The organism is Yinghuangia sp. YIM S10712, assembly GCF_051388935.1.
Taxonomy (GTDB): Bacteria; Actinomycetota; Actinomycetes; order Streptomycetales; family Streptomycetaceae; genus Yinghuangia.
This window is the reverse complement of the sequence record NZ_JBPKBI010000002.1, coordinates 582347-639591: the sequence shown is the minus strand read 5'-3', so window position 1 is coordinate 639591 and position 57245 is coordinate 582347. Positions and strand designations below refer to the sequence as shown.

Annotated in this window: 50 protein-coding genes, 1 pseudogene and 3 riboswitches; of the genes and pseudogenes, 22 read left to right on the top strand and 29 right to left on the bottom strand. The window is 71.2% G+C overall.

What is annotated here, in order from left to right; translation table 11 throughout:
* The first annotated feature begins 213 nt into the window (after positions 1-213).
* Together ACRX5W_RS08190 and ACRX5W_RS08185 are read left to right on the top strand one after the other, a co-directional pair.
* Positions 214-939 carry a class I SAM-dependent methyltransferase gene (locus tag ACRX5W_RS08190; protein ID WP_436787276.1) on the top strand — a complete coding sequence of 242 codons (726 nt, stop codon included), beginning with the start codon at positions 214-216 and terminating at the stop codon, positions 937-939.
* Between the two features lie 224 nt (positions 940-1163).
* Positions 1164-1874, top strand: coding sequence for a glycerophosphodiester phosphodiesterase (locus ACRX5W_RS08185; RefSeq protein WP_436787275.1), 711 nt, complete (start codon positions 1164-1166; stop codon positions 1872-1874).
* Between the two features lie 34 nt (positions 1875-1908).
* Here the strand turns inward: ACRX5W_RS08185 and ACRX5W_RS08180 are convergent, their stop codons facing one another.
* Positions 1909-2331, bottom strand: a complete 423-nt coding sequence (locus ACRX5W_RS08180) for a sigma factor (RefSeq protein ID WP_436787274.1) — start codon at positions 2329-2331, stop codon at positions 1909-1911.
* Between the two features lie 211 nt (positions 2332-2542).
* Here ACRX5W_RS08180 and ACRX5W_RS08175 point away from each other — a divergent pair, with 211 nt between their 5' ends.
* Positions 2543-3937 (top strand): phytoene desaturase family protein, encoded by a 1395-nt coding sequence (locus tag ACRX5W_RS08175; RefSeq protein WP_436787273.1) that lies wholly within the window; start codon positions 2543-2545, stop codon positions 3935-3937.
* Between the two features lie 836 nt (positions 3938-4773).
* On the opposite strand, the gene metF is transcribed toward ACRX5W_RS08175, so the two are convergent.
* Positions 4774-5694 carry a methylenetetrahydrofolate reductase [NAD(P)H] gene (metF, locus tag ACRX5W_RS08170; RefSeq protein WP_436787272.1) on the bottom strand — a complete coding sequence of 307 codons (921 nt, stop codon included), beginning with the start codon at positions 5692-5694 and terminating at the stop codon, positions 4774-4776.
* Between the two features lie 194 nt (positions 5695-5888).
* Between metF and ACRX5W_RS08165 the strand changes: the two genes are divergently transcribed.
* Positions 5889-6998 carry a polyprenyl synthetase family protein gene (locus ACRX5W_RS08165; RefSeq protein ID WP_436787271.1) on the top strand — a complete coding sequence of 370 codons (1110 nt, stop codon included), beginning with the start codon at positions 5889-5891 and terminating at the stop codon, positions 6996-6998.
* A 96-nt stretch (positions 6999-7094) separates the two neighbouring features.
* On the opposite strand, the gene ACRX5W_RS08160 is transcribed toward ACRX5W_RS08165, so the two are convergent.
* From ACRX5W_RS08160 to ACRX5W_RS08145, 4 genes are all read right to left on the bottom strand, one after another.
* Entirely contained in the window at positions 7095-7325 is a 231-nt protein-coding gene (locus ACRX5W_RS08160; RefSeq protein WP_436787270.1) for a hypothetical protein, read from the bottom strand.
* A 250-nt stretch (positions 7326-7575) separates the two neighbouring features.
* Entirely contained in the window at positions 7576-8214 is a 639-nt protein-coding gene (gene thiE / locus ACRX5W_RS08155; protein WP_436787269.1) for a thiamine phosphate synthase, read from the bottom strand.
* On the bottom strand, positions 8211-8576 hold the full coding sequence (locus tag ACRX5W_RS08150; RefSeq protein ID WP_436787268.1) for an Rv2175c family DNA-binding protein: 366 nt from the start codon (positions 8574-8576) through the stop codon (positions 8211-8213). The genes thiE and ACRX5W_RS08150 overlap by 4 nt, the downstream gene beginning before the upstream one ends.
* A 75-nt stretch (positions 8577-8651) precedes the next feature.
* On the bottom strand, positions 8652-9851 hold the full coding sequence (locus ACRX5W_RS08145; RefSeq protein ID WP_436787267.1) for an NAD(P)/FAD-dependent oxidoreductase: 1200 nt from the start codon (positions 9849-9851) through the stop codon (positions 8652-8654).
* A gap of 52 nt (positions 9852-9903) precedes the next feature.
* Positions 9904-10016, top strand: a riboswitch (TPP riboswitch).
* Between ACRX5W_RS08145 and thiO the strand changes: the two genes are divergently transcribed.
* The 4 genes from thiO (at position 10013) to pknB (ending at position 14359) form a co-directional block, all read left to right on the top strand.
* The gene (thiO, locus tag ACRX5W_RS08140) at positions 10013-11200 is read left to right on the top strand and encodes a glycine oxidase ThiO (RefSeq protein WP_436787266.1); all 1188 of its coding nucleotides are present in this window, start codon (positions 10013-10015) and stop codon (positions 11198-11200) included. (Overlaps the previous riboswitch by 4 nt.)
* Positions 11197-11415, top strand: coding sequence for a sulfur carrier protein ThiS (gene thiS / locus ACRX5W_RS08135; protein WP_436787265.1), 219 nt, complete (start codon positions 11197-11199; stop codon positions 11413-11415). Before thiO ends, thiS begins: the two co-directional genes overlap by 4 nt.
* Before the next feature lie 31 nt (positions 11416-11446).
* Complete coding sequence (locus ACRX5W_RS08130; RefSeq protein ID WP_436787521.1) at positions 11447-12250, top strand: thiazole synthase; 804 nt, start codon at positions 11447-11449, stop codon at positions 12248-12250.
* A 117-nt stretch (positions 12251-12367) separates the two neighbouring features.
* A complete protein-coding gene (gene pknB / locus ACRX5W_RS08125) occupies positions 12368-14359 on the top strand; it encodes a Stk1 family PASTA domain-containing Ser/Thr kinase (RefSeq protein WP_436787520.1) in 1992 nt (663 codons plus the stop codon).
* An 89-nt stretch (positions 14360-14448) separates the two neighbouring features.
* On the opposite strand, the gene ACRX5W_RS08120 is transcribed toward pknB, so the two are convergent.
* Positions 14449-15120, bottom strand: a complete 672-nt coding sequence (locus tag ACRX5W_RS08120) for a sulfite oxidase-like oxidoreductase (protein WP_436787264.1) — start codon at positions 15118-15120, stop codon at positions 14449-14451.
* A gap of 257 nt (positions 15121-15377) precedes the next feature.
* Here ACRX5W_RS08120 and bfr point away from each other — a divergent pair, with 257 nt between their 5' ends.
* A complete protein-coding gene (gene bfr, locus ACRX5W_RS08115; RefSeq protein ID WP_436787263.1) occupies positions 15378-15857 on the top strand; it encodes a bacterioferritin in 480 nt (159 codons plus the stop codon).
* A gap of 197 nt (positions 15858-16054) precedes the next feature.
* Positions 16055-16381: a (2Fe-2S)-binding protein gene (locus ACRX5W_RS08110; protein ID WP_436787262.1), complete on the top strand. Its 327-nt coding sequence runs from the start codon at positions 16055-16057 to the stop codon at positions 16379-16381.
* A 75-nt stretch (positions 16382-16456) separates the two neighbouring features.
* On the opposite strand, the gene ACRX5W_RS08105 is transcribed toward ACRX5W_RS08110, so the two are convergent.
* Together ACRX5W_RS08105 and ACRX5W_RS08100 are read right to left on the bottom strand one after the other, a co-directional pair.
* The gene (locus ACRX5W_RS08105) at positions 16457-17473 is read right to left on the bottom strand and encodes a threonine aldolase family protein (protein WP_436787261.1); all 1017 of its coding nucleotides are present in this window, start codon (positions 17471-17473) and stop codon (positions 16457-16459) included.
* A gap of 78 nt (positions 17474-17551) precedes the next feature.
* Positions 17552-18886 carry a class II 3-deoxy-7-phosphoheptulonate synthase gene (locus ACRX5W_RS08100; protein ID WP_436787260.1) on the bottom strand — a complete coding sequence of 445 codons (1335 nt, stop codon included), beginning with the start codon at positions 18884-18886 and terminating at the stop codon, positions 17552-17554.
* Between the two features lie 432 nt (positions 18887-19318).
* On the opposite strand from ACRX5W_RS08100, the gene ACRX5W_RS08095 reads away from it, so the two are divergent.
* Positions 19319-21253 (top strand): anthranilate synthase family protein, encoded by a 1935-nt coding sequence (locus tag ACRX5W_RS08095; RefSeq protein ID WP_436787259.1) that lies wholly within the window; start codon positions 19319-19321, stop codon positions 21251-21253.
* A gap of 77 nt (positions 21254-21330) precedes the next feature.
* On the opposite strand, the gene ACRX5W_RS08090 is transcribed toward ACRX5W_RS08095, so the two are convergent.
* Positions 21331-22356, bottom strand: a complete 1026-nt coding sequence (locus tag ACRX5W_RS08090) for a 6-phosphofructokinase (protein ID WP_436787258.1) — start codon at positions 22354-22356, stop codon at positions 21331-21333.
* Between the two features lie 160 nt (positions 22357-22516).
* Here ACRX5W_RS08090 and glpK point away from each other — a divergent pair, with 160 nt between their 5' ends.
* The gene (gene glpK / locus ACRX5W_RS08085) at positions 22517-23989 is read left to right on the top strand and encodes a glycerol kinase GlpK (protein ID WP_436787257.1); all 1473 of its coding nucleotides are present in this window, start codon (positions 22517-22519) and stop codon (positions 23987-23989) included.
* Between the two features lie 51 nt (positions 23990-24040).
* On the opposite strand, the gene ACRX5W_RS08080 is transcribed toward glpK, so the two are convergent.
* From ACRX5W_RS08080 to ACRX5W_RS08070, 3 genes are all read right to left on the bottom strand, one after another.
* On the bottom strand, positions 24041-24721 hold the full coding sequence (locus ACRX5W_RS08080) for a response regulator (RefSeq protein ID WP_436787256.1): 681 nt from the start codon (positions 24719-24721) through the stop codon (positions 24041-24043).
* A 147-nt stretch (positions 24722-24868) separates the two neighbouring features.
* Positions 24869-26035: a MacS family sensor histidine kinase gene (macS, locus tag ACRX5W_RS08075; protein ID WP_436787255.1), complete on the bottom strand. Its 1167-nt coding sequence runs from the start codon at positions 26033-26035 to the stop codon at positions 24869-24871.
* 207 nt (positions 26036-26242) lie between these two features.
* Positions 26243-27097, bottom strand: a complete 855-nt coding sequence (locus tag ACRX5W_RS08070) for a lysophospholipid acyltransferase family protein (protein ID WP_436787519.1) — start codon at positions 27095-27097, stop codon at positions 26243-26245.
* A gap of 338 nt (positions 27098-27435) precedes the next feature.
* Here ACRX5W_RS08070 and ACRX5W_RS08065 point away from each other — a divergent pair, with 338 nt between their 5' ends.
* Together ACRX5W_RS08065 and ACRX5W_RS08060 are read left to right on the top strand one after the other, a co-directional pair.
* Entirely contained in the window at positions 27436-28221 is a 786-nt protein-coding gene (locus ACRX5W_RS08065) for an alpha/beta hydrolase (protein ID WP_436787254.1), read from the top strand.
* 2 nt (positions 28222-28223) lie between these two features.
* Complete coding sequence (locus ACRX5W_RS08060) at positions 28224-29102, top strand: hypothetical protein (protein ID WP_436787253.1); 879 nt, start codon at positions 28224-28226, stop codon at positions 29100-29102.
* A gap of 477 nt (positions 29103-29579) precedes the next feature.
* On the opposite strand, the gene ACRX5W_RS08055 is transcribed toward ACRX5W_RS08060, so the two are convergent.
* The 5 genes from ACRX5W_RS08055 to ACRX5W_RS08035 form a co-directional block, all read right to left on the bottom strand.
* Entirely contained in the window at positions 29580-30518 is a 939-nt protein-coding gene (locus ACRX5W_RS08055; RefSeq protein ID WP_436787252.1) for an ROK family glucokinase, read from the bottom strand.
* A 63-nt stretch (positions 30519-30581) separates the two neighbouring features.
* Positions 30582-31145 carry a DUF5304 family protein gene (locus ACRX5W_RS08050; protein ID WP_436787251.1) on the bottom strand — a complete coding sequence of 188 codons (564 nt, stop codon included), beginning with the start codon at positions 31143-31145 and terminating at the stop codon, positions 30582-30584.
* A 92-nt stretch (positions 31146-31237) separates the two neighbouring features.
* Positions 31238-32431: an ArsA family ATPase gene (locus ACRX5W_RS08045; RefSeq protein WP_436787250.1), complete on the bottom strand. Its 1194-nt coding sequence runs from the start codon at positions 32429-32431 to the stop codon at positions 31238-31240.
* Between the two features lie 49 nt (positions 32432-32480).
* Positions 32481-32939 carry an SRPBCC family protein gene (locus ACRX5W_RS08040; RefSeq protein ID WP_436787249.1) on the bottom strand — a complete coding sequence of 153 codons (459 nt, stop codon included), beginning with the start codon at positions 32937-32939 and terminating at the stop codon, positions 32481-32483.
* 109 nt (positions 32940-33048) lie between these two features.
* Positions 33049-33816, bottom strand: coding sequence for a metallophosphoesterase family protein (locus ACRX5W_RS08035; protein WP_436787248.1), 768 nt, complete (start codon positions 33814-33816; stop codon positions 33049-33051).
* A gap of 160 nt (positions 33817-33976) precedes the next feature.
* Here ACRX5W_RS08035 and ACRX5W_RS08030 point away from each other — a divergent pair, with 160 nt between their 5' ends.
* Positions 33977-35782 (top strand): AMP-dependent synthetase/ligase, encoded by a 1806-nt coding sequence (locus ACRX5W_RS08030; protein ID WP_436787247.1) that lies wholly within the window; start codon positions 33977-33979, stop codon positions 35780-35782.
* Positions 35783-35949: 167 nt separating this feature from the next.
* Here ACRX5W_RS08030 and ACRX5W_RS08025 read toward each other — a convergent pair whose 3' ends face one another.
* Positions 35950-37179: a glycosyltransferase family 4 protein gene (locus tag ACRX5W_RS08025; RefSeq protein WP_436787246.1), complete on the bottom strand. Its 1230-nt coding sequence runs from the start codon at positions 37177-37179 to the stop codon at positions 35950-35952.
* Between the two features lie 67 nt (positions 37180-37246).
* On the opposite strand from ACRX5W_RS08025, the gene ACRX5W_RS08020 reads away from it, so the two are divergent.
* On the top strand, positions 37247-38530 hold the full coding sequence (locus tag ACRX5W_RS08020; RefSeq protein ID WP_436787245.1) for a glycosyltransferase 87 family protein: 1284 nt from the start codon (positions 37247-37249) through the stop codon (positions 38528-38530).
* On the opposite strand, the pseudogene ACRX5W_RS08015 reads toward ACRX5W_RS08020, so the two are convergent.
* The 5 genes and pseudogenes from ACRX5W_RS08015 to ACRX5W_RS07995 all read right to left on the bottom strand — a co-directional run.
* Positions 38511-39488 (bottom strand): annotated as a pseudogene (locus ACRX5W_RS08015) (M48 family metallopeptidase); the annotation flags it as partial. The gene ACRX5W_RS08020 and the pseudogene ACRX5W_RS08015 sit on opposite strands and share 20 nt — an antisense overlap.
* Positions 39489-39742: 254 nt before the next feature.
* Complete coding sequence (locus ACRX5W_RS08010; RefSeq protein WP_436787244.1) at positions 39743-41146, bottom strand: hypothetical protein; 1404 nt, start codon at positions 41144-41146, stop codon at positions 39743-39745.
* Positions 41147-41227: 81 nt separating this feature from the next.
* Complete coding sequence (locus tag ACRX5W_RS08005; protein ID WP_436787243.1) at positions 41228-42355, bottom strand: NlpC/P60 family protein; 1128 nt, start codon at positions 42353-42355, stop codon at positions 41228-41230.
* Between the two features lie 13 nt (positions 42356-42368).
* Positions 42369-42527: riboswitch (cyclic di-AMP (ydaO/yuaA leader) on the bottom strand.
* Positions 42528-43245: 718 nt separating this feature from the next.
* The gene (locus ACRX5W_RS08000) at positions 43246-44535 is read right to left on the bottom strand and encodes an NYN domain-containing protein (protein WP_436787518.1); all 1290 of its coding nucleotides are present in this window, start codon (positions 44533-44535) and stop codon (positions 43246-43248) included.
* Between the two features lie 933 nt (positions 44536-45468).
* Positions 45469-45726 (bottom strand): hypothetical protein, encoded by a 258-nt coding sequence (locus ACRX5W_RS07995; protein WP_436787242.1) that lies wholly within the window; start codon positions 45724-45726, stop codon positions 45469-45471.
* 165 nt (positions 45727-45891) lie between these two features.
* Here ACRX5W_RS07995 and ACRX5W_RS07990 point away from each other — a divergent pair, with 165 nt between their 5' ends.
* Both ACRX5W_RS07990 and ACRX5W_RS07985 read left to right on the top strand, forming a co-directional pair.
* Positions 45892-46674 (top strand): exonuclease domain-containing protein, encoded by a 783-nt coding sequence (locus ACRX5W_RS07990; RefSeq protein WP_436787241.1) that lies wholly within the window; start codon positions 45892-45894, stop codon positions 46672-46674.
* A gap of 60 nt (positions 46675-46734) precedes the next feature.
* Entirely contained in the window at positions 46735-47022 is a 288-nt protein-coding gene (locus ACRX5W_RS07985; RefSeq protein ID WP_436787240.1) for an Lrp/AsnC family transcriptional regulator, read from the top strand.
* Between the two features lie 67 nt (positions 47023-47089).
* On the opposite strand, the gene ACRX5W_RS07980 is transcribed toward ACRX5W_RS07985, so the two are convergent.
* The 4 genes from ACRX5W_RS07980 to ACRX5W_RS07965 form a co-directional block, all read right to left on the bottom strand.
* Entirely contained in the window at positions 47090-48508 is a 1419-nt protein-coding gene (locus ACRX5W_RS07980; protein WP_436787239.1) for an aminotransferase class V-fold PLP-dependent enzyme, read from the bottom strand.
* 45 nt (positions 48509-48553) lie between these two features.
* A riboswitch (SAM riboswitch) is annotated at positions 48554-48668 on the bottom strand.
* A gap of 148 nt (positions 48669-48816) precedes the next feature.
* Positions 48817-49896, bottom strand: coding sequence for an anthranilate phosphoribosyltransferase (gene trpD / locus ACRX5W_RS07975; RefSeq protein ID WP_436787238.1), 1080 nt, complete (start codon positions 49894-49896; stop codon positions 48817-48819).
* A gap of 125 nt (positions 49897-50021) precedes the next feature.
* On the bottom strand, positions 50022-50441 hold the full coding sequence (locus ACRX5W_RS07970) for a hypothetical protein (protein ID WP_436787237.1): 420 nt from the start codon (positions 50439-50441) through the stop codon (positions 50022-50024).
* A 155-nt stretch (positions 50442-50596) separates the two neighbouring features.
* Complete coding sequence (locus ACRX5W_RS07965; protein ID WP_436787236.1) at positions 50597-51004, bottom strand: hypothetical protein; 408 nt, start codon at positions 51002-51004, stop codon at positions 50597-50599.
* A gap of 331 nt (positions 51005-51335) precedes the next feature.
* Here ACRX5W_RS07965 and ctaE point away from each other — a divergent pair, with 331 nt between their 5' ends.
* Genes ctaE through qcrB form a run of 4 tightly spaced genes read left to right on the top strand, consistent with a single transcriptional unit; the run spans position 51336 to position 55516 of the window.
* A complete protein-coding gene (ctaE, locus tag ACRX5W_RS07960; protein ID WP_436787235.1) occupies positions 51336-51956 on the top strand; it encodes an aa3-type cytochrome oxidase subunit III in 621 nt (206 codons plus the stop codon).
* 52 nt (positions 51957-52008) lie between these two features.
* Positions 52009-52815, top strand: a complete 807-nt coding sequence (gene qcrC / locus ACRX5W_RS07955) for a cytochrome bc1 complex diheme cytochrome c subunit (protein WP_436787234.1) — start codon at positions 52009-52011, stop codon at positions 52813-52815.
* Between the two features lie 14 nt (positions 52816-52829).
* Positions 52830-53879 carry a cytochrome bc1 complex Rieske iron-sulfur subunit gene (qcrA, locus tag ACRX5W_RS07950; protein WP_436787233.1) on the top strand — a complete coding sequence of 350 codons (1050 nt, stop codon included), beginning with the start codon at positions 52830-52832 and terminating at the stop codon, positions 53877-53879.
* Positions 53876-55516, top strand: coding sequence for a cytochrome bc1 complex cytochrome b subunit (gene qcrB, locus ACRX5W_RS07945; protein ID WP_436787517.1), 1641 nt, complete (start codon positions 53876-53878; stop codon positions 55514-55516). The genes qcrA and qcrB overlap by 4 nt, the downstream gene beginning before the upstream one ends.
* Before the next feature lie 363 nt (positions 55517-55879).
* Here the strand turns inward: qcrB and ACRX5W_RS07940 are convergent, their stop codons facing one another.
* Entirely contained in the window at positions 55880-57118 is a 1239-nt protein-coding gene (locus tag ACRX5W_RS07940; protein WP_436787232.1) for an Ig-like domain-containing protein, read from the bottom strand.
* Positions 57119-57245: the final 127 nt, after the last annotated feature.

Genomic DNA, 57245 nt, shown 5'->3' with positions numbered 1-57245 from the left:
TCCGGATCCGCTGCCATGCGCGCGTTCGCTGCTCCGCTGAACCGCGGGTTTTTCAGCGTGTGTTGGAGGAGGTCTGGAGGCGGGCGGTGCTCGGGGCGCTGGGCAGGGCGCTGGTTGGGGTGGTCTTTGGCGCCGGTGGACGGGTTTGGTGGGTGCGGTGTCGGGGGCCTGTGGTAGGCGTTCGGAGTCGGGTTTGTCGGTGGAAGGGGTTGCGTGGGTTCCGGGCGTGCGGGTGGCGGCGAGGCGGGGCGGCAGGTGGCGCTGGTCGGGGAGTTTTGGGACGGGGAGTATGTCGAGGGTCGGCTCGACGGGCTTCCGCCGGATGATTTTGTGGACGACATCCTTGGCGCCGCCCGTGACTGCGGCCTTCTGCCGGGGCCTGGGCTGTACATCGGGCCGGGCACGGGGCGGAACTACTTTCCGTTGGTGGCCGGGGGGCTCGATCTGGTCGGCGTGGACGTCTCCGCGGTCGGGCTCGATGCGATTCGCGCGCGGGCGCCGGAGCGGGCCGACCGGCTCGTGCACGGCACGTTGGACGCGTTGCCGGCCGGGCAGAGCTTTCCGGTGGTCGTCGGGCTCAACGTCTTCCACCACGGCACACGGGAGTTCGCACACGCGCATATTCGGGCGGCGCTGGAACGGGTCGTGCCCGGGGGGCTGTTCTGCGTACGCGTTGCCGCGGCAGGGGCGCGGGCGAGCCGACCGCACGAGGTTGTCGGCCGTCATGACGACGGTTCGGTCACCCTCCGGTATCTGAGCGACGATCCGGACTCACCAGGGTTGTACGCGCACTTCTTCGGCGAAAGCGAGATCCGGTCGCTGCTGGCCGACTTCGAGCCGGTCGTACCGCTGACCGCCGACGACGTCGACCCGGCGACCGGGGAGTCGAGCGGCTGGCTGCGCTGGGACGGAATTCTGCGGCGTCCGTCCGCGGGGTGACCGGATCGCCCTGCCGCAACCGGAACCCCGGACAGGTCACGCGGCTGGTCGCCGCCATGTCCAGGCTGCGCGGCACCCGCAACGGGCCTTCGTGCGACACGACCACCGAGGCCGTCGCGTCGGTCCGTTGCGCGACCAACCGCGGGGACGGCCGGTTCGCGGGCCGACGTACAGTCGATGCGGGGGGGGCGGCGCCGTGTGGCAAGGGAAGGACGGGTGACCCGATGGTCGTGAAGATCGCGCATCGAGGAGATCCCCTGCGGGTCCGGGAGAACACGCTGGCTTCGGTCGAGTCGGCGGTGGCCGCGGGGGCGGACTGGGTCGAGGTCGACGTCAAGCTGACGCGGGACGGCGTCCCGGTTCTGCTGCACGACCACACGCTCACCAGGCTGTGGGGGGTAGACCGCAGGATCGCCTCGGTGGCGCACGCGGAGCTTGAGCATCTGGTCGGGGATGGCGAGTGCCGCATTCCGACCCTGCACGAGGCGCTTGACCTGGTGGTCGAGCGGCGGGCCACGCTCATGATCGACGTTTCCGGGCCCGCCGAGGGGCAGGCGGCGGCGCGGGTGGTCCGTGCACTCGAATGCCACGACCGTGTTGTCTTCACCGGCGATCCGCGCGCGCTGGCGGACATCCGGGCGGGGGCGGCGCACGTGCGCATCGCGATGAGCTGGAAGTCGCCGCTGCTGCCGGACATCGATCTCGTGCGCCGCGTACGCCCGGACTATCTCAACCGCCGGCACATCTGGCTGACCCGGCGCAACGTGCGTTCCGTCCAGCGCAGAGGCATGAAGGTCAGCACGTGGACGGTCGACCACCCGCGCCGCATGGCCGCCGTCGCCGCGGCCGGTGTGGACGCGATCACCACCAACGACATCCGCGCCCTCGTCCGCACGCTGGCCGCGCCCCGCCGGGGTGGCGAGGCCGCAGCCTGAGCGGTCGAGGAGGCGGGACGTCGGCAGCGCATCGTCACGGCACGCGTGCGCGCGCGAGGCAAGCTGCGGGACCTGCGGGGTTACGGCCGACGACGCCGACCACCTTGTCGAACGACAGTCCGAAGACGTCGTGCAGCGGGAAAGCCGGGCGCTGGACCGACGACAGGTGTTCCCGAACGATCAGCAGTACCAAGCTCACCGACTCGTCGAGCGTGACGCGCTCGGCCGGGTCCGAAGCCGCCACCCGGCCGATCAGCGGCTCGGGCAGCCACGTCCCGACGTACCGCTCGCGGCGGGCGCGGGCGCTGCGCAGCGCGTCGAGGGCGAGTCGGCCCACGGTCGTGGTGAGCCAGGCGCGCAGGTCGCGGATCTCGCCGGGGTCGGCGAGCCGTCGGAGGCGCAACCACGCCTTCTGGACGCGGTCCTCCGCCTCCGCGGCCGAGCCGGTGCTCCACATACGCCGCCTTGAGCAGGTAGGACCGCTCGGCCTCGAACGCATGGGCGAGAGCGGCCTCCCCGCACATCGGTCGGTGCGCGGTGGGCGCCGGTCTGGGGGCTCCCCAGGCCTCGTGCCACGAGCTTGCGTGCCGGGGAGACGGCACGGCCGCCCGAGGTGTGGCATCCCGCGCGGCCGAAGGCGCCTCGGGCGTGGCGTACGCTCCTGCGACGTGGCTCGAATCGTCGTCGTCGGTGCAGGTGTGAGCGGACTCGCGGTCGCGGCCCGGCTCGCGGTCAAGCGGCACGACGTGACCGTGTGTGAACGCTCCGACCGTGTCGGCGGCATGCTCACGTCGTTCACGCGTGACGGCTTCACGTTCACGTCGGGTGCGTCGGTGCTGACTCTCCCGGCCGTCTATCGCGACCTGTTCCTGAAGACCGGCGCGGCGCTTGAGGAGTGCGTCGAGTTGGTCGGTGTCGACCCGGCCGCGCGGTGTTCGTTCGATCGAGGCCGGACAGTCGTCGATGTCCCCAACGCGACGCGCGCCGGCGCGGCAGGCGCGTTCGACGCGGCTTTCGGCGCGGGCGCGGGCGCGCAGTGGAACGGTTTCCTCGACCGCGGCGCGGCCATGTGGGGTGTGCTCCGCACCGGGTTCTTCGAGGTCGCCGCCGAGCCGGACCGGCCCCGCCGGGCGGCCGGCGGCCTGCGGGACATGCGAACGACCGTGCCGTGGCGCAGGTTTCGTTCCCTCGTGCGATCGCAGGTGCGCGATCCTCGGTTGCGGGCGTACGCCGAACGGTTCGCCCTCGACGCGGGCCTCGATCCGCGCACGGCACCCGCGACCTCGGCGGTGCTGCCCTACCTTGAACAAACGTTCGGCGTGTGGGCGGTGCGCGGCGGGCTGCACCGGATCGCCGAGGCGCTGCACGCCCGGTGCCTGGACCGGAAGGTGCAGTTCCGACTGGGCACCGAGGTCGCCGAGGTGTTCGAGTCGGGGTCCCGTGCCGGGGGTGTCGTCCTCGCGGACGGCGGCCGAATCGACGCGGACGCCGTGGTGTGGGGTGCCCCGCCGCGCACGCCGCCCACCGCGCCGGGAGTGTTCGAACTGCATCTGGCTCTGCGCGGCACCACTCCCGAACAACCTCGCCGGACATACCTGTTCCCCGACGACCCGGCGGCCGAGGCCGAGGTGTTGTTCGCAGCCCGCGACGCGCGCCCTCCCGCCGACCCGACCTTGTGTGTGCTGGCCCCCGGCGGCAACGCCCCCGAGGGCGACGAGGCGTGGACCGTGCAAGTACGCGTGCCCGCACACGGCCGCATCGACTGGTCCGCCCCGAGCCGGTGCGCGGCATTCGCGCGAACGGTCATGGAACTGATGGCGGTTCGCGGACTCCCGGTCGCAGACCGGCTGCGCTGGTACGAGGCGCGGACGCCTGCCGACACGGAACACGCGACCGGGGTACCGGGCGGTGCGGTCGCCGCGTCGCCGATCGGCGGCGGTCAGCCCAACCGCTCTCCGGTGTCCGGGTTGTACGCGGTCGGCGCGGCGGCCCACCCGGGCGGCGGGCTCGTCGGCATCGGGATGGGCGCGGCGTTGACCTCGGAGCTCATCGGCCGCGGCTGAGCTCCGAACTCCGACTGCTGCCCAGGCATTTCGAAGGCGACTGTCTCGTAGGCGCCGGAGTTGGGCGCCGCGTTGTGGTCGTACGGCATCGCGTAGCCCGCGTCGTATCCGCCGTCGACCCCCTGCCCGTACCCCGCGGCGGGCGTGGTGGCGTACCCGCCGCCGTAGGCCGGGTCGTGGGCGGGGAAGCCCTCGGGCGGCGTGGGGTCGTAGCCAACGCCGCCCGGGGCGTACGCCGGTGCGTACGACGGCGCTTCGGGGATCTCCTGGCCGAATCCGCTCTGCTGGTCGGCGTCGTAGCCGGCAAAGGCGTCGTCGACTACGGGAGCGCCGCCGAACGCGTCTTGCTGCCCGATGTGGTCGGCGTACGCGTACTCGTCGTACCCGGGCTCTTCCACGGCCGTCTCGGTCGGCCGACTGTGCCGGGCGCGACGGGCGCGCTTGCGACCGAAACGCACGGTCCAGCCGTGGTAGTAGCCGCTGCGCACGTAGCGGGTCACGAGCAACTGCCCGATCACGAAGACGAGTCCGCCCGCTCCGGAGACGACCCCGCTGCCGAGCGCCACGCCCGCGACCACGCCGAGGAATCCGGCCAGGGCCAGAACGCGGTACCGGAACGGCGCACCGTGCTGCCACATCGCCTCGGTGACCAGCCACAACCCGACCGGGACGAACAGGACATAGAGCAGGAGCATGCCAACCTGCACCGGCGCGCCCTTCCTTCGAACGGATGACGGCCACTCACCCTAACCGGGTACGGGGCCGTTCCACAGCGTTCGAACATCACGCAAACCGGGCGCAAACCGGGCTCATGGCGCGCGGAAAGCCGGAGGAGGTCAGTCCTCGCGGTCGCGCAGGCCGAGGTTTTCGTAGATGCGCAGGGTCGCCGTCGAGCGGTTCAGGGTGATGAAGTGCAGGCCGGGCGCGCCCTCGGCGAGGAGGCGCTCGCCCATCGCGGTGCCGTATTCGACGCCGATCTCCTGGACCGCGGCCGGGTCGTCGGCGACCGCGCGCACCCGGTCGGCGAGATGTGCGGGGAAGTCGGCGTTGCTGAGTTGTGCGAAGCGTTCGATCTGGCCGACGTTGGTCACCGGCATGATCTCCGGGATGATCGGCACGTCGCAGCCGGCCGCCGCGACGCGGTCGCGCAGCCGCAGGTAGTCCTCGACGTGGAAGAACATCTGGGTGATCGCGTAGTCGGCGCCCGCGCGGCATTTGCGGACGAAGTATCGGATGTCGTCGTCCCAGTTCGTCGACCGCGGGTGCATCTCGGGGAACGCCGCGACGCCGACGCAGAAGTCGCCGGACTCCTTGAGCAGCCGGACCAGTTCCTCCGCGTACGTGAAGCCTTGCGGGTGCGCCACCCACTCGCCCTGCGGGTTGCCGGGCGGGTCGCCGCGCAGCGCGAGCACATTGCGCACTCCGGCGTCGGCGTACTGCCCGATGATGTTGCGCAGTTCGCTGATCGAGTGGCCGACCGCGGTGAAGTGGCCCACGGGGGTGAGGGTCGTCTCGGTGGCGATGCGCTCGGTGATGTCGACCGTGCGGTCGCGGCTGGAGCCGCCGGCGCCGTACGTCACCGACACGAACGACGGGCCGAGCGCTTCGACGCGGCGCAGCGCGTCCCACAAGTGGCGCTCGCCCGCGTCGGTCTTGGGCGGGAAGAACTCGAAGGAGAACGTCCGCTTGCCGCTCGCGAGGAGATCGCGAATGGCGATGGCGCGACCGTTTCGGGGCGAGGCGACTTCTACAGACATGAGGGCATGTTATTCGCAGGGGCCGCGGCGGGCAGGCGATGTCCGGAGCGCGAGACGCCGAAGCCCTGTCCGGCGGTCGTGAAAACCGACCGGTCGTTCCTTCCTCCCGCACTCGCCCGGGCACGCCCGCCGTCGTCGCTCGCGCGCGTGCCCGGTTACTCTGCTGAGGCCCGTTTCTCTACGGAAGACGACCCGTGACCTCCTCCCAGCCCCCCGCGCCCGGCGCTGTGCACCCTCTCGACCGGGACGGCCTGCGCGACCGGGTCAACGCCGCGCTGACCGCGTTCATGGACCGCCAGGGCGCAGTGCTCGCCGAGGTCGGCGACGGCATGGTGCCGGTGACCGCCGCGCTGCGCGACTTCCTGCTGGACGGCGGCAAGCGCCTGCGTCCGGGTTTTTGCTACTGGGGCTGGCGCGGCGCGGGCGGCGTCGACCAGGGCGAGGCCGGCGAGGCGGCCATCCGGGCCGCGACGTCGCTCGAACTCCTCCAGGCCAGCGCCCTCATCCACGACGACCTGATGGACAGCAGCGACACGCGGCGCGGCAAGCCCGCCGTGCACAAGCGCTTCGAGGCGCTGCACGCCGCGGAGGCGTGGCGCGGCAGCGAGACGGGCTTCGGGGCCGCGGCCGCGCTGCTGCTGGGCGACCTGTGCCTGACCTGGTCGGACGAGATGTTCTCGGGCAGCGGCGTGGCGCCTGCCGCGCTGGCGGCGGCCAAGCCGTTGTTCGATGTGATGCGCACCGAGGTGATGGCCGGGCAGTACCTGGACGTCCTCGAACAGGCCATGGGCGGCGGCTCGGTGGCCAGGTCGCGCCGGGTGATCCGCTTCAAGTCGGCGAAGTACACGATCGAGCGCCCGCTGCACGTCGGCGCGGCACTCGCCGGCGGCGGTGACGAACTGCTGGCCGCCTATTCGGCGTACGGTCTGCCCCTCGGCGAGGCGTTCCAGTTGCGGGACGACGTCCTCGGCGTCTTCGGCGACCCCGCCGAGACGGGCAAGCCGGCCGGGGACGACCTGCGGGAGGGCAAGCGCACGGTCCTTCTGGCGCTCGCCTCCGAACGCAGCTCGCCCGCGCAGGCTCGCATGCTCGACGAGTTGGTCGGCGACCCCGCGCTCGACGACGCGGGGGTCAAGGACCTGCGCGGCGTCATCGAGCAGACCGGGGCACTCGCCGAGGTCGAGGCAATGATTGGAGCACTGACCGCGCGCGCCCTCGCGGCTCTCGACGCCGCGCCGGTCGCCGCCGACGCGCGGACGGTGCTGCGCGGGCTGGTCGACGCGGCGACCGTGCGCAAGGTCTGATCGGACGTACACGGGGCTCTTCGACGCCGCCGGCCGCGCGGCGGGTCGGCCCGGTGGCCGGCGCGGGTGGTCGGCCCCGGCCACCGGTGCGGCGGTCTAGGAATGTCCGTGTCTTCGGGGCGGCCAGGCGGGCGCCGCTATGGCGTCGCCCGGGTCGTCGGACACGTCCTTGGGGTCGGCCATGGGTGTGCGGCCGTCCGGCCCGGTGGCCGCCGCGTCGACGGGACGCGGCCCCGGGACGCCCGGATCCCTGTGCGCGGCGGTGGGTGCGAGTAACACGCTGTCGTAGAAGGCGCCGGCCCGGCGGCGCTCGGCGGAGTTTTGCATGCCCCGCAGTGTGGCGACTCGGCGGCCGTTGTGCCGAACCGCCCGGCACACAGGGCGCGGCAATCACGTCGGCAACCACTCGGACGGCGGCTTTTTCGTAGGTTTCGGACGATTCGCTTCGTCGGAGGACAGCAGTCGATCGAGCCTGGGGCGGGTGCGTTCCGGGTCGGCTCGTGAGATGGCCGGGCCGGCGCCCCCGCTTCCCGAAGGGGGCACCGGCCCATGATCGGCGACCGCTGACGCCCTGACGTCAGAGCGTCAGGCGGCGCACGAACTCCGCGGTCGCCGCGGCCGGGTCGTCGGCCTCGGTGATCGCACGCACGACGACGACGCGGCGGGCCCCCGCCTCGACGACCTGGTCCAGGTTGCCCAGGTCGATCCCGCCGATCGCGAACCAGGGCCGCTCGGGGCTCCGTGCCGCGGTGTACCGGACGAGGTCGAGCCCGGGAGCCGGGCGGCCGGGCTTGGTCGGCGTGGGCCACACCGGACCGGTGCAGAAGTAGTCGGCCCCCGGCTCATCGATGGCGGCGTCCACCTCCGCCTCGGCGTGGGTGGACCGGCCGACGAGCGCGTCCGCCCCGATGATCTTGCGGGCGTACGGCACCGGCAAATCGTCCTGGCCGAGATGCAGGATGTCCGCGCCCGCCGCGAACGCGACGTCGGCGCGGTCGTTGACCGCGAGCAGACGCCCGTGCCGACGGGCCGCGTCGGCGAAGACCGCCAGGAATTCCAGCTCCTGCCGGGCCTCCAGGCCCTTCTGCCGCAACTGGACGATGTCGACGCCGGCCGCGAGGACGGCGTCCAGGAACTCCGGCAGGTCGCCCTGCTTCTCGCGGGCGTCCGTGCACAGGTACAGCCGCGCCGATGACAACTTTTGCTGGTTCGTCATACGGCGAGCGCCTGAGCGCGGCGGCGGACCTCGGTCTTGCGGTTGCCGCGCAGCGCCTCGATCGGCGTGCCGGGCAGCGAGTCGTCCTCGGTGAAAAACCACTCCAACATCTCGTCGTCCGAAAAGCCGGAATCGGACAGGACTGTGATCGTTCCGGACAGCCCCTTCACCGTGGCGTTGTTCTGGACGAACGCTGCGGGCACCTGGAGGCTGCGGTTCTCGCCGCGGCGAACCGCCAGGAGTTGGCGGTCCTTGAGGAGCTGGCGCACCCGGGTCACCTCGACGCCGAACATCTCGGCGATCTCGGGGAGGGTCAGCCACTCGTCGACAAGCTTTTCGATGGTGGTATCGGTCTCGCTCACGCGTTCCAGGATAGGAGAACGGGCCGACCCTGGCGGTCGGCGCGAGCCCCGCCGACACGCCCGCACCCGGCCGGATCAGCGGACGGTGCTCTTCATCGGCACGCCGGCGTCGGCGAACTTCGCCTTGTCGACCGCGGCCCCGGTCTGGACGAGTCTGCGCCCTTGGGCGAGGTCGCGCGGCCGGGCGACGGTCAGCAACGCCACCAGGGCGTCGCCCGCGAACCAGCCGGCCGTCCACGTGCCCTCGGGGCCGTGGCGCATCACCACGTCGTCGCCGGCCGGGTGGTGGCCGACGTACTGCACCATGCGGCCGAACTGCTCGGACCAGAAGTACGGCACCGGGTCGTACGCCGCGTCTTCGCCCAGCAGGTGTGCCGCGAGCGCGCGGGGCGCCTGGAGCGCGTTGTCCCAGTGCTCGACGTGCAGGCGCGTGGCGTAGCGCGCGGATTCGAAGACCGTGCAGTCGCCCACGGCGTACACGCCCGGCGCGGAGGTGCGCAGGCGGCCGTCGACGACGACGGCGCCCCGTCCGTCGAGGTGGACGCCCGAGCCGGCCAGCCACGCGGTGTCCGGCCGGACCCCGATGCCCACGACTATGGCGTCCGCCGGAAGCCTGGCTCCATCGGCCAGGTGCACCGCGCCGGGTTCGATGCGGTCGACGCGTGCGCCGAGCAGCAGTTCGACGCCGGCCTCGGCGTACCACGGCGTGAACCGCGCACCGATCTCGGCGGGCAGCGCGCCGGCGAGCGGTGCCGACAGCGCCTCGACGACGGTGGTGTGGCAGCCCGCGGCAGTCGCGGCGGTCGCGACCTCGGCGCCGATCCATCCGGCGCCCACGATCACGACGTGTGCGCCCGGCACGAGCGCCGTGCGCAACGCGCGTGCGTCGTCGATCGTCCGCAGGACGTGCACGCCGTGGACGTCGCCCGCAGCGGGCAGGTTGATCGCGCGCGAGCCGGTGGCGATGACGAGCCGGTCGAATTCGACCGGGCCGGCGTCGGTGTCCACGAAGCCGCCCTCGGCCCTGTCGCGCAGCCGTAGCCCGGTCGCCGGGCGCCCGAGCAGCAGTTCCACGTCCAGAGCCGCCCAGTCGGCGTCGAAGGTGGTGTCGTCGGTCTTGCCGGACAACACGTCCTTCGACAGCGGCGGCCGGTCGTACGGCCGGTGCCGCTCGGCGCCGAGCAACGCGACACGGCCGGCGTACCCGAGTTCGCGCAGCCCCAAGACTGTCTGCAGCCCGGCCATGCCGGCACCCACGACAAGCACGTTTTCCATGGCCCGGAACCCTAGGCCGTCCCCGCCGGCGCCGGAAGCGACCGGGGTAGGGTTGAAACCTCGCGGGAGCCCGGTGGGACCGGGCTGAGAGGGGAGCTGGCAGCTCCCGACCGTCCGAACCTGATCCGGGTCATGCCGGCGTAAGGGAGTGTCCAGCAACCATGGCTTCCACAAGCCCCCCGGCCGACGCGCTCGTCATCGGCGGCGGCGTCATCGGCCTCGCGATCGCGTGGCGCGCCGCGGTGCGCGGGTTGTCCGTCACCGTCGTCGACCCCGCCCCCGGCCGCGGCGCCTCGCACGCCGCCGCGGGCATGCTCACGCCCGTCTCCGAACTCCAATACGGCGAAGAGGCGCTGCTGCGCCTCAACATGGACTCCGCGGACCGCTACGCCGCGTTCGCCGCCGAACTGGAGGAAGCCTCCGGGCTGCCCTCCGGCTACCGCGCGTGCGGAACCCTCGCCGTCGCGCTGGACGCCGACGACCGCGCGGTACTCAAGGAACTGCACGCCTTTCAGGAGCGCCTGGGACTCGCCTCGACGTGGCTGACCAGCCGCGAATGCCGCCGCCTCGAACCAATGCTGTCCCCCGCGGTGTCGGGCGGCCTGCACGTCGAGGCCGACCACCAGATCGACAACCGCCGCCTCGTCGTCGCGCTGCTGGCCGCGTGCGAGCGGGCCGGGGTCGCCGTCGTGCGCCGCAGGGTCGCGGAGCTGGTGACCGACGCGGAACGCGCGACCGGCGTACGCCTCGACGACGGCACCGCGCTCACCGCCGCACAGGTGGTGTTGGCCGCCGGGTGTGAGACGAACCGGTTGCCCGGCCTGCCGCCCGGGGTGGTCCCGGCGATACGGCCGGTGAAGGGGGAGATCCTGCGGTTGCGGGTGCCGGAGGCGTACGCGCCCTTCCTCTCGCGCAATGTCCGCGGTGTCGTCAAGGGCGGCAGCATGTACCTCGTGCCGCGCGCGGACGGCGAGTTGGTGATCGGCGCGACCGAACACGAGCTGGACGACACCGTCGTCACCGCCGGTGGCGTCTATGAACTCCTGCGTGATGCCCATGAGTTGGTTCCCGGCATCACCGAACTGCCGCTCGTGGAGACGCACGCGGGCCTGCGCCCCGGAAGCCCCGACAATGCCCCCGTCATCGGCGCGACCGCACTGCCGGGCCTGATCGCCGCCACGGGCCACTACCGGCACGGCATCCTGCTGACTCCGGTCACCGCGGAGGCCGTGGCCGAGCTGCTCACGGACGGAACCGTGCCCGACGTCGTGCGTCCCTGGGGTCCGTTGCGCTTCGCGTTGGGTGACGCGTCCGGGGGTCGACCGCTTCAGGAGGTGTCCTGCGCATGACCGTACAGCCGATGGAGTCCGTCTCCGTCAACGGCGAGCCGCGCCCGCTCGCTCCCGGCACCACCGTCGCGGCGCTGGTCGCGACGATGACGAGTGCGACCAAGGGCGTCGCCGTCGCGGTCAACGAGCACGTCGTGCCGCGCAGCGCGTGGCCGTTCACCGTGCTGCACGGCGGAGACCGCGTCGAAGTGCTCACCGCCGTCCAGGGAGGATGACCACGTGACCACCCGGCAGACACGGGAGACAGTGTCCGCGACCGTTTCCGGTCCGGCGGACGACAAATTCGAACTCGGCGGCGAGATCTTCTCCTCGCGCCTGATCACCGGTACCGGCGGCGCACCCAGTCTGGACATCCTCGAGGCGGCGCTCGTCGCGTCCGGGACCGAAATGACGACGGTCGCGATGCGCCGGCTGAATCCGAAGACGTCGGGTTCGGTGCTGGACCTGTTGCGCCGCCTCGGCATCCGCCCGCTGCCGAACACCGCCGGCTGCTACACGTCCGGCGAGGCGGTTCTGACGGCGCGTCTGGCCCGCGAGGCGCTGGAGACCGACTGGGTCAAGGTCGAAGTGGTGGCGGACGAGCGCACGTTGCTGCCCGACACCGTCGAACTCCTGGACGCCGCCGAAAGGTTGGTCGACGACGGTTTCACCGTGCTGGCGTACACCAACGACGACCCGGTGGTCGCGCGCCGCCTGGAGCAGGTGGGCTGCGCGGCGGTCATGCCGCTGGGTTCGCCGATCGGCTCGGGGCTCGGCATCCGCAACCCCCACAACATCCGGCTCATCACCGAGCAGGCGGGCGTGCCGGTGATCCTGGACGCGGGCCTCGGCACCGCTTCGGACGCCGCGCTCGCGATGGAACTGGGCTGCGAGGCGGTCATGCTGGCGTCGGCCGTGACCCGGGCCCAGGAACCGGCGCTCATGGCGGCGGCCATGCGGCACGCGGTCGACGGAGGCCGACTCGCGTTCCGCGCCGGGCGCATCCCTCGACGGCACTATGCGGAGGCGTCGTCGCCGACCGACGGGCTCGCGGAAATACCGGCGTTCTGAACCGAGGCCACCCTTCTGGCCAGCGGGAAAGCACCGCTCGGCCCCGATCGGTCGCCGGAACCGATTGGTCGCGTGGCTCGTCCCAGGCAGGGTGACCGTAAAATCCAGGGCGTGGACATGAGTATGGACGACCCCCTCGTCGGGAGTGTGCTCGACGGGCGGTACCGGGTGCAATCCCGGATCGCGGCGGGCGGCATGGCCACCGTTTACCGGGCACTGGACTCCCGTCTGGACCGCACGGTCGCGGTCAAGGTGATGCACCCGGCGCTGGCCGCCGACGCCTCCTTCACCGACCGCTTCATCCGTGAGGCGAAGGCGGCGGCCCGGCTTTCCCACCCCAACGTCGTGGCGGTGTTCGACCAAGGGCACGACGGCGACGTGGCGTTCCTCGCGATGGAGTACGTCGAGGGCCGCACGCTCCGCGAACTCCTCCAGGATCTCGGCACGCTGACGCCGCGTGAGGCCTTCGGCGTCCTCGAACCGACGCTGGCCGCACTCGGTGCCGCGCACCGCGCGGGATTCGTGCACCGGGACGTCAAGCCCGAGAACGTCCTCATCTCCGACGACGGCGGCATCAAGGTCGCCGACTTCGGGCTGGCCCGCGCGACCGCGACCGCGGCATCGGCGGCCACCGGCAAGGTGCTGGTCGGCACCGTCGCCTACCTGTCCCCCGAGCAGATCGAACGCGGCACCGCGTCGCCGACCTCGGACGTGTACGCGGCCGGGATAATGCTCTACGAGATGTTGACAGGCCGTCAGCCCTATCCGGCACGCTCGGCCGTCGAGATCATCTACAAGCACGTCCACGAGGACGTCCCGCCGCCGTCTCGCGCCGTCCCGGGGCTGCCCGCCCCGCTGGACGCGCTGGTCGCCGCGGCCACCGCCCGCGACCCGGGGCGCCGTCCCGCGGACGCCGAGGAACTGCTGGCCCTGGTCCGCCGCACCCGGCAGCAGGAAATGTCCGAGGAGGAGCTGGACTTCGGCGCGTCCGACCGCGTACTCCCGCCGCCCGCACCGGCGTACGAGGAGTACCCGGAGTACGCGGCCGCAGGCGGCTACCCCGGGCTGCCCGAGGACTCGGGCAACCTCACCCGTCAGGTGGAAGCCCCCCTGGAGATCGGTCCGTTGGGGCTGAGCACCGAATCGGTGCTGGACGAGCAGGCGTACCCCGGGCAGGACGCGGACGACCCCGACGGCGTCTACGCTGCCGAGGCCGTCGTCCGCCGACGCGGCCCGTCACTGGGAGTGATCGCGCTCCTTGTCGTGCTCGTCGTCGCCGCGACCATCGGCATCGTCGCGTGGCAGATGGGCTCCGAGACCACGGTCAAGGTCCCGGCGGTGATCCAGGTCGCGGCGAGCGAAGCCGAAAAACGCCTGCTGGACGACGGGTTCGAGGTGACCGTCAAGAGCACCTACAGCGAGACCATCCCGCGCGACCAGGTCATCGCGACCGACCCGATGCCGGGCAACAGCCTCGACAAGGGCTCAGTGGTGACGATGACGGTGTCCCTGGGTCCCGAGCGGCTCGCGGTGCCGACGCTCGCCGGGCAGCCCGTCGAACAGGCCAAGCAGGCGTTGCAGGCGGCGGGTCTGGCGGTCGGCGACGTCACGCAGCAGGACAGCGGGATGCCGGTCGGCCAGGTGATCGGCTCCAACCCGGCGGTCGGCACGATGCTGCCGCGCGACACGGCGGTCGACCTGGTGGTCAGCCGCGGCACGCCGGTCGCGGTGCCGAGCGTGGTGGGCCTGACCGAGGCGGAGGCGCGCGAGGCGGTGACGGGGAACGGCCTCCAGTTGGTCGTCGACCCGACGCCGGTCTTCTCCAACGACGTCCCGGCCGGCAGGGTCGCCGCGCAGACCCCCGCGACGGGAACGCAGTACCCCGGTGGGTCGGTGACCGTGGCGATGTCCAAGGGACCCGACCTGGTGCTGGTGCCGAAGGTCGACGGCATGAGCGAAGGCGACGCACGGCGGACGCTGGAGGCCGCGGGCTTCAAGGTCAGCGTCAACACCGTCTTCCCGCTCGGTCCGAAGAACGTGACGAGCATGAGCCCGGGCGGCAACAACATGGCGCCGCGGGGTTCCACGGTCACGATCAACGTGTTCTGAGCCGACCGGCACCCGGCTGACCTGCGCTGTGCAGTGCACCGCCGCTGCCGTCCGGAATCCGCAAGGATCCGTCCGGACGGCAGAGCGGGTCACAGCTGCGGGCCCTCGCCCTCCTGCTCCTGGTACGAGTAGCGCTGCTCCCGCCAGGGGTCGCCGATGTTGTGGTAGCCGCGTTCCTCCCAGAACCCGCGCTTGTCGGCGACCATGTACTCGATTCCGCGGACCCACTTGGGGCCCTTCCACGCGTACAGGTGCGGCACGATCAGCCGGACGGGGAAGCCGTGTTCGGCGGTCAGCGGCTCGCCGTTGTGGTGGGTCGCGAAGATGGTCCGCTCGGTGGCGAAGTCCGAGATCCGCAGGTTCGAGCTGAAGCCGTACTCCGCCCACACCATCACATGGGTGACTTCCGGCGCGGGCGGCGCGAGATCGAGGATGGTCTCCGCTCCGACCCCGCCCCACTCGTTGTTCAGCATGCTGAACTTGGTGACGCAGTGGAAGTCGGCGACCACGGTCGTACGCGGCAGCGCGGAGAACTCCGCGTGGTTCCACGCGTGCTTGTCACCCGACGCGGTGGCGCCGAACACCCGGAAATCCCACGTGTCGGGCCGAAAACGGGGTACGGGCCCGTAATGCAGCACCGGCCACCCGCGTTGCAGGCGCTGGCCCGGCGGCAGTCGGGTGTCCCCCCGCCCGGGCCCGGCCGCCGCGGCCGTGCCCGGCGCCGAATCGCGTCCCCCCTGACCCGTCCCGGTGTGACCCATATCCCCATCGTCCCAGACCGACGGGGCGGACCACGACCGGCCCCCGGACGGCCCACCGAACGGCCTTGGATCCCCGGTCGTCGTCCTTATGGCGGTACGACTTTTATCAGAAATCCACTTTCAATACCCAAGAAAGGCAAGCCTTCCCTTCGTGGAATTTACGCGACAGGAAGTGACAGCATTCGCATAACCGTGGTCACACCCCACTCTCGTGTCTCACGGATCCCGCCACCCACTCCTTTGGAAGGTGCATCAAGATGCACGGCGACCCGCAGATCCTCGAACTGCTCAACGAGCAGCTCACCGCCGAGCTCACCGCCATCAACCAGTACTTCCTGCACGCCAAGCTGCAGGAGCACCGGGGCTACACCAAGCTCGCGCACTGGACCCGCCACGAGTCCTTCGACGAGATGAAGCACGCCGAAAAGCTCACCGACCGGATCCTTTTCCTGGAGGGCCTGCCGAATTACCAGCGGCTGAACGCGCTGCGCATCGGCCAGACCATCGAGGAGATGTTCCGGGCCGACCTCGCCGTCGAAATGGAGGCCGTCGAGCGCCTGCGCAGCGGAATCCTCATCATGCGCGAGAAGGGCGACGCGACCTCGGCGAACATCTTCGAGGACATCCTTCAGGACGAGGAAAAGCACGTCGACCACCTGGAGACGCAGCTCGACCTGCTCCAGAAGCTCGGCGAGCCGCTGTACATCGCGGAACTCTTCTCGCTGCCCGAGGAGTGATCGCGTCGGAGATCACACCCGACAAAGGCTGCGCATTCACCCATGCCGGGCTGATACTGGACCTTCCGGCCTCCGAGGAAGCCTTCCCGGCCACGTGACGCAGGCCTCTCTTCACTTCCCCCCAGGGGTGAGGTTAACCTTACCTAAGTGACCTCAGCCCTGGGGGGCCTTTCGTGTACGTGTGCATCTGTTTCGGTGTGACCGACACCCAGGTCGGTGCTCAGATAGAAAGCGGCGCCCGCAGCGTGCGCGAAATCGCCGCCGCGTGCCGCGCCGGCACCGACTGCGGTCGCTGCGTCAAGACGATCTCGGCGATGATCCCCCGCGACGACACACGCGCCTGCAACGGCTGCACGAAGCGCTGCGGCCGCGTCTGCCGCGCGGACCGCGATGCCGCCGCAGAGCCCGCCGCCCCCGTCTTCGGCGACCTCACGCCCCCCTCGCTCGCCACCACGCAGCGCCTCCCGGCGCCGCTGACCATCCTGACGAACACGGACAAGGGCGACTCCGCACCGGCCGCCTGAGCCGCGTCACACCGCGTCAGACCAGGCCATACGGTCCCGTCGGACCACGTTCCGGTCATCGGCGGTCACAGCACGTCACACGGCGGCGGCGATCACAGCGGCGGCGTTCGCGCAGGATGCGGCGTCCACGTCCAGATGCGTGACAATCCGCAGCAGACGTGGGCCGAAAGCCGACACCAGCACACCCCCGGCCTCGCAACGCGCCGCGACCTCGGCCGCGTTCGGCCCCGGTTCCGGCAGCAGGACGAGGACGAGATTGGTCTCCGGGGCGGTGACGTCCAGCTCGGACTCCGCCAACCGGTCGGCGATCAGGCGGGCGTTCGCGTGGTCGTCGGCCAGGCGCTCGATGTGGTGGTCCAGGGCGTACAGTCCGCCCGCTGCGAGGATGCCGGCCTGACGCATCGCGCCGCCCATGCGGTGGCGCATCCGGCGCGCCTCGGCCCACCGGTCGCGCGGCACGAGGACCACCGAACCGGCCGGCGCGCCGAGGCCTTTCGACAGACACACCGACAATGTGTCGAACAGCGCGCCGTACGCCGCCAACGGCGTCTCGGTGGCGATGTGCGCGTTCCAGATCCGGGCCCCGTCGCAGTGCAGTGCGACGTCGGCGGCGGTCGTCAACTCGCGGATGGCGGTGAGGCGTTCCAACGGATACACCGAGCCGCCACCGCGATTGTGCGTCTGCTCGACGGCGACCGCGCGCGTGCCGACGGTGAACTCGCCGCCGGTACGCAGCAGGCGCGCGACGTCGGTCGGGTCGAGCAGGCCGCGCGGGCTGAGCGTCGTCCGTGTCTGGATCCCGCCGTGCCACGCCGCGGCGCCGCCCTCGTGCGCGACGATGTGCGCGTCGGCGTCGGACACCAACTCCTCGCCCGGCCCGACCGACAGGCGTAACGCGACCTGGTTCGCCATCACCCCGGTCGGCACGAACAACCCGGCGTGGTGCCCGCCGAAGAGATGCGCGACGCGGTCCTCCAGGGCCCGGACCGTCGGGTCCTCGCCGTACACGTCGTCGCCGACCTCCGCGTCAGCCATCGCGGCGCGCATGGCGGGAGTCGGCCGGGTGACGGTGTCGCTGCGGAGATCAATCACCGTCCCAGAGTGCCATCCGAACGCAACGCAGGGGCGTACACGCGAAGGTGCACGCCCCTGCGGGACAAACCGTGCGGGTCAGTGGCCCCGGTACATCTCCGCGACCAGGAAAGCCAGGTCGAGCGACTGGCTGCGGTTGAGCCGCGGGTCGCACGCCGTCTCGTAGCGCTGGTGCAGATCGTCGACGAAGATCTCGTCGCCGCCGCCGACGCACTCGGTCACGTCGTCGCCGGTCAGCTCCACGTGGATGCCGCCGGGGTGGGTGCCGAGCGCGCGGTGCACCTCGAAGAAGCCCTTGACCTCGTCGAGGACGTCGTCGAAGCGCCGGGTCTTGTGCCCGCTGGATGCCTCGAACGTGTTGCCGTGCATCGGGTCGCAGACCCACGCGACCTGCGCGCCCGAGGCCGTCACCTTCTCCACGAGGCTCGGCAGCGCGTCGCGCACCTTGCCGGCGCCCATGCGGATGATGAACGTCAGGCGGCCCGGCTCGCGCTTCGGGTCGAGCTTGTCGACCAGTGCGAGGGCGTCCTCGGGCGTGGTGGTCGGGCCGAGCTTGACACCGATCGGGTTGCGGATGCGCGAGGCGAACTCGACGTGTGCGCCGTCCAGTTGCCGGGTGCGCTCGCCGATCCAGACCATGTGCCCGGACACGTCGTACAACTCGCCGGTGCGCGAGTCGACCCGCGTCAGCGCCGACTCGTAGTCGAGGATCAGCGCCTCGTGCGAGGCGAAGAACTCGACCGTGCGGAACTCCTCGGGGTCGACGCCGCACGCGTGCATGAACCGCAGCGCGCCGTCGATCTCCGAGGCCAGCCGCTCGTACCGCTCGCCCGAGGGCGACAGCGCCACGAAGTCCTGGTTCCAGGCGTGGACCTGCCTCAGGTCGGCGTAGCCGCCGGTGGTGAAGGCGCGCACCAGATTGAGCGTCGCGGACGACGCGTGGTACATCCGCTTGAGCCGCTCGGGGTCGGGGATGCGCGCCTCGGGAGTGAACGCCAGGTCGTTGACCGCGTCGCCGCGGTACGTCGGCAGCGTCACCCCGTCGCGCGTCTCCACGGGCTGCGAACGCGGCTTGGAGTACTGCCCCGCCATCCGGCCGACCTTGACGACCGGGACCGACGCGGCGTACGTCAGCACCACGGCCATCTGGAGCAGGGTCTTGAGCTTGTTGCGGATCGCGTCGGCGGTGTTGCCGGTGAACGTCTCGGCGCAGTCTCCGCCCTGGAGCAGGAACGCCTCGCCCGCGGCCACCGAGGCCAAACGGCCCCTGAGCTGGTCGCACTCACCGGCGAACACGAGCGGCGGATAGGACGCGAGGTCCGCGAGCGCGGTGCGCAGGGCCTCGGAGTCCGGCCACTCGGGCTGCTGCGCCGCCGGGAGGGATCGCCAGGTGTGCGTGTCGTTCTCTGTCACGCCCCAAGGTTAAACGCTGTCGCAAGGGGTTTGGCGGGCTGACCGAACAGCGAGACGGACCGCTCCCCGGCGCCCGCCGGAACCTGAGAGGTCAGGGCCTTCCCCGGCGGAACGCCGAGCCGGTGGGAGGCGTGGCCACGCGACACGAATCACATCGCGGACACCCTCGAAAGCCAAAGTGGACTCGACCGTTTCGACACTGCCCGGCCGACATACGGCGGTCGGAAACGGCTACAGTGTCCCGCGTGATCGCACACTCAGGTTTCCCGCACTCCTGGTGGTGGCCCCGCTCCGCGGCGGCCACACTGCTTCGCGATCTTTGAGACCTGACAAAGACCGACGATCCGACGGCCGCCCGATGGGCGGCCGTTTCGCGTCGGGAGGCAAGGCGCGGAGGGGGCGGCCCGCTCGGGCGGTGCGTCCCCGACCCCGATGGGACTCCCGACCGTGACCTCCGAGACCTCCGAGACCTCCGACCCGGCCGCCGTTCTCGCTCCGTTGTTCACCTCGTCGCTCGACGCCGCACCGCCGCCTTTCGCACTGATCCGCCGCGAGGGCGCACAGACGCTGGATCTTCTCTTCGGCGAGGTCGTCGAGGTGCCGACGCTCGACGCGATCCCGCTGCCCGAGGCCCCCGCGACCGGCGCCGCACGCCATGACGTCCTCGCCCTCGTTCCGTTCCGGCAGATCCGCGAGCGCGGATTCGAGGCGGACGACGACGGCACGCCCCTGTTGTGCCTGCGCGTCACCTCGCAGGTGTCGCTCGCCTACGACGACGTCCTCGCCGCGCTGCCCGACACCCCGGTGCGGCTCGTGGGCGGGGGCTTCGACGTCGACGACGAGACGTACGCGACGATCGTCAAGCGCGTGATCACCGACGAGATCGGCCGCGGGCAGGGGGCGAACTTCGTCGTACGCCGCGACTACCGCGACAAACTGGCCGACTACTCGCCCGCGACCGCAGGCACGCTGTTGCGACGACTTCTGACGCGCGAATCGGGCGCGTACTGGACGTACCTGATCCACACCGGCGACCTGACGCTGGTCGGCGCGAGCCCGGAGCGGCATGTGAGCGCGATCGGCGGCGACGTGGTCATGAATCCGATCAGCGGCACGTACCGCTATCCCGCGGCCGGCCCCGACCGCGACGGCCTGCTGGCGTTCCTGCGCGACGGCAAGGAGGTCGACGAGCTGTTCATGGTCGTCGACGAGGAACTGAAGATGATGAGCGAGGTGTGCGACCTGGGCGGGCGGGTGCTCGGGCCGTATCTGAAGGAGATGGGCCACCTCGCGCACACCGAGTACGTGCTGCGAGGCCGAAGCTCCCTCGACGTCCGCGCCATCCTGCGCGGCACGATGTTCGCACCGACCGTGACCGGCTCGCCGCTGGCGAACGCGTGCCGGGTGATCCGCCGGCACGAGCCGACGGGACGCGGCTACTACTCGGGCGTGCTCGCCCTCATCGGCCGCGACGCCGAAGGACACCGCACACTCGATGCGCCGATCCTGATCCGCACCGCGTACATCACCCCCGACGGCACCCTGCGCGTACCGGCGGGCGCGACACTGGTGCGGCACTCCGACCCCGCGAGCGAGGTCGCCGAGACACATGCGAAGGCCGCGGGTGTGCTCTCGGCGCTCGGGGCGGTGCCGGAGCCTGCGCACGCCGGCTCGGCCGGCACCCGCGTCCGGCTCTCCGACGACCCGGAGGTCGCGTCGCTGCTGGCGTCCAGGAACGCCGCGCTGTCCCCGTTCTGGATGACCGCCCGTGAACACGACGCCGTGCTCGCGCCGGAATTGGCGGGCCGGCAGATCCTTGTGGTGGACGGCGAGGACACGTTCACCGCGATGCTCGCCCACCTCCTGCGCACGCTGGGTCTCCGCGTCACCGTGCGGCCGTACGACGGACTCACCGCACGCGCGGTCACCGAGGCCGACCTGCTCCTCGTCGGCCCGGGGCCTGGCGACCCGCGCCACGTCCCGGACCGCAAAATCCGCACGATGGGTGCCGCGGTGCGCCGCCGACTCGACGCGGGAAGGCCGCTGCTCGGTGTCTGCCTCGGCCACCAACTCATCGCCGCGGAGCTGGGGTTGGACCTGGTCCGCAAGGACACGCCGTACCAGGGCAAGCAGGTCGAGATCGACCTGTTCGGCCGCGTCGAACGCGTCGGCTTCTACAACACCTTCGCCGCTCTGGCTGCCGAACACCCGCGTCACGGCCTGGAGTTCAGCGCCGACCCGGACTCGTCCCACGTCCACGCCATGCGCAGCCGGACGCTGCGGATCGCCGGCCTGCAGTTCCACCCCGAATCCGTCCTGACGAGGAACGGCGCGGCGATTCTCCGCGAAACCCTCACGGCCTTGTGACCGGGCACACGAGCGGGCTCCCCCACGGGAGCCCGCCGGTGTTCGGCGACGGCGACCGGGGGCAGCCCGTCCGCGCGTCAGCCGAAGAGGACCTTGGCCTCCTGGTAGAGGGCCGGGGGAACCGTCTTGAGCTCGCGGGTCGCCTCTTCGAGGGGCACGGTGACGACGTCCGTGCCGCGCAGGGCGACCATGCGCCCCCACTTGCCCTCGTGCACGGCGTCGATCGCGTGGAAGCCGAACCGGGTCGCGAGCCACCGGTCGAACGCGGTGGGCGTACCGCCGCGCTGCACGTGGCCGAGCACGGTCGTGCGGGCCTCGTGGCCCGTGCGGCGCTCGATCTCGGCGGCGAGCCAGTCGCCGATCCCGCTGAGCTTCACGTGGCCGAAGGCGTCCAGCGTCTGGTCCTTCGTGACCATCTGCCCCTCCTGCGGAATGGCGCCTTCGGCGACCACCACGATCGGGGCGTAGTTGGTGCGGAAGCGGCTCTCGACCCAGCCGCACACCTGCTCGATGTCGAACTGCTGCTCGGGGATGAGGATCACGTTGGCGCCGCCGGCCATCCCCGAATGGATCGCGATCCAGCCCGCGTGGCGGCCCATGACCTCGACGATCAGCACTCGGCGGTGCGACTCCGCGGTGGTGTGCAGCCGGTCGATCGCCTCGGTGGCGATGTTGACCGCGGTGTCGAACCCGAACGTGTAGTCCGTCGCGCCCAGGTCGTTGTCGATCGTCTTCGGGACGCCGACGACCTGCACGCCGTGCTCGTGCAGACGCGTGGCGACGCCGAGCGTGTCCTCGCCGCCGATGGCCACCAGCGCGTCGACTTCGAGCTTCGCGAGGTTCTCGCGGATCCGCTCCACGCCGCCGTCGATCTTCATCGGGTTGGTGCGCGACGAGCCCAGGATGGTCCCGCCACGCGGCAGGATCCCGCGTACCGCCTGGATGTCGAGTGCCTGGGTGTCCGCCTCCAGCGGACCGCGCCATCCGTCGCGGAAGCCGAGGAAGTCGTACCCGTACTCCGTGACGCCCTTGCGGACCACCGCCCGGATCACCGCGTTGAGACCGGGGCAGTCGCCCCCACCGGTCAGGACTCCGACACGCATCGAACTTCCCTTCGCCATCCGAGGACGGGTGACCGCGCAGGCGACCTTGTGGCCCGTGCGCGACCCGTCCACGCTATAACGATCCGACCCTCCTTCCATCGTCACCGACAACCCGTTCGGGGGACCACGAACGAGTGGTGAACATCTAGAGTTTCGTCGCATGGGTGTGCTTGCGATCGATGCCGGGACCACCGGGGTGACCGTTCTCCTCGTCGCCGGCGACGGACGCGTTCTGTCGCGCGGCTACCAGGAGTTCCAGCAGCACTTCCCCGCGCCCGGCCTGGTCGAACACCAGCCCGAGGAGATCTGGCAGGCCGCGCTTCAGGCGTGCCGCGAGGCGCTTGCCGGGAGCAGCGAGCGGCCGACGGCGGTCGGCATCACCAACCAGCGCGAGACGGCAGTGCTGTGGAACCGTCGCACACTGACGGCGCCGCGCCGCGCGATCGTCTGGCAGGACCGCCGGTCCGCCGCGATCTGCGCGCGGCTGGCCGAGGCCGGGCACGAGCCACGCGTCGCGGAGCTGACGGGCCTGCGCCTCGATCCGTACTTCACCGCCACGAAGCTGGCGTGGCTGGCCGAACACGACAAGGACGCGTGGCGCGAGGTCGAGGCCGGACACGTCGCGGTCGGCACCGTCGACTCCTACCTCGTCGCGCGCATGACAGCCGGCCGCAGCCACGTCACGGACGCGTCGAACGCCTCCCGGACGCTGCTGTTCGACATCGTGCGCGGGTCGTGGTCACCGGAACTGTGCACGTTGTTCGGTGTGCCCGAGGAGGCGCTGCCGCAGGTGGTGCCGTCGTACGGCGAGATCGCGCACACCGATCCCGGCGTGTTCCTCGGCCTCGATCTGCCGATCGCCGGCATCGCGGGCGACCAGCAGGCGGCGCTGTTCGGGCAGGCGTGCCATGCCCCCGGCGACGTGAAGTGCACGTACGGGACCGGTTCGTTCGTGCTGATCAACACCGGTGCCGAGCCGGTGCGTTCCTCGTCGGGGCTGCTGACCACGGTGGCGTGGAAGGCACCCGACGGATCGCTCACCTACGCGCTCGAAGGCGCGATCTTCGTGACGGGTGCCGCGGTGCAGTGGCTGCGCGACGGCCTGGGGATCATCGGCGCGGCGGCCGAGACCGAGGCGCTCGCGCGCACGGTGCCGGACTCGGGCGGCGTGGTGTTCGTCCCCGCCCTCACCGGGCTCGGCGCGCCCGACTGGGACCCGACCGCGCGCGGAACGATCCTCGGCATCACGCGCGGCACGACGCGGGCCCATCTGGTCCGCGCGACTTTGGAGGCAATCGCGTACGAAGTGCGCGACGTCGTCGACGTCATGGCCTCGGACGCGTCTCTCGACCTGCGCACTTTGAAAGTCGACGGCGGCGCCTCGGAGAACACCCTGCTGTGCCGCATGCAGGCCGACCAGCTCGGCGTCGCCGTGGAGCGCCCGACCGTCAGCGAAACCACCGCACTGGGCGCGGCGTTCCTGGCAGGCCTCGGCACCGGGATCTGGACGAGCACCGAACAACTGGCCGCCACGTGGCAGTTGGACTCCCGCTTCGAACCTGGCGAGCGCGACGAGCACGGCTACGGCCGGTGGCGGCTGGCGGTCGAGAAAGCCAAGGGCTGGGCGATCTAGGCGTTCACCGCTCGTTCCTTCGGTCGAGGAAGACCGAGTGCGCGGCACTCCCTAGTCGTCGAGGCCCCGCTCGATCGCGTAGCGGACCAGTTCGACGCGGTTGTGCAGTTGCAGCTTGTTGAGGGTGTTCTGCACGTGGTTCTGCACCGTCCGGTGCGACAGCACCAGGCGCTCGGCGATCTGCTTGTACGACAGCCCCTTCGCGACCAGGCGCAGGACCTCCGTCTCGCGGTCCGTCAGCCGGGGCGCGGACGGGTCGCGCGAACCCGTGGGGGCCGGGGCGGTGGCGATGCGGCGGAATTCGCCGAGGACGAGGCCGGCGAGGCCGGGGGTGAACACGGCGTCGCCTTTCGCCGTGCGGGCGACCGCGTCGAGCAGTTCGGCGGCGCTGGCCGATTTGACGAGGTACCCGGTGGCGCCCGCCTTGACGGCTTCCAGGACGTCTTCCTGCTCGCCGCTCGCGGACAGGACGAGGATGCGGACCGCCGGGTCGTTCTTGACCAGTTCCCGGGCCACCTCGTCGCCGCTGAGTTTGGGCAGGTTGAGGTCGAGGACGACGACGTTCGGCGACGTCGCCCGTGCGCGGCGGATCGCCTCGGGGCCGTCGCCGGCGGTGGCGACCACGTCGTACCCGGCCTCGGCGAGGTCCCGGGCGACCGAGTCGCGCCACATGGGGTGGTCGTCGACGACGAGCACCCGGATCGGCGGACTCGTCGCAGCGGACTCGGACATCACTGGCCACCTCGTCTGATTCTTCGTCAGGGCGCGCCCCCGGCACGGCTTTCCGAACCTACCGGAGCCACCTGCCGTCCCGCCCGGGGCGTGAGACGCGGTGCCGACCGGACGCGGCGGCATTGTGCCCCGGGTGCGGCGTTCGGCTCAGCGGCGGACGCCGACCGCGTCCACGGCCGAGCGTGGGAGCCGGAGTTCCACCTCGGTGCCCTGCCCGGGGACCGAGATCAACTCGGCGGTCCCGCCGACGTCGCGCAGACGGCCCTCGATCGACTGCGAGACTCCCAAGCGCCCTGCGGCACGCGCCTCTTCGAGGCGTCCGGGGGCGATTCCGGGGCCGTCGTCGCGGATGCTGACGATGATCTCGTCGGGCTCGTCCTCCAGCAGGATCCACGCCCGTGCGTCCTCGCCCGCGTGGCGCCGGACGTTGTCCAGCGCGGCCGAGGCGGCGGCGACGAGTTCGCGTGCGACGGCGGTCGGCAGGAGCACCGGTGTTCCCGGCGAGGCGACGCTGACCTGCGCGCCGGCCAGGCGCCCGAGGAGCGTACGGACGTCCTGGCGCGCCGGGTCGCCGCCCTCCCCCGATCCGGGCAGGTCCGCGGTCTCCAGGTCGACGGGGGCGTCGGAGACCAGTTGGCGCAGGGCGACTTCCTGCTCCCCGGCAAGGCGTCCGAGATCGGCGGCCTCGCCGCCGATCTCGGCACCCCGCCGCTGTACGAGGGCGAGGACCTGCAGCACGCTGTCGTGGATGTCCCGCGCGAGTCTTTCGCGCTCGCGCGTGGCCGCCTCCAACTGGAGCGCGCGGGAGAGGGCGCGCTCACTCGCGCGGGCGAGCTCGACGACATACCCGATCACCGTCCCGGCGAGCATCATCAGGACGATGTTGTGCAGGTTGCTCTGCGCTATGTCGCCGCGTTCGACGATGTTGGCCGCACCGGTGACCAGGGCCGCGATCGCGCCGGTCAGCCAGCCGCCCATGATCGCCCAGGCCAACACGGGCGCGGACGACCAGACCGTGGGAAGCGTCAGCGCCCCGTCGGCGACCCGCTCCGGATCGTCGAGCCACCGCGTGGCGATCACCGAACCGACCGCCATCGCCAGATCAACGGCGAAAATCGGCCATCTGCGCAACTCGGGCTTCTCGAAGGCGTACATCGTGAACGCCGTCCACACCGTCAGCAACCCCATGACCGCCCAGCCGCCCAGGGGATACCGGTATTCGTCCGACACCCCCATGAACTGCGCGATGGCGTAGCCGAGAGCGAGCAGCCGGAACACGGCCAGGGCACGCCACAAAGGCTGTTCGACCGACATCGGTTCCTCCCCGGTCAGGTACGCACGGCCACGCCTGCACGCGGCTCCCCCGCGAGCGATTCCCGCCCCGCGCGACGATGGTAGGGCGCGGCGGCGCCGACAGGCAGTGGCCTCGGCGCCCGGACGGCCGACGGTCCGCGGCGGCGCGCGAGGAGGCGGTCTCCGCCGCGCTCGGGTGGTGTCCGAAACCGGTTCGGGTCGGACGCGTCAGGTGCGCGCGGGGCCCGGCGAGTCGTTGCCCGGGTCGGTCTTGTCGTCGTCGGCCGGGGGCTTGTCGGCCAGTGGCCCGGTGTCGCCGGCGTCGTCGGCCTGCCGGTCGTTCGACGCGGCCTCGGCGGCGCGCTTCTCCTTTGCGGCCTTCTCCGCGGCGGCGGCCTGCTTGCGGGCTTCGGCGATGGCCTTCTTGGCGTCTGCGGCGTAGACGTCGACGTACTCCTGGCCGGACAGCTCCATCAGCGCGTACATGATCTCGTCGGTGACCGAGCGCAGGATGAAGCGGTCGTCCTCCATGCCCTCGTAGCGTGAGAAGTCGAGGGGTTCGCCGATCTTGATGCCGACGCGCATGATCTTCGGGACGATCTTTCCGGGCGGCTGGATCTTCTCGGTGTCGATCATGACGACGGGCAGAACGGGTGCGCCCGACTCCAGCGCCATGCGTGCGATGCCGGTCTTGCCGCGGTAGAGGCGCCCGTCCGGCGAGCGCGTGCCCTCCGGGTAGATGCCGAGCAGTTGGTCCTGGCGGAGCACCTTGAGGCCGGCCTGGAGGGCGGCTTCGCTCGCGGTGCCGCCGGTGCGGTCCACGGGCAGTTGGCCGACGCCGCGGAAAAACGCCGCGGTGAGCCGCCCTTTGACTCCGCGGCCGGTGAAGTAGTCCATCTTGGCCAGGAACGTGACCCGCCGGCTGAGCATCGCGGGCAGGAAGAAGGAGTCCGAGAAGGACAAGTGGTTGCTCGCCAGGATCGCCGGGCCGTGCTGGGGGATGTTCTCACGGCCCTCGACCTCGGGGCGGAAGAACAACCGCAACAAGGGGGCGACGATGGCTTTCATCAGCCGGTAGAACAACAACCCTGACCTCCTCGGGAACCGACTCGAACCTTAAGGCATGGCCTCGTATGGGTCGCCTGGCCGGGCGTACGCCGCTGTACGGGGTCCGCGAACCCGTGGGAGCATGCCCCTGGGCAGGCCGGGCGGGCGCGCTGGTTGGGGCGAGGCGTTCGCCGACGGTCCGCCGACCCAGCGAGCGCCGTCGCGCACGTCGGGCAACCGGCACAATCGACTCGACGAGTCCGCGCAGCCACCCGCAGCCACACCGTTCACCCACAGCCACCACCAAGCCACACATGTCGCACGCAGCCTTGCGAGCCCTGTGGACTCACCACGAGAAGTGAGAGGAGCCGCCGGTGTCGATCCTGCCTGGTGCCGAGCCGTACCACCGCGACGGAGGCCCGATCGGTTTTCTTCTGACCCACGGCTTCACCGGCACCCCGCAGTCGCTGCGGCCCTGGGCCGAGCACTTGGCCGCCGCGGGGTTGTCGGTGTCCCTTCCGCTGCTGCCGGGCCACGGTACGCGCTGGCAGGACATGCAGCTCACGACTTGGCAGGACTGGTACGCGGGTGTCGAGCGCGCCTTCGACAACCTCCGCACGCGGTGTGAGCAGGTCTTCGTCGGCGGCCTTTCGATGGGCGGAACCCTCGCGCTGCGCCTCGCCGAGCAGCGCGGCGACGAAGTCGCGGGGCTGGTGCTCGTGAACCCGTCGGTACACGGCGACGACCCGCGTCTGAAGGCCCTCCCCGTCCTGAAGCACCTGGTGCCGTCGATGCCGGGCATCGGCTCGGACATCCGCAAGGAGGGCGCGGCCGAGCTGGCGTATGCGCGCATGCCGCTGAAGCCGCTGCACTCGCTCACCAAGCTGTGGCAGCTCGTCCAGGCCGACCTTCCGCAGGTGACGCAGCCGGTGCTGCTGTTCCGCTCGTTCCGGGACCACGTGGTTGCGCCTGCCAACTCCGAGACGGTGTTGGCACGGATATCGTCGACGGACGTGACCGCCGAACTGCTGTCCGACAGCTACCACGTGGCCACACTGGACAACGACGCGGACCGTGTCTTCACCGGAAGCCTGGAATTCGTCCGCCGTCTGACCACGTTGGGTCGTCAGGAAGACGGCAAGGACGACGCGAAGGACTGAGAGTGCCAGGACGTGGCAACGGGCTCGACGCGGAGTCGTACAAGCCCCTGACCGACCTCGACCCCGAGTACGCGGACGACATGCTCGACACGCTGCGTGCCGCGGGCGTGGCGGCTTATCTGACGCCGCTCGACCACGAGCCCGACCTGCTCCGGCTCTGGGTGGACGCCGCGGCGACGTCGCGCGCCCGCGGCCTGTTGCGCACCCGCCGCGAGGCCTGGGCGGCGGCCGAGGAGAAGGCGGACGCCGAGGGGTCCGGCACGGCGGAAGGCGACGACGCGGCCGGGCGCGAGGGGGCGGAGGCGAGGGCCTCGACCGTCGCGGACGGTGACGCCTCGGGCGCGCCGCCCGGGACGGCCGCGGGCACGGCCGCGCCCGACGAGGACGAGTTGTGGGCGCAGATCGTCGCGGGCTTCGACACCGAGGTCGCCGACCCTGTGCCGCGCTGGCCGGTCGCGGAGGACGTCGATCCGGGCGGTGGCCCGACCGCGGCGGGCGGGCGCAAGAGCGGCAACGTGACCCGGCCCGGCGACGGCTCGTTCCGCGTCGGCATCACGACGCCGGGGCCGCGCGACTGGTCCCCCGCCGACGACCACCCGCGCGACGAGGAGCCCGACGAGCTCGACGAGGACCCGGACGAGCACTTCGTCCCGCCGCCTCCCCCGCCGCTGCCGAAGACCGACGCGGCCACCAAGATCGCGTGGGCCGCGATGCTCGGCGGTCCGCTCTTCCTGCTCGGCGCGGTCCTGCTCGGCCGACCGATCGGCGAATGGACGACCTTCGCCGCCATCGCCGCGTGCGGCGGCGGGTTCATCGCCCTGGTGTCGCGCCTGCGCCGCGACCACGACGAGGACGACCCGGACGACGGCGCGGTGGTCTGACCGCCGCCTCGCGTGGCGCTGCGGGAACCGGCCGATGGCCCGTGGCTCTCCGCCTCGACCGCTGACGGCCCGGGCCGGGGGCCGGGACCGGGGGCCGGGCCGGTGGCCGGGGCCGGACCGACGCGGCCGCCGAGATCGCGTAGGCCGCGATTCCCGGCAGGCCGTTTCGATCGGCTCACGTCCCCGGCGCCGGGGGCCGACTGCGGTCCGGTGAGTGATCGCGCTGGGCACCACGGCGCTGCCCACGCATGTGATGCCGCGCCCGCTCCGCCCGGTCGTCGCGCGGGTGGGTGGCCCCGGTCCGCCGTGCGGACGATCCGGGTGGGGATGCCGGGACCAGCCCGCCCGGCAGCGTTCCACCGCGCCCGCTCCGCGCGGTCGTCGCGCGGGTGGGCGAGGCCGGCGTCCTTCGGTCTCACCGCATGGCGGATGTGGCATCGCCTCCGTCGCGCCTCCGTCGCCCGTCGGCGGCCTGCGTCACACCCGGGCGAGATCCGCCGCGCCGACGAGCCCTGCCTCCGGACCGAGGGTCGCGACGACCACGGCCGCGGCCGGGCGGTGGCCCCGGGTGAGGATGCGGTGGTAGGCGGCCAGCGCAGGGCCCAGCAGCAACTCCCCCGCGTCCGACACCCCGCCGCCGAGGACGAACGCGCCCGGGTCCAGCATCGCGGCGAGGTCGGCCATGCCCTGGCCGAGCCATTCGCCGACCTCACGGAACGCGGCCGTCGCCACGGGGTCGCCGAGGCGGGCCGCCTGGGTGATGTGCGGGCCGCGGACCCCTTCGGGGGTGCCGTCGCCGAGCGCGAGAAGCTTTTCGGCGGCCTGGGGTTCCCCGGCGGCACGCTCGCGGGCGAAGCGCGTCAGTGCGCTGCCGCTCGCGTACTGCTCCCAGCAGCCGTAGTTGCCGCATCCGCACTTGAGGCCGTCGGGCACAACCCGCATGTGGCCGGGCTCGCCGGCAATACCGTGGCGGCCGCGCACCAGATGGCCGGCCTGGACTATGGCCCCGCCGATTCCGGTGCCGACGGTCAGGCAGACGACGTCGTCGTGGCCGGCGCCCGCGCCGAACCGGTACTCCGCCCACGCCGCCGCGTTGGCGTCGTTCTCGACCACCACCGGCAGACCGACCGCTTCCTGGATGCGGTCGCGCAGCGGCTCGTTCACCCAGGCCGGGACGTTGGCCGAGAACAAGACGGTCGCGCGGTCCGCGGCGATGAACCCGGCCGCGCCCAATCCGACGGCGTCGACGTCGCGGTCCCGGGACAGCAGGCGTACGGCGTCGCAGATCGCGTCCGCGACCGCGTCCGGATCGGTCGGTGTCGGAACTCTGACCTGTTCCAGGACCGTCCCCGAGGCGTCCACGACGCCCGAGAGGATCTTGGTGCCGCCGATGTCGACGCCGATCGTCAGTCCCATGTCGTGTGTCGTCCTCGGTGTTTCGGATTCGGGTGGTGTGTCGGTACGTGTGCGCCCGGCCGGTCAGACGGAGTCGTCATCGCGGCGGTCGGCGGACTCGCCGGGTGCTTCGCCGGTTCCCTCGGACCCGGCAGGTCCCTCCGGCTCGTGCGGCTCGTGCGGCTGGTCGGCCTCGTCCGGCTCGTCGTCGTGATCGAGGGCCACGCGCTCCGCCGGAGCCGACCGGGAAGCCCAGCGGCGCTCCCGGGCGGAGACGAACGCGCGGTAGGCGGAAAGCAGTTCGGTTCCCGCGGCGCCGAGATGCGCGGCGACATCGGGGTGCCGCCGCATCAGCGGTTCGACCACCTTGTCGCGGACCTCGTGGCGTACGTCGTCGAACTGCTCGGCGAGGACTTCGGCGAGCCTGCGGGCCTCCTCGGCAAGACGGTCCGCCGGGGAGGCGGGTGCGGAATCGGCCGGCGCGTCGGCCGGGTTCTCGCCGTCGCCGTCGTCGTGGGGTTTCTCCTCGTCCGCAGGCGACCCCGGCCCCGGCCCGCCGCCGCCGTCCGCGTAGGGGCCGGAGACGGGATCCACCGCGCCCGCCCAGGGGTCGTCGGATCCGTCCGTCGTCTTCCTCGAAGGGTTCATCCGCCGCATTGTCGCGCGTGGCGCACCGTCGAGGCGACCTGTGCAGGCGACTTGCGCGGCGTGTCTCCGGCAAAAGCGGTCGCGTCGGAGCGCTAGGACCGCATCCACACGGCCGGGTCCGGGACGAAGCGGACGCGCAGCGCGCCGGCGCGCAGGCCCGCGCCCTCGATCACGCAGCGGCGCAGCGCGGACGGAAGGGGGAGCAGGCGGCGGTGCGCCCCCACCGTCACGATCAGGTCGTCGCCGCGCCGCAGCAGGTCCAGCTCGCCGCGGTCGGCACCGGGCAGCGGCACGACCAGGACGAGGCGGTCCCCGTCGGACTCGATGTCGAACGCGGCGGCGTGGGTGTCCGGCGCGACCGGCTCGCCGACACCGGGCGCGGTGACCGGCGGCAGTCCGGCGCCGAAGGCGACCAGTGCCTCGGTGCCGATGGGTTCCTCCGCGGCGGGTTCCAGGACGACGACGTCAGCTTCCGGGAAGAGTCTCCGCAGGTCCTCGGCGCGCTTCTCGGGCAGGTGTGCCGAGCCGCCGATGGACAGCGCGCTGTTGACGACGACGTCGTCGACACGGCGGCCGTGGAGGGCGAGTGCGCTCGCTGCGCGGCGGTCGGCGGTTGCGGCGACCGCACCGGCTTTGGTGACCAGCCGCACGGTCGTGGTGGGTGCGTCCAACATCGCGCGGATCGCGTCGAGTTCGGCGATGCCCACGCGTGCCGTCTCGAACAGCTGTTCGTCGGGCATCGGCACGCCGGCGAAGGCGGCGAGGACCGGGCTGAGCGCGCGGGCGGCCTGCCGTTCGACGGGGAGGAGTCGGTCGAGGTAGCGGGCGAGCGATTCGGGGAGCGCGAGTGTCAGGACCGCCCGGTCGACGGTGGGCAGGTCGACGACCACGAGGTCCCAGCGCGCGGGGGCGGCGGTCGGTCCGAGGTGGCGGGCGAGCACGCGCAGCGTCAGCGCGTCGGCCGCGCCCGGGACCGGGGTGATCTCCTCGGGGTCCAGCGGGTCGATCCCGGCCATCGCCAGGAAACCGCCGAATTGCTCCTGCATGCGGAGGACTTCGCGCTCCAGCTCGTCGCGCACCACGACGCGCGCCGCGTGCAACCGCGGTGCGATCTCGACCGGTTCGGAGCCCAGTGCGGCGCCGAGAACGGTTTCGGCGTCGGCGGTGCCGTCGGCCCCGAGCAGCAGGGTCCGCGTGCCCGCCCTGGCCGAGGCCGCGGCGGTCGCTGCGGCCACGGTCGTGCGGCCGGCGCCTCCTGTTCCGGTGACCAGCAGAACGCGTGTCACGGCGCGCTTCCCCCCGACGATCATCCGATGCCCCCGAAGTGCCCGGCGTTCAGCCGGTCTTCGCGGTGCCGGGACGCTGCTCGACGCGCTTCTTCAGACCGGAGAGCGCGCGGTCGATGATGACCTTCTCGGCCTTGCGCTTGATCATCCCGAGCATGGGGATCTTGACGTCGACGCGGAGTTCGTACGTGACCTCGGTGCCGTCGGCGACACCGCGCAGGGTGTAGGACCCGTCGAGGGACTTGAGCATCTGGCTGGACACCAGCGTCCAGCGGACCTCGCGGTCGCCGTCCCAGGTGTAGGCCAGGGTGTGTTCGTCCTTGATCGCACCCGCGTCCAGGACGAAGCGGACGCGGGTGCCGCGGCCGATCTGCTGGTCCTTCTCCAGGACTTCGGCCTCTTTGACCTCGCCGGTCCAGTCCGGGTACTCGGCGAAACCCGCGATGACGGCCATGACCTCGGTCGGCGTGGCGTCGATCGTGATGCTCGATCTGGTCCGTTCCGCCATCGTCAGCAGCCCTCCGGAAGCCTTGTCCTGCCGCCGCCCCGGGCCGGGACGCTGCGGTTCCGTGCGAAGGCTATCGCGCCGGGCCCCCGGTGTGGCGCCGACCGCCCGGCTACCAGGTCAGCACGTACGGCCGGCCGGTGGCCTGGAAGTGGCCGACGTTGACGCACTCGGTGCGGCCGATGCGCATGCGCCGGGCGAGCGGCTGGTGGACGTGGCCGAACAGCGCGTATCGCGGTTGGGTGGCCCGGATCGCCTCCAGCACCGCCTCGCTGCCGCGCTCGAAGCGCCGCGCCACGACGTCGTACGTCAGTTCGGGAACGGCCGGCGGGATGTGGCAGCACAGCACGTCCACCGCGCCGAGCCCGGCGACCTTGGCCGCGTACTCCTCGTCGGAGATCTCGTACGGCGTGTGCATCGGCGTCTTGAGCCCGCCGCCGACGAATCCGAAGGTCAGCCCGCCTATCACCGCCGTGGCGCCGTCCAGCACCGTGATGCCGTCGCGCGTGTACTCCGGCCACAGCGCGGGGATGTCGACGTTGCCGTACGTCAGGTAGGTGCGGTCGGGGAATGCCGCGAACAGGTCGGTGTACTGCTTGCGCACGGCCGTCTCGATGGCCTGCTGCGGGTCCGTCTCCAACGACGCCCACAGCGCGCGCGAGAAGGCTCGGGCTTCGTCGAAGCGTTTCGCGGTGCGCAGTGCGACCAGTTCCACGGCGTTGTCGCGGCCGAAGAGTTCCGGGAAGATCCCCTGTGTCAGGTCGTGGTAGTCGATGAAGAGGATGAGGTCGCCCAGACAGACGAGGGCGTCGGCGCCGTCACCCGCCCGGGCGAGTGCCGCCGCCTCGCCGTGTACATCACTCACCACATGGACCCGCATGTGGTGAGGGTATTCGCTTACCCTCGGACACAGGGCATGACGAAACGAAACGGCAGCCGGGGTGACGCAGGGCACAGGATCTCCGAAGCCCCTGTCTCTCCGACCTTACTTGCCAGTAACGTCTGGCCGACCACTGGCACCCGCCAACAAGGAGCAGACCGTGCGCGAGTTCAGCGTCCCGGCCGTGGCCGAGGTTCCCGCCGAAGGCAACCTGACCGACATCATCAGGAGGAACGCGGTCGACTTCCCGGACACTCCCGTCCTGTCCCGCAAGGTCGGCGACCGGTGGACCGACGTCACATCGGCCCTGTTCAAGGAGCAGGTCTACACCGCCGCCAAGGGCCTGATCGCCTCGGGCATCGGCCCCGGCGACCGGGTCGCCCTGATGGCGCGCACGCGGTACGAGTGGTGCCTGCTCGACTTCGCCATCTGGCACGCCGGTGCCGTGGGCGTGCCGATCTATGAGACGTCGTCCGCCGAGCAGGTGGAGTGGATCCTCACCGACTCGGGCGCCAAGGCGTGCGTTGTCGAGTCGGCCGAACACGAGGCGATGGTGGCGGGGCTGCGCGGCAACGTGCCCGAGCTGGCCCACGTGTGGCGCATGGACGAGGGCGACGGGCCGACGGTCGAGGCCGCGCTCGCCGAGGCCGGCGCCGACGTCGAGGACGCGGAGGTCGACAAGCGCTGCGCGGGCCTGACCGGGGACAGCACGGCGACGCTGATCTACACGTCGGGCACGACCGGCCAGCCCAAGGGCTGCGTGCTGACGCACCGCAACTTCCACGGTGCCGCGACCAACCTGATCGAACAGTTGGACGAGCTGTTCAGCGTCCCGAACCCCTCGTGCCTGTTGTTCCTGCCCCTGGCCCATGTGCTCGGGCGCGAACTGCACGTGATCTGCATGGCGGCCCGCGTACGCACCGGGCACTGCCCGGACATCAAGGAGCTTTCCGGCGAGCTCGCGGAGTTCAAGCCGACCTTCGTGCTGGCCGTGCCGCGCGTTTTCGAGAAGGTCTACAACACCGCGACCGCGAAGGCGGAGGCCGAGGGCAAGGGCAAGATCTTCCACGCGGCGGCGGCCACCGCGATCTCCTACAGCGAGGCCCTGGACAAGGGCGGCCCCGGCCTCGGACTCCGCCTCAAGCACGCGTTGTTCGACAAGCTCGTGTACGGCAAGCTCCGTGCCGCGCTCGGCGGCCAGTGCAGGTTCTCGGTGTCCGGCGGCGCGCCGCTGGGGACCCGGCTGGGGCACTTCTACCGCGGCGTCGGCCTGACCGTCCTGGAGGGCTACGGCCTGACGGAGTCCACCGCGGCGACCACGCTCAACCCGCCGAGCGCGGTACGCATCGGCACGGTGGGCCGCCCGATCCCCGACTCCGCGGTACGAATCGCCGACGACGGCGAGATCCTGCTCAAGGGCATCAACATCTTCCCCGGCTACTGGCACAACGACGCCGCGACCGAAGAGGCGTTCGAGGACGGTTGGTTCCGCACCGGGGACCTCGGCAAGCTCGACGACGCCGGATACCTCACGGTGACCGGGCGCAAGAAGGAGATCCTGGTGACCGCCGGCGGCAAGAACGTCGCCCCGGCGGTGATCGAGGACCGCATCCGCGCGCACTCGCTGATCAGCGAGTGCATGGTGGTGGGCGACGCGCGGCCGTTCGTGGCGGCGCTGGTGACGATCGACCCGGAGACCTTCCCGCACTGGAAGGAGACGCACGGCAAACCGGCAGATGCCACCGTCGCGGACCTCGTGGACGACCCCGACCTGATCGCCGCCGTGCAGGAGGCGGTCGACGAGGGCAACAAGGCGGTCTCGCGCGCGGAAGGCGTCAAGAAGTTCCGCATCCTGGCGATCAACTTCACCGAGGAAAGCGGCCACCTGACGCCGTCGATGAAGCTCAAGCGCAACCTGGTCATGAAGGACTTCGCGGCGGACGTGGAGAACATCTACGCGGCGTGAGCCCTTCGGGGAGGGGCAAGGCCGCGTACGGTCGGGCGCATGCTCCCGGCTCCGGCGTGCGCGGCCTGCCTGTGGCGGCGAAAGCGTCCGACGACGTGACAAGCCGGCGTTGCCGCAGGCGGCGAAACGCCGGTTGCGTGTGCTCGTCGCCAGACCGCTCCGGCGCCCTACCGGTAGCCGAGCAGCGCCCGCAGGCGGTCGGCGAGCAGGTCCCAGCGCCAGGCCTCGGCGACCCAGCGGCGACCCCGCTCGCCCATCGCCGCGGCCTTGGCCGGATCGCCCAGCAGTTCGCCGACCCGCGCGGCGACTTGGGCGGGGGCGGTGCCGTCGACGACGTACCCGGTCTCGCCGTCGATGACGGCGTCCGGGGCGCCGCCCGAGTCGCCCGCGACGACCGGACGGCCGACGGCCGACGCCTCCAGGTAGACGATGCCGAGTCCTTCCACGTCGAGCCCGCCGCGCCGCGTACGGCACGGCATCGCGAACACGTCGCCGGCCTCGTGGTGGGCGGGGAGTTCGGCCCACGGCACCGGGCCGGTGAACACGACCGAGCGCCGTACGCCGACCTCGTCGACCAGCTTCTCCAGGTCGGCCCGATAGGGGCCGCCGCCGACGATGAGCAAAACCGCGTCCGGCTGTTCGCGCAGGATGAGCGGCAGTGCCCTGACCAGGGTGTCCTGTCCCTTGCGCGGGACCAGGCGGGAAACGCACACCATGACCGGGCGACCGGTGAGGCCGAGTCGCTCGCGTACCTCGGCTCCGCCGACGCCCGGCCGGAACACCTTCTCGTCGACGCCGGGCGGCAACTGCACCATGCGCGCGGCCGCGTCAGGCCGCAGCACCGGCGCGATGCGGGACCGCGTGTACTCGCCCAGGTAGGTGACCGTGTCGACGCTGTCACCGATCCGACGCAACAGCCTCCGGGAGACGGGCAGTTGCGCCCACCCGGCCTCGTGTCCGTGTGTGGTCGCGACCAGGCGCGAGACGCCCGCTTCGCGGAGCTGATCGCCCATCAGGCCCAGTGGCGCCGCGGCGCCGAACCAGACGGCGTCGCAGCCCTCGCCTCGGGCGATGTCCCGCGCGCGGCGGGTGATCCACGGGTACGGAACCATCATCTTGGTCGCGTCGCGGATCACCGGGAACGGTTGCGCGCGGTCGAACGCGCGGACTTCGCGGTTGTCCTTCCACGACGATGTGTAGACGACCACGCTGTCCTGCGGCAGCCGCGACGCCATCGCGTGCACGAACGACTGGATGCCGCCCGGGCGCGGCGGAAAGTCGTTGGTGACGATGAGGGTTCGCACGGTCGGCGCGCGATCCTCGGCAGCGCGCGTCGCGGCGTCGTGCTCCTCGGCGTTCGGCGGAGTGTTCGAGAGAGTGTGCCTGGGGTCGTTCATCGGCTCCCGATGATCCCAGACGGTACGGTGACGCGCACGACGCCCGCCCGCCCGCGACGAGGAGACCATGAGCCGCGAGACACGCTGGATCATCGCCGCCGCTTGGGTGGCGTCGCGCACCTGGCTGCTGTTGACGACTCTCGGAGTCCTGTACAACCCGTATCCGATAGTGACGAGCGACGTCCCGGGCATCTACCAGCCGTGGTACGAGGTGTTGCGCTCGGGCACCTTCCCCGCCGACAGCACCATGTGGCAGTACCCGCCGGGTGCGGCGGGTGTGCTGCTGCTGCCGGGGCTGATCACGCCGCTGTCGTACACCCACGCCTTCTTCGTGTTGATGCTGGTCGCGGACGCGGTCGCGCTCGTGTTCCTGCTGCGCGGCCGATCACCGCTCGGCGCGGGGCTGTGGGTGCTCGCGGTGCCGCTGCTGGGCCCGATGATCCTGTCGCGGTACGACATGTTCGTCACCGCGCTGGCGGTCGCGGCACTGATGCTGCTCGCGTCGCGCCCGCGGACCGGCGGCTTCGTTGCCGGCATCGCCACGGCGGTCAAGGTGTGGCCGCTCCTCCTGCTCATCGGCATGCCACGGCGTCGAACGGCCGAACCGGTGCTGTACGCGGTGCTGGGCGCCGGCACGGTCGTGCTGGGCTTCGCCGCCGTGATGCCGCACGCGTTCGACTTCCTGGACGCACAGGGCAGCCGCGGCATCGAAATCGAATCGGTGTTCGCCATGCCCTTCCACATCGCCCGCCACCACGGGTGGTCGGGTGAGGCGCGGTTCAACTACGGTTCGATCGAGTTCCTCGGCCCGCACGTCTCGATCGTCTCTCGCCTCAGCCTCACCGCGAGCGCGCTGAGCATGGCGTGGCTGTTGCTCTGGCGGGTCAAGGCACGGCACTGGACGGAGTCGACGCCGTACGACGCCGCGCTGACCGCCGTGCTGTTGTTCGTCGTGACCAGTCGGGTGCTCAGCCCGCAGTACATGGTGTGGCTGATCGGCCTCGCCGCGGTGTGCCTGACCCGCCGCGACACCACGCAGCGCCCGATCGCGGTGCTGATCCTGCTCGCGACACCGCTCACCACGTGGGAGTTCCCGATCTGGTTCGGCCCGCTGATGGCCGGCGATCCGGACGCGATCATGGTGCTGTTGCTGCGCAACGCGCTCCTGGTGGCAGCCGCCTTCTGGTCGGCGGCGCGCCTGTGGCAGGCGACCCGGCAGGAGCCGGTCAAGGCCGCAGATCAGCGGGCTCCGGCACCCCGTTCAGTTTCGCCCAGTCCCGTGCCAGCGCGATCCGCTGGGCCGCTGCCGGATGCGACGCGAACAGCGCGTGAAGCACAGGGTTCGGGGTGAGGTTCGCACGGTTGGTGAGCGCGAGGCGGCGCTGCATCGCGGCGAAGCCCTCGGGGTCGCGGGTGAGGTCGAGGGCGTGGACGTCGGCCCTCGCCTCCAGCCGACGGCTGACCAGCATCTGCGCCGGGCCCGAGACGGTCGTCACCACCGCGGCCACGGCGAGCAGCAGCGCGAGGGCGCGGGGGTCGCCGGCACCATCGGCCGAGGCGCGGCGCAGCAGGGGCCGCCAGGACATCAGCAGCCCGACCACGCAGATGCCCGTGGCCATGCCGGCGGCGCCGATGAGGGTGCCGTGCAGCACGTCGTTGCGCTTGGCGTGGCCGAGCTCGTGCGCGGTGATCAGCTCGATCTCGCGCTGTGACGCCGATTTCACCGTCGTGTCATAGACGACGATACGGCGGGTCGAGCCGAACCCTGAGACGTACGCGTTGAGGGCGGTGGTGCGCCGGGAGGCGTCCGCGACGAGCACGTCGTCGACGGGGACGCCGTCCTTCTCGGCGAGTTCGAGCAGGGATGTGCGCAGCGGCCCTTCCGGCATCGAGTGGAACTTGTTGAACGCGGGTTCCACCACGAGCGGGTAGAGGAACGACAGCACGACGACGAGCAGCGCGCCGATGCCCGCCGCGATGGGCCAGCCGGCGCGCGGCCAGTGGCGTACCAGCGCGAACAGGGCGACCAGCACGGCGAGTACCAGCCCGGACGACATCGCGAAGCCCTTGGCGGCGTCGAGCCACCAGCCGCCCCACGTCTGCACCGACAGCCCGTGCCGGCGGCGGACGACCTCAAGGCGCGCGTCGAACGGCAGGGCGACCGCCCGGCCGATCAGCAGGAGGACCAGGCCGCCGAGCAGGACCTGCCAGACCCAGCCGCCGCCGAGCGGCCGCGCGACGGCGGTGACCAGACGCGCGCCCACCGGAGTGAGGCCGAGCAGGAGCGACACGGCGAGCGACAGCGCCATCGACAGGTAGACCGGCGGTCGGGACTGCTCGGCGAGCGCACGTCCGCGCGCGATCTCGGCGGTGCTGAAGTCGCGTGCCGCGTCGGGTGCGACCGAACCACCCGGGATGTCGGGCAGCGGCCGCCACGGGGTGGTGACCACGAGCGCCACCAGCAGCACGGCCGCGGTGACGCCGAGGCATATGACGAGCACTTTCTGACCGGCCATCGGTCGGTTTCCCCTCCCCGGGATACAGCGTATGCCGCGCCCCCGGCCTATTGGACCTGCGCGGTGATGTACGCGACCCACGCGCGCGTGAAGTCGTCCGGCGTGGTGCCCAGGACACCGTTGAACGCCTCGGCGAGGCGGGCCTGTTGGTCCGGCGGACCGCTGCCGTTCGCGGGCGGGCCCCCCACCGCCCGGTAGAACTCCACGAGCTTGGCCTCACCCCAGCGCTCGGCGATGAGCCGGCACGCGAGCCAGCCCATCTCGTACGCCTGCGGCAGGGCCTCGTGCGTCGTGGTGAACTGCTCGTCGGCGGGCAGCGATTGCGGCACTTTGCCGTCGAGGATGTCGCGGCGCAGTTCCGGGGCCGCGCTGCGGACGCTCTGCCCCGAGTCGAGATACCCGACGTAGTCCGCGAAGCCCTCGGACAGCCATGTGGGCGTCCAGTTGCGGGTGAACGCGCGGCTTGCGACGTGGGTGATCTCGTGGGTCATCACAACCCGCCTTTCCACGGCACCGAGTTCGCGGAAGGCGTCGGGGTTGACGATCACCCGGTCGGCGGCGGCGCCCTCGGCGGACGCGCCGCGTTCGCCGGTGGTGACGGCGGCGATCCGCGCGTACTGCTGCGGCTCCGCGCCCAGCAGCCGGGCCATCTGCGCCTGGTCGGCCGGGACCACGACGACCGTCTTGCCCGGCCACTCGCCGCCCCAGACCTCCCCGACGTCGACGACGGCGGTCTCGATGTCCTTTTGGTACGAGGGCAGTTCCGCCGCCTGGCCGCCGATGCCCAGGACGATGCCGATATCGGTGCGGAGCACGTGGACGGGGCCGAGGTCCCAGGCCTGGACACTGCCGTGCAGGCCGCCTGGGGCGCCGTCGCCGTCGGCCGCGAGATACCACGCGCCGTCGCGGGCCACGAAGGTCAAGTACTGCGCGCTGCGGACCGGCGCGGCGTCGAAATCGGCGATGCGGTAGACCAGATCCACGTGTGCGGTGGCCGTCGCGGTGCCGCCCAGCTCCGTGCGGCGGGCATCGGTGAGCGCGAACGCGCCGGCCTCGACGATGTCGTACTCCCACGAGGCGAACGGCACGTGGGCGGCGTTGTCGAACGCCGCCCCCTGCGCATCGCGGAACGCAGGCGCGCGCGGGTCGATCGTCGCGAGGAAAGCCGCCCGGTCGCGGTCCCGGAAGGCGGCGGCCCGCCGGTCGAGCAGGCTGGTGATCTCCGCCTGGTCCTTCGTCTGCTGTGCCGCGTCCGCGGGTCGGCCGTCCGTTCCCGCGCGCGGGTCGGCAGTCGGCGGCGCGGTCGGCACGGACGGTCCGGCGCGGCGCTGGTCGGACGAGCCCAGGCCGAGGACTCCCAGGGTGAGCCCGAGTGCCACCGTGGCGGTGAAGACCACGAGAACCACGAGCCACCGCGGGATCCGTCGCTCGCTCAGGCTCCGGTCGTCCACCCAGCGATCGTACGAGACAGCACGTCAGGGCACCTGCCGAGCGTGCCGCCCGGGGGAAGCCCCGGGCTGCGGCGCGGGACGTCAGGAGACGCGCACGACCTTGACGACGGGCATCGAGTTGAGCGGCGCGTACCGCACGGTGCTGCCGGTGCGCGGTGCGTGGATGATCTGGCCGTTGCCGGCGTAGATCCCCACGTGCGACATGCCGCTGTAGTAGATGACCAGGTCGCCGGGCTGGATCTGGCTGACCGGGACGCTGCGCCCCGCACCGGCCTGGCCCTGCGAGGTACGCGGCAGCGCGACGCCGGCCTGCTTCCACGCGTAGCCGGTGAGCCCCGAGCAGTCGAACGAGCTGGGCCCGGTCGCGCCGTAGACGTAGGGCTTGCCGAGCTGAGCGGCGGCGGCGGCCACGGCGGCTCCCGCACGCCCGCTGACCGGGACCGTGGTCGACGGCGTCGTGGTCGTGGAGGTCGCAGTCGTCGGCTTGCTCGTCGGAGTCTTCGTCGGCGACGAGGAGGGGGACGCGGTGGGCGACGGCGTGGTGCGCTCTTCGTCGCGCGACGCCTTCTCTTCCTCCTCGCCGTGGCCTTCCTCCGCCAGCAGCGCTTCGCGCTCGGCCGCCGTGAGGGTGTTCAGAAGGGCTTGCGCCTTCTGGAGCTTCGCCTCGATCTCCGCCTTCTTGGCGGTGAGGTTCTTTCGGGTCTCCTCCAGATCGCCGAGCGTCTGCGATGCCTCGGCGCGCTCCTGGTCGAGGATCCGCTTCTTGGTCTGGAGCTGCTTGAGCGCCTCGGCCTGCTGAGCGTTCATCTGGTCGAGGGCCGACACCTTGGCCAGGTAGTCGTCCGGCTCCTCGGACAGCATGAGCTGAAGGGACGGGGCGAGGCCCGCGCTGCGGTACTGCGCGCTGACGAACTGGCCCATGGTGCTCTGGAGAGCGATGAGGTCCGACTGCTCCTTGACGATCCGCTCTTGGACCTGCTCCACCTGGGCCTGGAGCTTCTCGGTCTTCTCCTGGAAGCCGTTGAACTCCTCGGTGGCGATCTCCGCCTCGTGGTTCAGCGTCTTGATCTGCGCCTTGACCTGGTCTTTGGTCTGGGCGGGGTCGGCCTGGCTCGTGCCCGAGGACAGGGCGACTGCGGTGGCCGCGGCGGCGGTGAGCACGCCGACGCGTGCCTTGCTCGGCTTCTTGGGCCGTCGGTGGGACGCCACGAAGGCGAACTCCTTCTTCCCTCACGGCCGCCTACCGGGTGAGCTGACGGGTTCGGGCCGGAAGATGCCCTACGGCACGGGAAACCCGTGCCGATTCACCCCGGGGGGAGTTGGTTCCCCGGTTCCGGATCGGTCCTCACGTCGACTTCCCCGGACTCGGCGGTGGGGCCCGCCACCGTCCCGGATGGACGGTCGACTTCGCAGGCACCCAGCCGGAGACATTAGTGACCCGGCCTTGATCCGTTCAAATCAATCCGAAAAGTTTTACGAGGGAAACACAAAAATCGCCGATCGAGATGAAGGGCTTCACTTCACAGTGCAGCCATTTGTTCATACTTTCTCGGCGGTTTCCTACGCGGTTCCCCCGGGCCGGCATTGTCGGCCGGTGGATCGACCGCAGGCGGTTCGGGAGGGCCTTCGCGCAGGTCAGGGTCATAGCGCAAAGGCGCGCAAAGATCAACTTCAGCAAGCATCGTGATGCGCTCGACCGTCGCGGGCGCAAGCTCGAAGCATCCGCCGGCTCCCATTTTGCGCGCTCCGGGCAAATCACCCTTATCGGTGACGGATCGGCGACTTGTGGGATACCCCACTTCGACCGGCGCGTGCCGACAGGCCCGAGCGATTTCACCCCGTTCACTTGATTGAGATGAAAAGTCCGATTTTCCATCGAGAATCGATGGAACGACACATTCAGCACACGCCGGACCCAGGGCACGGCACGTACGGCAGCAGACCCGCATGGTCGCCCATCCCTTCCGTTGCGTTCCGGTGGGGCACCGCCAACGGAAAACACGGTAGGTACGGGCACTGACACAACGTCACATGTGGGCCACTCACGACCAGATGGGGACGTGCCGACACACGGTCGCCCGTGCACACCCGACGCGCGGTCACCCTCGGGCGAGCCGCCGCAGCAACATGGTCGACGGCACCGGACGCGCGCCCGCTCGGCGCACGCCGTCCGCCACCTCGCGGTCGGAGGAGACGACGATGACCGGGCGCCCCAGAGGCTCCGCGCGCACCAGGCGGCGGATCAACTCGTCCGCGGTCTCCCCCGCCTTGCTGAAACGGACCCGCACCCCGCGCGGCGGGGCAAGCAACACCGGTGCGTCCAATTGCGCGCCGTCGAAAACGCACGTGATCTCACACCCGGTCTGCGCCGCGATCACCGCGAGCCCGCCGAGCAACCGCACACGTTGCTCCGAGAGCGCGAGTGACGGATAACCCGTCTTGGTGACGTTGTAGCCGTCGATGACCAGGTGCGCCTGCGGCAGACTCAGCAACTGGTCGAGCACCGCGGGGTCGTCGCCCTCAAGCGCGCGTTTGGCGATGTCCTTCGGGCTCGCCCCCTCGGGCGCCACCGCGTCGACGGTGTCGGCGGGCCGCATGCCGACCGGCGGCAGCGCGAGTTCCCTGCGCAGGCCCTGTGCGGCCTCCAACACGGTGTCGAGCAGCAGGCGTACGCGGGTGTCCTCCATGCTGCGGCCCTCACGCGCGGCCCGGCGGCTCGCCTCCAACGCCGACTCGGCCTCCGAGACGCGACTGCGCAACCGCCGTGCCTCCTTGTCCGCCGCCGCGATCGCCGCCTGGGCCTCGGACCGCACGGCCGCCAACTCCGCTTGCGCGCGCTTGGCCTCCTTCTCGGCGTGCTTCGCGCCGCCCTGGAGGCCGCGCACCTGGCGCCGCAACTGCTCGGCCTCCTTGCGCGCCTGGTCGAGGTCGGCGCGCAGCCTCTCCTGCTCCGCCCGAGCCGAGGCGCGCAACGCGCCCAATTCGGCCTCCAGGCGGTCGACCACCGCGGCGGCCTCCGCCCCCGCCCGGTCCTGGGCCGCCTTCTCGGCGGCCTGTCCCGCGATGTCCAGCAGTTCCGTCCAACCGCGCGGCCGCAGCAGATAGGCCGCGGCGGCCACATCCAGCGGATCCGCGGCGGCGGGCGGGCGCCCGGCCTCCAACGCGGCGGCCAGATCAGGCAGCCCGCGGCGCAACCGCTCCGCTATGCGCTGCCGGAACACCGGATCGTTCTCCAGTGCGCCGGCCAGCGGTGTCGCCGCGAGCTTGGCCCGGCGTGACGGTGTGAACCGTGCGAACTGCCGCAACGGGACCGGGATCTCATCGGGCGTCATGGCCCCGAGGCCGTCGGCCGCCAGCGCGATGACGCGCTGGCGCACACCGTCCGGCAAGGGACCGCGCGGCGCTTCCGGCTCGTCGTGGTCGTTGCCTGAGGGAGCGGAGGCTTCGGTGTCATCCGACCGCTCGCCGGACGACTCGTTGCCACCGGGGTCCGGGGCGTCGTCGGTCGAGGCGTCGCCGGCGGACCCGGCCCCGGCACCGTTCCGCTCGGCACCGGACACGTCGCCGCCCGACGCCTCGGCACCATCGGATACTTCGGCGGCGTGCGACGGCCCCGATGTGCGCTGTTCCGCGGTGCGGCCCAAGGACTCACCGTCGCGCGCCACTCCCGCATCGCCCGACCGTGTGCCCGAAGCGCCCGCAGCGGCATCGGCGGACTCACCGGGGGAACGCCACACGGCCTCGTGCCTGCCGGGCGCGGGCGTCCAGGCGATTCCGGACCCGGGGGCGGACGTGACGGAGTCGTGGGCGCGGTGCCCTGTCTCCGCTCGTGTGTCCGACTCTCCCACTGGTCCTCCGGTTGGTCTGCGCCCGGTCTCCCCTCGCCGGGCCGGTTCGGTTGCTCCTGATCATGGCCTGCCCGCCCGAATGGGTGGACACGCCTCCCCGAGCCGATGCGGAACCGATGCACAAACGGCGCAACGGTCACGCCCCGGAAGGGGGTCCGGCCCGCAAGAGTGCCGTGTCGGGTACGGCTCCCGCCACCCCAAAGTGCCACACCACGCCGAAACACCGCCTGTTCGACGGGTTGTTCGAACGCGGCGGCCCGGCGTCGTACGGCCGTCCGAAGCGGCGCGGCCCGGATCGTCGGCGGACCCGCCGCCGGACAGCCGAAACACCCGACCCGCGCCGCTCGGGTGTGCGGCGCGGGTCCGGCGAGTCTGTGTGTCATCGCGTGCTCTGTCCGGCCAACGCCGCCGGGATCGGCCCGCTGACCGGGGAAGACGCCGTCTCGGCGGTACCGACGGGCCGCCCCGTCGGCGTCAGTCCGCGATCGGCCCGTCGTTCTCCGCGCCGGGGCGCGGAACCAACTGCACCGAGTCGGTGGCGTTGCACCAGCGGCAGCGCACCGACTCGATCGTGTCCTCCAGCACCTCGCGCTCGTCGACCCGGGGCTCACCCGCGAGGTCGAGGTGGACGAACTCCACCGCCCGGGTGGTCCGGGTCACGTCGAACCGCGTCAGGTTGCCGCACAGCGAGCAGCGCCACCGCGTCGCACCGGTGGGGGCTGGGACCGACATGGACGTTCCTCTTTCGGTCGTTACGGGGCCAATTGCGCCCTGGAGTGTCCGGGGGCTTCCCCGGGGTCTGTGGCGGACCGCCCACCATCATCCCGCGCCGCCGCCGGGCGACCTGCCGGGAGGGCGTCCGCGTCCGTGTCAGGGCGGATCCGTACCGTTCGCGGCATGAGCAGCCACGCGTCCGGACCACCAGCGCCCGTGCCCGTGCCGCGACCAGGTTCGTACGACGTGGCTCCGCCATGGTCGGACGGCCCCGCGCCGGACAGTACCGAACCGACGCACGCGGTGCGAAACGCGTCCGCCGGGCGGAACCGCGGCATACCGTTGGACCACCAGATATTCGTGGTCGTCGACTTGGAGACGACCGGCCTCGACGCGGAGCGCGACCGGATCACCGAGATTGCCGCCGTGCGGCTGCGCGGCGGCGACGTACTGGGCGAGTTCGCGACGCTGGTCACACCCGGCGTGCCGGTGCCGGCCTTCATCACGACGCTCACCGGCATATCGGACGCGATGGTGATGCACGCACCACCGCTTCGCGATGTGCTGCCCGCCTTCCACGAGTTCGCGCGGGACGCCGTACTGGTCGCCCACAACGCGCCGTTCGACATCGGCTTCCTGCGCGCGGCCTGCGCATCCTGCGGTGAACCCTGGCCGCACCTGGTCGTCGTCGACACACTGGAGCTCGCCCGCACCCTGGTGTCGCGCGGTGAGGTGGCCAACTACAAACTCCCCACCCTCGCGCAGTTGTTCGACTCCCCCGCGCCGTCCGCGCACCGGGCCACCGCCGACGCCCGTGCCACGGCTCATATCCTGCGCGCGCTCATCGCGCGCCTGCGCCGTGCCGGTGTGCACGACCTGTCCGGGTTGCTCCGCTGCACCGCACACCCGAGCGATCCCGGCCCCGTGGGCACGGCCACAGGAACATCCCCCGGGCCGAACGGCTGATCGACTCGGTCGGCCCGATAGTCTCGTAAGCCCCGCCCGGCCCGAGGAGAGACAGCCGCTGTGATCACCGCGATCGTGCACGTAAAGGCCGCCGTCGACCGTATTCCGGAGATCGCCGAGGCGATCACCGCGATCGACGCCGTGAGCGAGGTGTACTCCGTGACCGGCGAATTCGACCTGGTCGCGATGGTCCGGGTCCGCGAGCACGACGAACTCGCGGAAGTCATCCCCGGACGCCTCAACAAGGTGCCCGGGGTACTCCACACCGAGACGCACATCGCGTTCCGCACCTACTCCCGGCACGATCTCGAAGCCGCGTTCGCGATCGGCCTCGACGACGCCTTCTGATCCGCGCACGCTCGGCCGACGGTACGAACGCGCCCGTGCGGCAAGAGGTTTCGCGCGGTCACCCGGCTCATCGCACACCCGCCGCCGCCACCGGACCGCGCGGGTCCGCATCGGGCACGCAGCGCCCGCCGTCGGTGCGGTAGGTCCACCGGGCACCACCCCGCACGAGCTCGCGCACCGCGCCGAGGAAGCGGTCGATGTGCTCCTCGGGAGTCCCCGCCCCGAAACTCACCCGGATCGCGTTGAGGTTCTGCTCCCCCGTCGGTGCGTCGGGGGCGCCGCACTCGGCGGGGGCGTCGGTACGCGCGCCGAGCAGCCGGCGGACCAGCGGGTGCGCGCAGAAGAGACCGTCGCGCACCCCGATCCCGTACTCCGCCGACAACGCGGCCGCGAACCGCGAGCTGTTCCAGCCGTCGACGACGAACGACACGACGGAAACCCGCGCCGATTCCGGGCCGAACAACTCCAGCGTGCGCACCTGGGGAATCCCGGCCAGCCCGGCACGCAGGCGAGCCGACAACGCCTCCTCCCGCGCCGCCAGAGCTTCGAAGCCCACCTCCGCGAGCGCCCGGAACGCCGATGCGATGGCGTACGCCCCGATCACGTTCGGTGACCCGGCCTCGTGGCGCGCCGAACCGTCGTTCCACTCCACCGAGTCCGCGGTGACCGCCTTGCTCGCGCCCCCGCCTGCGAGATACGGCTCGGCCTGCGCGAGCCAGTCGGAGCGCCCCGCCAACACCCCCGCGCCGAAAGGCGCGTAGAGCTTGTGCCCGGAGAACACCACCCAGTCCACGTCGAGTTCGGTGATCGACACCGGCTGATGCGGGGCGAGTTGCGCCGCGTCGAGCACGATGCGCGCGCCGTACCGGTGTGCGACGGCGGCGAGTTCGGCGACCGGGAACAGTTCGCCCGTGACGTTGGACGCGCCGGTCACACACACCAGGCGCGGTCCGTCGCCACCGTCCGCGGCCAAGGCGGCATCGAGAACCGAGACGGCTTCGGCGGGGCTCGCCGGAGCCGGCAGATGGGTGACACCGCTGCGGCGCCGCCACGGCAGCAGTGCCGCGTGGTGCTCGGTCTCGAAGACGAACACCCGTGTCCCGTGCGGAAGTGCGGAGGCCAGCAGGTTGAGTGAATCCGTGGTGCCGCGTGTGAACACCACCAGGTCGTCGGGGCGGGCCCCGACATGCGCGGCGACCGTCGCGCGGCTGGATTCGTATAGATCGGTGGACAGTTGCGACAGGTACCCCGCCCCGCGGTGGACGCTGCCGTAGTAGGGCAGGTACGCCGCGACGTCGTCCCAAACCCGCTGGAGGCACGGGGCACTGGCCGCGTAGTCGAGTGCGGCGTACTCGATGTCGCCGCCGGTGACCAGGGGAACGCGCACGTCACGGCCGACGACGGCAAGCGGCGGTACGAGGTCCCAATTCCCGCCGGAAAAGTCGGATGAAACAGACGAATTGACAACAAAAGCGGTAGCCGTCATGGCGACTCTCCAGGGCCGGGGACCCCGGTGCCGTGGCGTCGCAGAGGTCCGCGCTTGCCGGAGCACTGTTGTGTCCGGCCTGGTCATCACCCGGGGCACCCCACCGCGGAGGAGGGTTGCCGGACAGCAGGCCGGGGCCGCATCGCTGTCACTCGTGACCTGGAGGGAATTATTACCGCATCATCGGCCGACGGCCAAGCCGGTATCGCCAAGCGGCCCCCGAACCGCCCAGACCTCGCAACTCCGGTCGGCCGCAAGCCGGTTGCCCGGCCTCGGGCGGCAGTCTCAGTCGTCCCGACGGACGCGACTCAGCCGAAAGACCGCGTCGTCTCGACCCACCGCTCCAGCACCGCCTGCGCCTTGCCGGAGTCGATCGCGTCGGCCGCCCGCTCGATCCCCGCCGCGAGTTGCCCGGCCAACGGCCCCTCGCCCGGTCCCAGCGCGACGAGGGCCGCAGCCGAGTTGAGCAGCACGGCGTCCCGTACCGGCCCGCGCTCGCCGGCGAGCAGCCGCCGCGCGACATCCGCGTTGAACGCCGCGTCGCCCCCGCGCAGGGCCTCGATCGGAACCAGCTCGACCCCGAAGTCCCGGGGATCGACGCGGTCTTCGCGGACATCGCCGTCGCGCACGACCCACACCTTGGACGTCGTGGTGATGGTCAGCTCGTCGAGCCCGTCGTCACCGCGGAACACCAGCGCCGACACACCGCGACGCGCCAACACCCCGGCCATCAGCGGCGCCATGCGGGCGTCCGCGACACCGATCGCGGAGTACGGCGCACGTGCCGGGTTCGTCAGCGGGCCCAGGATGTTGAAGGTCGTCTGCACCCCCAACTCGCCCCGGGCCTGCGCGGCATGCCGCAGCGCGGGGTGGAAGCGCGTGGCGAAGCACAGCGTCACACCCGCCTCGACCGCCGTACGCACCACCTGCTCCGGCGTCAGGTCCAGCGACACGCCGAGCGCTTCGAGCACATCCGCCGCACCGCTCGCCGACGACGCGGCGCGGTTGCCGTGCTTGACCACGGTCGCCCCGGTGCCCGCGACGACGATCGCCGACATCGTGGAGATGTTGACGGTGCGCGCGCGGTCCCCCCCGGTTCCGACGATGTCGACGATCGGGCCCGGCACCTCGATGGTCACCGCGTGCCGGTACATCGCCTCGACCAGGCCGGTGATCTCGTCGACGGTCTCGCCCTTGGCCCGCAGCGCGACGACGAACGCCGCGATCTGCACCGGGGTGGCCTCGCCGTCCATGATCCGGTCCATCGCCCACGCGGTGGCCGCCGCGTCGAGGTCGTCGCCGCGCATGAGCGCGGTCAGGACGTCCGGCCAGGAACGGGCCTGCCCGGGGTTGGTGCCGCTCACCGTTGCCGAGGCCGAGGCGCCCATGGTCCGCTCCCGCTGACGTGTCCGATCGATCGGGGGCCAAGCGTAGTCGCGCCGGGGCCGGGGCCCGTCGCCCGTCCGCGGTATGGGCGCCCCCGCATCCGCCCGGACGGGAGACGGTGGAAGCCTCAGGAGACAGGCGTGCGCGCAGCCGCCCGCTGCCGCAGCAGATCCGCCGCCGAGGCCGCGAGCGTGACGGGGTCGAGCGGGTGCGAGACCACCGCGTCGGCCCGACACCAGGTCGCGAGCCACGCATCCTGCGGACGGCCGACCAGCACGAGCACGGGAGGGCAGCGGTAGATCTCGTCCTTGAGTTGGCGGCAGATCCCCATTCCGCCGGCGGGCACCGCCTCGCCGTCGAGGATCACCAGGTCGACGCCGCCCTTGTCCATCTTCGCGATGACGGCCGCCGGGGTGGCGCACTCGAAGTAGTCGACGCGCGGCGCGTCCGCTGCGGGCCGCCGTCCGAGCGCGAGCATGACCTTCTGACGGGTGTTGCGGTCATCGCTGTACACGAGGACGGTCATGGTGTCGCCGCTGTGCGCCATTGCCACCTGCCCTGGTCGTCAAGCCGGATGTGATCCGCGTTACAACACGCCGGATGCTACTCCTCTTGATTCACCCGCTCCAAGCTCTTGATCGGCTTGTGACCGCGCGGACGCGCACCGAGAACGGGCTCCGCCTTCTCCGGCGGGACGTCCCGTCACGGGCGCCCGAGCAGCCGCCAGCCCTCGGCGTCCCCGCCCAGGCGCTGGGCGAGACCGGCCATGCGGGTGCGTTCACGGGCGAGTTCGAGGGCGTCCACCCGCTGCGCGCGGTCCGCGTGCGTCACCCCGCCCGGACCGGGCGAGAGGACCCATCCGTCCGGTGCGAGCAGCCGCGCGGCCTCGGCGACCGCGGCGTCGTCGGGCAAGCGCAGAACGTGACGCAGCATCAACTGCCGCCCTTCCACGACCACCCCGGCGCCGGCGAGGTCGGCGAGCACCGCGGAGTCGGCGCGCGCGGGGTCGAAGCTCTCGCCGACCACCACGAGCGTCCCGTCGTCGACGAGCGGCGGCTCGGGCTCGCCGCGCCCGCGCCGGAACCACCGCTTCCTGCGTCCCTCGGCCATGCGGCGACCGTACCCCCGCATCGGCCGGGGACGGTCCGCCGGGGCCTGGCGCGCGCGGGGGCTCGTCGTACGAGCCGCCGGGCGCGCGAACGAGTTCCGGAATCACTCGTTCGAGAACCGTTGTCGGAATCGAATCCCCGCGGCAAAAGGAATGCGGGCTCTGCGCGGGACAACCGGGGAACAAGCAACGAACAAGCCCCGAACAAGCACTGACTAGGCGTGTTCCGTTGATCTTCCGCCGATTCCGGAAGCCGGGGGAACACGTCCGAGCCTCAGACACGTTCTCGGAAGGACGCCCCCCGAAGCGCGGGCTCATCCGGCGACCGCAATAATGGCCGCCGTGGCGACAGCAACTGCAGTAGAAGCCGGGCATGCGCCCCACGGGGCGATCGACCCCCCCAACCTGGTCAGCATCGGCACGATCGTCTGGTTGGCGTCGGAGCTGATGTTCTTCGCGGCGCTCTTCGCGATGTACTTCACGATCCGGTCGGTCCAGGGCCCCGAGGTGTGGGAACTGGGGACGGAGATGCTCAACATCCCGTTCTCCTCGGTGAACACCACCATCCTGGTGCTCTCCTCGCTGACCTGCCAGCTCGGCGTCTTCGCGGCGGAACGCGGCGACGTCAAGAAGCTGCGCATGTGGTTCATCGTGACGTTCGTGATGGGCGCGATCTTCATCGGCGGGCAGGTGATGGAGTACACCGAACTGGTCAAGGAGAACCTGACGCTTTCGTCGTCGGCCTACGGCTCGGTCTTCTACCTGACCACCGGCTTCCACGGCCTGCACGTCACGGGCGGCCTCATCGCCTTCCTGTTCGTCCTCGGACGGACGTACGCGGCCAAGCGGTTCACGCATGAGCAGGCCACCAGCGCGATCGTCGTCTCGTACTACTGGCACTTCGTCGACGTGGTGTGGATCGGGCTGTTCGCCACGATCTACCTCATCAAGTAGACGCGGCCTCTGGTCCCACTCGACAAACCGACGAAACCAACCGAGGTTTTTGGTGAAGAAGCTCTCCGCACGACGACGCCACCCCCTGGCGGCGTTTGTCGTCCTACTCTTCGCGCTCGCGGCGACCGGGGGGCTGTACGCCGCGTTCGCGCCCGCCAAGTCGGCGCAGGCCGAGAACGCGCCGTCCTCCCTTTCTGCTGTTGAAGAGGGCAAGAAGCTGTTCCTGAGCGGCTGTTCGAGCTGCCATGGCCTCAACGGCCAAGGCACCAGCGACGGCCCGTCCCTCGTGGGCGTGGGCGCCGCCGCGGTCGACTTCCAGGTCATGACCGGCCGTATGCCGATGCAGCAGCAGGGCCCGCAGGCACCGGCCAAGCCGCCCGTCTACACGCAGGCGCAGTCGGACCAGCTCGGCGCGTTCATCGCGTCGCTGGGCCCGGGGCCGGCCGTGCCGCGCGAGGAGGAGTACCGCCTCGACGGCGACCTTCAGGAAGGCGGCGAGCTCTTCCGCACCAACTGCTCGCAGTGCCACAACTTCGCGGGTGAAGGCGGTGCGCTTCCCGACGGCCGGTACGCCCCGGCGCTGACCGACGTCGACCCGAAGCACATCTACGAGGCGATGCTGACCGGCCCGCAGAACATGCCGTCCTTCCCGGACACGGTCATCCCGCCGGAGCAGAAGAAGAACATCGTCACTTTCATCGAGAACACCACGCAAGACGAGCCGAACCCGGGTGGTCTCGGTCTGGGACGCCTCGGCCCGGTGTCCGAGGGTCTGTTCGTGTGGATCTTCGGGCTCGGCTTCCTGATCGCCGCCGCCATCTGGATCGCCGCCCGTACCCCCAAGGCCAGGACCAAGTGAGTAGCCACGACGAAATGTCAGAAGAGAAGCTGCCGGAGCCACACGGCCCGGCCGGGGCGCTCGACCCGTTCGCCGACCCGGGTCTGCCGGAGCACGAACCGCGTCGAACCGACATCGACGAGAAGGCCGCGAAGCGTGCCGAACGCCAGGTGTCGCTGCTGTTCGTGATCTCGATGCTGGCCACGGTCGCGTTCATCGCGTCGTACGTCGGCATCGACAAGTACGACACGGTCGACATCTTCTTCTTCGGGAAGATCGGCGCCCTGAACATGGCGCTGGGCCTCACCCTCGGTGTCGCCCTCTTCTGCATCGGCGCCGGCGCGATCCACTGGGCGCGCACGCTGATGACGGACGAGGAGATCGTCCAGGAGCGCCACGAACTCAAGTCGGACCCGGCGGACCGCGAGGCCGCCATCCGCGAGTTCCAGCAGGGCGCCTCGGACTCGGGCATCGGCCGTCGTCCGCTGATCCGCCGCACGATGATCGGCGCGATGGCGCTCGTGCCGCTCTCCGGTGTCGTGCTGCTGCGCGACCTCGGTCCGCTGCCGGGCACCAAGCTGCGCCACACCTTCTGGGGTGAGAACGCGCGGAACGGCATCAACAACGGCAACACGCTGATCATCAACGAGAACACCGGCAAGCCGCTGCGTCCCGCGGACATCACCAAGGGCTCGCTGACCATGGCGAAGCCGGAGGGTCTCGACGTCGAGAACCACGACTACCTCGCGGAGATGGGCAAGGCCGCCATCCTCCTGATCCGCCTGGAGCCGGACGAGATCAAGTCCGCCAAGCAGTTGGACTGGTCGTACGAAGGCATCGTCGCGTACTCGAAGATCTGCACCCACGTCGGCTGCCCGATCGGTCTGTACGAACAGCAGACGCACCACCTGCTGTGCCCGTGCCACCAGTCGACGTTCGACCTGGCCGACGACGGCGCCGTGGTCTTCGGACCGGCCGCGCGCTCGCTGCCGCAGTTGAGGATCGCCGTCAACAACGAGGGCTACCTCGAAGCCGTCGGCGACTTCGCGGAACCCGTCGGCCCGAGCTTCTGGGAGCGTGGCTGATGGCTACGACGCACGGCGCGAACGCGCCGACGGGTCCGGTTCCCGACAACGCCGCGACCAAGACGGCGGACTACTTCGACGAGCGGCTGGGCTTCTACGGCGCGGCCAAGAAGAACCTCCGCAAGGTCTTTCCGGACCACTGGTCGTTCATGCTCGGCGAAGTCGCGCTCTACAGCTTCATCATCATCCTGCTGACCGGCGTCTGGCTGACGCTGTTCTTCAAGCCGAGCATGACCGAGGTCGTCTACGACGGCTCGTACGTGCCGCTGCAGGGCATCCACATGTCCGAGGCGTACGCGTCGACCCTGGACATCAGCTTCGACATCCGCGGTGGCCTGGCGATCCGTCAGATCCACCACTGGGCCGCGCTGATCTTCGTGGCGTCGCTGTTCGTCCACATGTTCCGCATCTTCTTCACCGGTGCGTTCCGCAAGCCCCGCGAGATGAACTGGCTGTTCGGGTTCCTCCTGCTGGTGCTCGCGATGGTGAACGGCTTCACCGGCTACTCGCTGCCGGACGACCTGCTGTCCGGTACGGGTCTGCGCATCGCGGAAGGCGTGGTCCTGGCGATCCCGCTGGTCGGCACGTACCTGCAGTTCTTCCTGTTCGGCGGTGAGTTCCCCGGCCACGACATCGTGCCGCGGCTGTTCACCATCCACGTGCTGCTGGTCCCGGCGATCATGGTCGGCCTCCTGACCGTCCACCTGATCCTGGTCTTCTACCACAAGCACACGCAGTTCCCGGGCGCCGGGAAGACCGAGAAGAACGTCGTGGGCCTGCCGCTGCTGCCGGTCTACACCGCCAAGGCGGGCGGCTTCTTCTTCATCGTCTTCGGCATCACCGCGCTGCTGGGCGGCCTGGTCCAGATCAACCCGATCTGGTCGTACGGCCCCTACAACCCGGGGCAGATCACGGCCGGTTCGCAACCCGACTGGTATATCGGCTTCCTGGAGGGCTCCCTGCGGCTCATGCCGAACTGGGAGACCAACCTGTGGGGCCACACCGTCAGTTGGAACGTCCTGATCCCGTCACTGGTGGTCCCGGGCGTGATGTTCACGTTCATCGCCGCCTACCCGTGGCTGGAGGCGTGGGTCACCGGTGACAAGCGCGAGCACCACCTGCTCGACCGCCCGCGCAACGTCCCGGTCCGCACCGGCCTGGGCGCGGCGTGGATCGCGATGTACCTGGTGCTGTGGCTCGGTGGCGGCAACGACGTCATCGCGACCCACTTCCACCTGTCGATCAACGCGATCACGTGGACGTTCCGGATCCTGTTCTTCGTGGCCCCGGTGATCGCCTTCGTGGTGGCCCGCCGGATCGCGATGGCGCTCCAGCGCCGGGACCGCGACAAGGTCCTGCACGGCCGCGAGACGGGCATCATCAAGAAGCTGCCGCACGGCGAGTTCATCGAGGTGCACGAGCCCCTCGACGCCGAGCGCCTGCACTTCCTGACGCAGCACGAGCAGCCGCAGCCGGCCGAACTGCCGCCCGCGGTCGACGAGAACGGTGTCGCGCGCAAGGTGGGAGCCGGCGAGAAGCTGCGGGTGCGGCTGTCGCGCTGGTACTTCGACGAGAAGATCGAGAAGCCCACCGCGGAGGAGTACAAGGAGATCACCAGCGGCCACGGCCACCACTGATCCCCTGCACCGATTCACGAACGACTGCTGACGCCACATCAGCGGACCGAGGCCCCACCGGCATTCCGGTGGGGCCTCGGCGTTCCCCAGGGCGGTGTTCCTGCGGATCCGCGGATCACTTGGTCGTGCCCCGGCGGCGCTGGGAACCGAGCCAGGGGCAACGCCGCGCCCGGTGAGGGCAGTCGCAGACCCCGACGGGCACAGGGACCAAGACGGGTGCACCGCCGTGCCCGGTGAGGACAGCAGCAGACCCCGACGGACCGGGAGGCCGGGAGGGGGCCGGGAGGGCCGGCGGAGCCCTCTTGGAGGGCCGCGTCGCCGGCTTAGGAGGCTTCCGGCTGCCCCCGTCGGCCTTCCGGAGCCTCAGACGGTCGTGGGAGCGCCTGTGACCGTCGCGCCGGCCGCGCTGCTCTCCAGCCAGCGTTCGAACGGCAGGTTCCATTCGCCGTAGCCGTTGCCGGTCGTCTCCATCACCTTGTCGCTGCCGGTGTTGACGACGTTGACGACGTCGCCGATGTTGACGACGCCGAAGTACCAGCGGGCGTCCTCGGTGCTCATGCCGACGCAGCCGTGGCTGACGTTCGCGACGCCCTGGGACGCCACCGACCACGGGGCCGCGTGCAGGTACTCACCGCTCCACGTCACCCGTGCGGCCCAGTAGACGTCGAGGCGGTACGCCTCCGAACTGCCCTCCGCGATCCCGACCGTGGTGCCGTCCATGACGACGTGCTGCTCCTTGCCGAGGATCACCTTCGTACCGGAGCGGGTGGTGAAACCGGGCTTGCCGGTGGTCACCGGAACCGTGCGCAACACCTCGCCGTCACGCGTGACCATCATCTGGTGGGCGGCGGCGTCGACGGTCGTGATGACCGCGGGGCCGATCGCGAAGTCGGCGCCCTGGCCGTCCGCGCCGTAGACGCCGTCGTCGCCCATGGGCAGCCCCTGAAGGTCGCCGGAGACGGAGACCTTGGTGCCCGCGGGCCAGTACTCCTTGGGACGGAAACGGACGGTCGTGTCGTCGATCCAGCCCCAGGCGCCCTCGACCGGGATCGACGTCGCGACGACCAGGCGCTCCTCGACGGCGGCGCGGATCTTCGGATCCTTGATCTCGTGGTCGAATTCGATGCTGATCGGCATGCCGACGCCGACGGTCGCGCCTGTCTCCGGGGTGATGCTCTTCACCCCGATCAGCGATTTCGGAGTGGAGGTGGTGAAGGTCGACGTCCGGGTGCCGGTCAGGCCGTGCTCGTCGACCGCGGTGGCGCGAACCGTGTACGCGGCGCCGTACCCGAGAGGCCGCGTACTGTGCCACGAGGCGCCTCCGGCGCTCATCGCCCCGGGGACGACCGAGCCGTCCGCCGCCGTGAGCACCACCTCGGTGAGATGACCGCCGCCGGCGCCGACGCTGACGACCGTCTCGGGTGCGACGCCCTCGCTGCCGTCCTGCGGGGTGAGTGTGAACCTCGCGGTGCTGACGGTGGGCTTGTCGGGCGGCGGTCCGCTGTCGCTCCCGCCCAGGGAGCAGCCGCCGAGGGCCAGCGTCGCCGCCGCGGTCAGGGCTATGGAGCACCGTGTCCGTCGGCGGCCGAGGGTGTGCGTCATGCCGTGCACCTGGCACCTCCTGCTTCGGGTCCTGCGTCGGACGGCAGCACTTGCCCCAGTCTCACCCGAATTGCCGGTATCCGGCCGGGCGATACGCCCTTTCGGGGGATGTCCGGCCTCGAACGCG

Coding starts and splice junctions, on each gene's coding strand:
- ACRX5W_RS08185 (WP_436787275.1), top strand. CDS start 1,164: ATGGTCGTGAAGATCGCGCATCGAGGAGATCCCCTGCGGGTCCGGGAG.
- ACRX5W_RS07940 (WP_436787232.1), bottom strand. CDS start 57,118: ATGACGCACACCCTCGGCCGCCGACGGACACGGTGCTCCATAGCCCTG.
- ACRX5W_RS08020 (WP_436787245.1), top strand. CDS start 37,247: ATGAGCCGCGAGACACGCTGGATCATCGCCGCCGCTTGGGTGGCGTCG.
- trpD (WP_436787238.1), bottom strand. CDS start 49,896: ATGGGCGCCTCGGCCTCGGCAACGGTGAGCGGCACCAACCCCGGGCAG.
- thiS (WP_436787265.1), top strand. CDS start 11,197: ATGACCGTACAGCCGATGGAGTCCGTCTCCGTCAACGGCGAGCCGCGC.
- ACRX5W_RS07965 (WP_436787236.1), bottom strand. CDS start 51,004: ATGGCCGAGGGACGCAGGAAGCGGTGGTTCCGGCGCGGGCGCGGCGAG.
- ACRX5W_RS08160 (WP_436787270.1), bottom strand. CDS start 7,325: ATGCAAAACTCCGCCGAGCGCCGCCGGGCCGGCGCCTTCTACGACAGC.
- macS (WP_436787255.1), bottom strand. CDS start 26,035: ATGTCGGTCGAACAGCCTTTGTGGCGTGCCCTGGCCGTGTTCCGGCTG.
- ACRX5W_RS08145 (WP_436787267.1), bottom strand. CDS start 9,851: ATGGAAAACGTGCTTGTCGTGGGTGCCGGCATGGCCGGGCTGCAGACA.
- ACRX5W_RS08120 (WP_436787264.1), bottom strand. CDS start 15,120: ATGGGTCACACCGGGACGGGTCAGGGGGGACGCGATTCGGCGCCGGGC.
- ACRX5W_RS08025 (WP_436787246.1), bottom strand. CDS start 37,179: ATGAACGACCCCAGGCACACTCTCTCGAACACTCCGCCGAACGCCGAG.
- ACRX5W_RS07970 (WP_436787237.1), bottom strand. CDS start 50,441: ATGGCGCACAGCGGCGACACCATGACCGTCCTCGTGTACAGCGATGAC.
- ACRX5W_RS08055 (WP_436787252.1), bottom strand. CDS start 30,518: ATGGGACTGACGATCGGCGTCGACATCGGCGGCACCAAGATCCTCTCG.
- ACRX5W_RS08035 (WP_436787248.1), bottom strand. CDS start 33,816: ATGCGGGTCCATGTGGTGAGTGATGTACACGGCGAGGCGGCGGCACTC.
- thiE (WP_436787269.1), bottom strand. CDS start 8,214: ATGACGAACCAGCAAAAGTTGTCATCGGCGCGGCTGTACCTGTGCACG.
- metF (WP_436787272.1), bottom strand. CDS start 5,694: ATGTCTGTAGAAGTCGCCTCGCCCCGAAACGGTCGCGCCATCGCCATT.
- qcrA (WP_436787233.1), top strand. CDS start 52,830: ATGTCAGAAGAGAAGCTGCCGGAGCCACACGGCCCGGCCGGGGCGCTC.
- ACRX5W_RS08095 (WP_436787259.1), top strand. CDS start 19,319: ATGGGACTCCCGACCGTGACCTCCGAGACCTCCGAGACCTCCGACCCG.
- ACRX5W_RS07995 (WP_436787242.1), bottom strand. CDS start 45,726: ATGTCGGTCCCAGCCCCCACCGGTGCGACGCGGTGGCGCTGCTCGCTG.
- ACRX5W_RS08040 (WP_436787249.1), bottom strand. CDS start 32,939: ATGGCGGAACGGACCAGATCGAGCATCACGATCGACGCCACGCCGACC.
- ACRX5W_RS07980 (WP_436787239.1), bottom strand. CDS start 48,508: ATGACGGCTACCGCTTTTGTTGTCAATTCGTCTGTTTCATCCGACTTT.
- glpK (WP_436787257.1), top strand. CDS start 22,517: ATGGGTGTGCTTGCGATCGATGCCGGGACCACCGGGGTGACCGTTCTC.
- ACRX5W_RS08050 (WP_436787251.1), bottom strand. CDS start 31,145: ATGAACCCTTCGAGGAAGACGACGGACGGATCCGACGACCCCTGGGCG.
- pknB (WP_436787520.1), top strand. CDS start 12,368: ATGAGTATGGACGACCCCCTCGTCGGGAGTGTGCTCGACGGGCGGTAC.
- ACRX5W_RS08090 (WP_436787258.1), bottom strand. CDS start 22,356: ATGCGTGTCGGAGTCCTGACCGGTGGGGGCGACTGCCCCGGTCTCAAC.
- ACRX5W_RS07990 (WP_436787241.1), top strand. CDS start 45,892: ATGAGCAGCCACGCGTCCGGACCACCAGCGCCCGTGCCCGTGCCGCGA.
- ACRX5W_RS08080 (WP_436787256.1), bottom strand. CDS start 24,721: ATGTCCGAGTCCGCTGCGACGAGTCCGCCGATCCGGGTGCTCGTCGTC.
- ACRX5W_RS08180 (WP_436787274.1), bottom strand. CDS start 2,331: ATGTGGAGCACCGGCTCGGCCGCGGAGGCGGAGGACCGCGTCCAGAAG.
- thiO (WP_436787266.1), top strand. CDS start 10,013: ATGGCTTCCACAAGCCCCCCGGCCGACGCGCTCGTCATCGGCGGCGGC.
- bfr (WP_436787263.1), top strand. CDS start 15,378: ATGCACGGCGACCCGCAGATCCTCGAACTGCTCAACGAGCAGCTCACC.
- ctaE (WP_436787235.1), top strand. CDS start 51,336: ATGGCCGCCGTGGCGACAGCAACTGCAGTAGAAGCCGGGCATGCGCCC.